This is a genomic window from Bacteroides stercorirosoris, assembly GCF_900142015.1.
GTDB classification, from domain to species: Bacteria; Bacteroidota; Bacteroidia; order Bacteroidales; family Bacteroidaceae; genus Bacteroides; species Bacteroides stercorirosoris.
In genome coordinates this window covers 1-57,671 of the sequence record NZ_FQZN01000032.1, presented here as the reverse complement: position 1 = coordinate 57,671, position 57,671 = coordinate 1, and the positions used below count along the sequence as shown (strand labels likewise).

The following is a 57,671-nucleotide window of genomic DNA, read 5'->3' as shown; positions in this document are numbered from 1 at the left end:
AGCTGCCCGAGAGGGCGAGGTTGCTGGCATCGCCGATAACTACGCTCTGTATGGCGGAGGCATTGGTGGCGGCTTCGGCATTCACGATGTTGATGACTACGCGGGCGGTCTGGTGATAGAAAGTCAGGCTATTGTCCGCGCCGCCGGAGGGCTTGAAAGAGATGTCCGTCGGCGGGGCGTAGAGGAAATCGCTGCGCTGGTAGCCCGTACCGCTGCTGGCGTTCTGGTCGGACTGCACCGCCCACGATACCGGCACGGCGGTGGCATGGCTCTGACCGGTGGCTGCGGAGCCGTCGCCGAGGTACCAGGCGGAGACGGACTTCGTTTCGCCGGACGTCTGCCAGTAGAAAGGGGTGACGCCGCTTGCCGCTTGCAGGGTGACACCGGAATTGCCACTGCCGGTAGGGGTATATTGCTTGACTTCCGGTGTGCCGCCGGGCTGCTGTTGCTGCACCTGCACGGCTACCGCATCACCGCTGCTCCACTGCCCGTCGGTAGTGGCGGCACGGGTCTGCGTCAGCCCATCCACTTGTGCGGTGAAGGTCATGGGGTACTTGCCGGGGGGCAGCGTGGTGCCGTCGTCGTCCGTCAGGTCGCTGCACGAGGCGGCGAGCAGGGCGAGGCTGCATAGGAGGCTGCACACGGCCAGAGGCATCGGCAGGCGGCAGGGGATGCAGCAGGGGATGCAGCGGAGGATGTGCCGGGCGGATTGTGGGAAGTGCTTTGGTTTCATATCGCTTGTCTTTTTCTTATTGTTTCTCAATATCGTTACAAGCGTTCTTGGGAGAAGGAGAACACTTGTCTTTTCATGGTTTGTGCCACCGTTTCCGGCGAAGGAAACGGTCGCTACCTCTCTGCAGGGGGTGGCGCACTCCGGGCTTACGCATACGGTGCCCGGCGGTGGCTGTTAATCCGGTTTATGCCGGACTTCATTGATTAACGGATTTATTGAAAGCGTTCCAGCCAAAGCTCCCCTTCGCCCTGATAGCCATTCTGAAGCCACATTTTGTCACAAGCATGGCTGAGATAAAGACCTTTTTCGGCGCCGTGACATTCAAAAGAAACTTGTGCGCCGCCGTGGTAATGATAAGTCCATTCTTCGCCTTCACCACGGATTCCGTCCTGCAACCACAGCTTGCCATCGGCATGCGAGAGATATTTGCCTTTTTCTCCGCCGATGCATGCTAAAGCCACATTCCCGTTTTGCAGGCTTTCCAGCATGAATACTTCTCCCTCGCCTTGAAGACCGTTTTGCAGCCATACCCGGTTCATGGCATGGCTTAAAAAGCCGCCCTTCTCTGCGCCAAGAGATTCGAATGCTATTTTTATGGATGTTTCCTTTTGCCAAAGCTCCCCTTCGCCTTGATAGCCATTCTGAAGCCACATTTTGTCACAAGCATGGCTGAGATACAACCCGCTCTCTTTCCCCAAACATTCGAGGGAAATCCGGTCATTTCCGCTGTCATGACAAACCCATTCTTCACCTTCGCCTTGAATGCCGTCTTGTAACCACAACTTACCGTTGGCGTGTGAAAGATATTTCCCGGTTTCTGCACCAAGACAAGCCAGGGCTACATTTCCGTTGGAAAGAGTTTCCAATATAAAAATCTCACCTTCACCTTTAACACCGTCCTGCAACCAAACTTTATCAAGAGCATGGCTTAGGAATTTACCGTTTTCAGCCCCAAGGGCTTTTAGTGTAACTTGCAACATAATACTGATTTTTTAATGTTAGTACTGTTTATAATCACGATTGTGTAAATTTCATCTACTTTCATCATTTTACTTTTTTAGATAGTAAACTAAAATCAAGATATGAAATATCTTATCGCGGCCCGACCGTGACCTCCATCGCGGACTGCCCGCGGTCTCCATCACGGACTGCCCGTGATAGCTATCGCGGACTGGCCGCGATTTTTATCCCAGCGGATTTTCGTCGACTCCTCCGCCTCCCGATCCGCTGCCACCGCTCCCGGGCGTTTCGGCCACTTCGCCCACTACGAAGTAGTCGGCCATGGTCACTTTGCGGGGGTCCTTGAGCAGGGCGGTTCCGTTGCTTCCCAGCTGTGTGCAGAGCATGACGCTCCACACGGAGCCTTCGGGGGCGGATGCGGGCATCACGAAGCCCACCTGCGAGGGGGTGTTGGGATAGAGTTGCGCCAGGGGGAAGAAGTGCTTCGTCCCCGTGTTGCCGTCGGTGCGGGTGATGGTGACTCCGATTTCGGAACCGGTGCCGCCCACCTTGCCGTTGCGGCACATGATGATGCACGTCTGTCCGGCGCTGACGGGCACGCCTTCGCCGCGGGTGGCGGCTTCGGGATGCTGGGCGTCCTGCGCGCTGACCACGGAGAAGAGTTGCGGGCCGCTGGCGGCTTTCTGTATCTCAACGTCTATTTCGGCGTCGGCCAGGGCTTGGCGCATCTCCTGGCTCATGGAGTAGGAAATGCCGAGCTGCAGGCGTTCGCGGTCGGGCGAGGCGTTCAGTTCGCTGTCCAGGAAGACGCCCCGGGCGGTGGGACGGAAGTAGCCCAGTTCGGTGCTCAGGCTGTAGCCCGAGGAGAGGAACCAGACGGCACGGCGCATCAGCAGGCGGCCGATGCGGGCTATCTCTTCCGAGTCTTCCTGGCGGGTGCTCAGGGCGGCCACCTCGCGGGCGAGGTCGTCCATCGAGAGGCATTTCTGCAACTTGGGTTGAAGGTAATAGTCGTTCTTTACGTCCTGCGTCAGTGCCAGGTCGAGGGCTTTGAGCGATAGTTTCGCCTTTTGGGTCGGGTTTTAAGCCATGGTTAATGGTGGGGTTTAAGTGATTATTTAGTCCATTACGGCGTCGCCTTTGACGGGATCTACACCGATTGGTTTCCAGTCTTCAATCTTGGAGGTGACGGTCAGTCCGGTCAGCTTCACGGTGATTTCGTATTTGTAGATTTTACCGCTTTCAAGTGTCAGGTCGGTGTCTCCAGCTCCGCTCGGCAATGTGTAGAAGAGCTCACCGCCGGTGGCGAGGGTGACTTGCATGAATTTCGCGCCTTTGCTGAAGGTCTGTGGAACGACGATGGCGGCGGCGGTGAGGGTTGGTGTTGCATCCGTAGGATAATCGGCGGCGACAACATTGGCAGCCGTGCCCGAAGCGGCGGCAATGGTTCCATTGGTAAGGGTGAGGCTTACCTCGGGCTTAACGGAAAGTATTTCCAGTTTTGCGCCCTTGAAGTCGTCTGCCGTGAGGCCGCTGGTGGCGTCGGGTTTCAGTTCTACCTGTATTTTGGAGAGCAGGTGCTTGAAGCTGACGGGCACGGCGTCCTTGGTGCGGGCTACGGGGTTGGCGGTTACGTATTCACCGGGACTTGTTCCTTCTTTCATCGGCTGTCCCCACAGCAGGTCGCTGGCAAGGTAGTCGGCATCCTTGCTTTGGTCTGCCTTTATGCTGAAAGCGTAATTGCCATTAAGGGCAAGGCTGGTTTTCCAGGGGGCGTAGGCGTAGATGTTTACACCGTTGCCGCTTTGTGGATAATAGACGGCGGTGCCGTTGAAGCCGCCCGAACCGCTGGCGGTGTAGTCCAGATTCTGGGTGTAGGTAGTGGTGGCAGTGCTACCGCTCGCTACGTTTTCGTTGATGAAGAACCCTACGTGTACGTCACTGGCTATTTGGACGCCTTGTAAGTCGGTCGCAATGCTGCGCGTCTGTTGCGCTTCCAGTCCGCTGGAGAGGCGGATTTCTCCCGCCCATGTGTCAGTCTCTTCATTGTTGCAGGCGGCCAGCGTCATTGCGGCTACTGCCATAGTCATTAAAAATCTTGCTTTCATACTGTTTACTTTCTTTTTTATGTTCATATTCTAAAATACTTATTGCGCATTTCCTTCTTCACCCGTGCCGTTGCCCGACGTCCAGTCGGTGATGCTGGAGGTTACTTCCAGTCCGGAACGGTTGATGGTGATGGTGTAGATGTTCTTCTCTCCGGCGTTGAAGGACTTGTCGTCCGGGATGTTCCAGTAGAACTTTTCGCCGCCCGTCTTCAGCGTGAACACCAGTTGACGGCCGGGACGATGGGGTTCACCGCCGTCTCCGTGTTGGGGAAGAGGATGGCGGCGGACTTCTTGCCGTCGGCGGAGGTGTTCAGGGTGAGGGTGGCGGTGGCGTCCGCCACGTCGAGGGCTTCAAAGAGGATGTCGTAGCTGGCGGCGGTGCGCTGGAGGGTGATTTCCACCGTCATGCCTTCCAGCTCGGAGGCGGTGATGCCGGTGCCGGGCGTGTTGACGAGTTCGAGCTTGGTGAGCAGGTGGTGGAAGTTGAAGGCGACACCGGGGGCGGATTTGTCCTTGCCCGACACGCTGGCACTCATCAGGTCGATGGCGGGGAGGTGGCGCTGGTCGGAGAGGTCGAGGGCGTACTTGCCGTCTGCCACGCCGGAGGCGCTGTGCGGATAGTAGGCGAGGAAATCGACCTTGCTGCCGTCGATGGGGTAATAGATGGAGGCTCCGGCGTCGGCGCTGAAACGTCCGTCGCCCTGGGCGGTGGTGTAGCGGCGGTTGGCGGCGGACTCGGCGATGTCGGTGGTGCCGGACTTCAACATGTAGATGCCGATGGCGTCGGATGCAGCCCATGCGGCGTCCGCGGCACGGGTTTGGGCACTGATGCCGCCGGTCACTTCAAGCGGTATGCGGCTGTCGTTGCCGTCCGCCGTTGCCGACTCATTGTCGTTGCCGCATCCTGCCAGCAGGAATACGGCGGCACAGAATGCCGCACTACGGAATACTGTGGCACTACGGAATGTAGCAGTACGGAACACTGTAGAGCGTGCCTCCGCGCAAAGCGATGCTTCCGGCAATGTGCTTCTCTTGATAAAGCTCTTTTTCTTCATATCTTCTCTTTAATTATTAATTGTCAATTCTCAATGTATGTCCACCTCCCCGTTATCCACTACGTTCCAGTCGGTGATGGAGCCGCCGATGCCTGTGGGGGTGGGCAGTTGGAGGGCGGCATCGAGGGTGAGCGGTTCCGGGGCGTTGCCGAAGTTTTTCAGTGCCTCGGTCAGGTCGGTGGTGAGGGTTTGGGTGTGACCGTCCGACAGGGTCAGGGACAACGTCAGCAGTTGTGTTTCGCCGGGCATCACGCCCGGCAGGCGCACGGTGGCGGACAGGGCGGATGAACGGGTGGCGGCACGGGTCGCATGGTGGCGTGTCCCGGACGCATCGGAGTCGGTAAGGGTGAACGGGGGGATTATGCTTTTTCCGCTGTCGGAGGCCGGGCTGCCGTCGGCCAGATGGATGGCGGGGAGGATGCCGGTTAGGGTGGCGGACAGGCGGCTGAGGCGGTTTTCGTCGCCGGGGCTCAGTTTCAGGATCAGGGTCAGCTGACGGATGCGTTGCTGCATCGTGACGGTTACTCGTAGGGTATCGTCCGGGATGATTTCGAGTTCCCGGGTGGCTGAAAACAGGTAGCCGGGCGTGGGGGTAAGGGTGCCGCCGGGCAGGGTGTTTACGGTGGCGACGGTTCCGTTGAGGGTGATGCCGTCGGGTTGGTTGTAGGCCAGCAGGCGTTGGTTGCCCGGAAGGAGCAGGGCGGCGAAGGGGTTTGTTTCTCCGCTTACGGTTTGCTCCGTGTCGCCGATGCGCAGGATGTATTGGTCGGGCAGGGGGGCGGAGGATGAACGGGTGCTCCAGTCGGTGGTCACCAGCAGGGCGCCCCGGTCGGGGTGCGGGGTGTTGTGCAGGTCGTCCTTCACGCAGGAGGCGAGGAGGAGGAGGCTTCCTAACAGGAGGATGTTTCCCGGCAGGAGAGTACTTCTCCGCAGGAGGATGTTTCCCCGCAGGAGAATACTTCCCGATGCAAAGGTTTTATATATCAGATTTGTCTTCATCTTATCTCTTCATTTCAATTTAATAACCATTGCAGGGTGATGCCGAGTCGGTTGATGCCCCAGTAATTCTTTGTCTTGCTGCCACGGTGGACGCGTATTCCGTCGGTGAGGGTGTATCGGTCGTAATCGGCATGGGTGCAGCCTGCGCCGAGGGAGAAGTCCAGCGACAGGGTTTTGTTCAGCCGGAGCAGGTAGCCGCCGGTGATGCTGCCGCCTTGCAGGTTGCCCTGTTTGCCGGTGGAACCGAGGTGGTAGTTGAACTCGCCGAGGTGGTATAGGATGCCGAGGTAGCCGCGACTTTCCTTGCCTATGTAGTGGCGCACTTCGGGGGAGAGTTCCCAAAGGGCGTATCTTCTGCGTTTGTCGCTCCACGACCATGAAGTCCAGCTGCCGGTTACGAGGATGCTCCAGCTACGGTCGATGCGCCATTCAAGGCCGAGGTCGGGGGTGAGGGTAGCCCAGCGGAGGAGGTTGAAGCGGAGGGAGAGGGCGGAGTATTCGTCATTCTGAGCTTGTCGAAGAATCTCTTCTCCTTGTGATTCGGGGGAGGAGATGCTTCGGCTACGCTCAGCATGACGGATAGAGTCGGTATCATGACGGATAGAGTCAGCATTATGACGGATAGAATTATCAGCATGACGGATAGACTCCTGTCCGGCAGCCTGTCGTTCGGCTTCGGCTTCGCCGGACACTTCCTTATTATACGCCAATACACGCATGGCGGCTTCTTTGCCGACTATCCGCGCCACCTTCTCTACGCTGGCAGGGAAAGTGACCACTACGACATTGCGCAGGCTGTCCGTTCCGTAGGCGCGGGGAATGATACGGTCGGTGACGAACATCTTCTCCGTCAGTCCCATGCGGGTGATGAGTTCCGTCTTCACGCGGCTGTTGCGCAGGTAGGCCATGCGCCGGGCGGACAGGCTACCGGCGGAAGAGGCGGCGTAACTGCTGACATTGACATACATACGCCCGTCACCCAGTTGCGGCATACACGCGCTGAGGCTGTCGCACAGCCGTTGCATTTCGCTTCCGTTCTGCCGGTAAGGGATATAAAACATATCTTTCTCCGGCACGAACCGGAATACGTATTCGCCGCTCCCTTTTTCGCCGTCACCCTTTTCCTGCGCCGTGAGCGGCAGGGCAAACAATGCGAAAAGGGGAAGGAAGATGATTCGCTTCAACATATTCTCTATTATCTTGATAAATTCTTTGGAGGTGATGTCGGGCGGATCGAGATGGAAGGACCGCCGGGAAGTGGGCACCTGTTTGCGCAGTTCCAAACACTCGTTGATGTAGCGCACCAGATACTCCTGGGCACGGTGTAATCTGCATTTATAATAATAAAGGCATGCGGTAAGGAGTATGATTACCAGCAGGGACGTGACAAGCAGCAGCGGCAGCACCGGGGAGGAACCGTCGGTAACGGTGCCATTATTCAAATCAACCGCCATGATTCCACCGGGGCCGATCAGCGCCGGAAGGCAGGCAAAAATGATACTTGTTTCTTTTCCCATTCTGAGTGACACGTCTTGTTTTGTTTAACGTGGCTCAAAGGTAGAGAAACAGGTTTTAGGGCGCAGTGTTTTTATTCGGGTTGTTATACGAATTTATCACTTTTGTTATAACGAAAATCCACGCAAGGACTGTAACTCGTTTATTTATAGTAGATTCCTGCTGTCCCGATATTCGGCGGGAGTCATGCTGAATTGCTCGGAAAAGAGCTTGTAGAAGTTGGGTGGATTCTTGAAACCACATTCCTGGCTTATGGTTTCCACCGTATATTTCGGATGTTCTTTCAGCATTCGGGTGGCATAGTCGAGTCGGAGATTATTGAGATATTGGGAAAAGTTGGTATGGGCATATCGCTTGAAGAGTTTGGGGAACTTATTCTGGGGAACATGCATTTGTTCTATCAATCCCTCCCTTGGAGATTCCGGTTGCAGGAAGAGTTTGCGGCTGATGATTTCGCGCTCCAACTTGTCGAATAGCGCCCGATCGATGTCGTCGCTGTCCGAAGGCTCATCGCTTACGGATGGCTCGTTTTCCGTGAGAGGGGCTTGGGGGGCAAGGAGGCGGGCGGCCTTGTCCCGCTGTTGCAGTTCACTTTCCGCTGCCTGCAATTGTTCCGCCAGTTGCAGGTTCTCTTCCTTACGCCGGAAAAGTTCTTCTTTATATTCCAGCAAATTGTCTATCTTGCTTGCCATTGTCCGGTTTTTGGCCTTGACGATGCGCGAGTGGCGGACGTTGCGCCACAGCAGCACGCCGAGCAGGCCGATGACGCAGGCGGAAAAAAGCAGGAATATCCGGTGTTCCCTCAGTTGGGCGGCCTGCTCCACAAGCTGCGCCTCTTTCTCTTTGGTTTCGTACAGGGTGGCGAAGTCCAGCACTCCGTTCCGCTTTTCGCGCAGGCGCAGGCTGTCCGAGAGGGTGTACATCTGGCGGTAGGTTTGTGCGGCGGCTTTATAGTTGCCCAGCCCCATGTGGGCTTTCGCTTCGGATTAGAGGTCGTACTCCAGATAGAAGTAGTTGACGGTGTCGGCCTGCTCTTTCCAGTATTGCTTGTCGGTGTGGATGGCTTGGAGGGCTTCCCGATAACGACCGGTGGCTATGAGATAGTCGAAACGCATCTGGATGCCGTCTTGGGTGGAGGCGTAGTCCGTCTCTTCGAATTGCCGGTAGAACTCGGCGGCTTTGTCCGGCTGTCCGTTCTCCGCGAAGATGCTGGCAAAGGCGGCGCATACGTTTGCCCGGCGCATGTCATATACTCCGTCGGGGATGTCGGGACAGGCCTTGAACTGTTCCATCAGTTTCTCGTAGCGGGGCAGCAGACTGATGGCTTCCCGGTATTTCCGGTCTTCAAAGGCATAGGTGATTTTTATACCATAGATGTAGATAAGATCGTCCACCGCTCCCCAGGAATGGCTGCCTTCCGTTTCTTTTTCCTGCATCTGCAAGGCTTGTTCCACGTATTTGTCCGCTTCGTCTTTCAGTCCCATGTCGCGCTTGTTCATGCCGATGTAGAGCAGGAGGTTGGCCTCTGAGTTCTTATCGCCCGTTTGCTTGGCTAATTCGATGCCTTTTATGGCGTAGCGGGTGCTTTCGGTATAGTTTCCGGTGGTGTAGTACTGGTCGGTTATCAGTTCGAGCAGCAACAGGGTTTCATCGGAATGCCGGTGGAGGGAGTCGGCGTGATAGGCTGTCAGGGAGTAGGAGAGGGCGGTGCGGTACATATCGAGCCCATTCTGATAGACGGTGCTGCGCATCTGGTCGAGACGGGATGGAGACATCGACCGGCGTGCCTCCATGTCATCAATGAGTTTCAGTGCCCGGTGTGGCTCGGTAAAACTGATTTGTTCTATATATTCCCGGGTATAGACACTGTCAGGTTCCTGCTGTGCATAATTATCAGTTGTCAGACTGACGATGGCAAGCGTACACACAAAGGCTATGAGGCGATAAAGATAATTCATACTACTTTGGGTTTTGTGTTCCGCAACGAATGAAGCGTCTGCAAAAGTAGTATAAAATTATCTTTATCGAGGCTGTTTGGTAAAAAAAGGTTTAGAATCTGCAACGTAATTCAATGCCTGCCTGAATTGGACGGCCTTTCTGCATGAACCCGTTACCCATGCTTTCGAAGTAGAAAGCGGCATAATCTTTGTCCAATACATTGCGAACCCAGAAGTCAATCTGTCCGTTGCCTTTCTGGAGGCTGAGGCGTCCGTTCAGTGTGCCGTAGAAGGACTGGCTGACGTCGTTCTGCTCCGTCCAGTAGATGCGGCCGGCACCGGTGTAGTTGGCGTTTACCTGGATGCGGTCCAGCCAATGGCCCGGGTTGATGCGGAAGATGTATTGTCCGCCCAGGCTCAGGGTGTGTTTGGGGACGAAGGGGACGTAATTGCCGTTGTAACTTATTTCTTCCAGTTTACTGTTGGTGGTGACGTAATCTTTGAATGTGGCGTATGTGTAGCCATAATTTGCAGTCAGCGTGAAGTTGGTGGTAACTGCGCCCGCCAGGGATATTTCAGCTCCGAGGCTGCGACTCTTTCCTGCATTTACCGTTTCACGACCGAGGCCGCTTTGGGCAAAGCGTGATATTTGTTGGTCGCGCGTTTCGAGCCAGAAGAGGGCGGCATCGGCACGCAGACGGTTCTGGAAAAGATTCAGGTGAGTGCCTACTTCATAGTTCCAGGTCTGTTCAGGTTTGTACATGGTGGCGGCTCTGGCATCCGGATTTACTCCGGCGTCAGGAAAATGTCCTTCTACCAATTCCTTATAAGCATCGGGAACATGCGGCATGATTTCTTCTTTAGATTGTTTCATCATATCATTGCGCAGGCTGGATTGCAGTAGGTCGGAGAACATCTGGATGTTGTAGCCGCCCGAACGATATCCTTTGCTGACAGTCAGATAAATGTTCCCGGTGTTTTTCTTGAAATCATATTGCAAGGCAAATTTCGGCAATAATTGCAGATAATCCTTACTGATGGAACCTTCATATTTTGATTCAACAGTCAATGCTGTTTCCGGCATCATCGTGATGTCTCTGATAACTTGTCCGTTCTGTACCATCTGGCCTGTGATACCTACGGTGTAGTCCATGGCTGTACCGGAGTTGTAATCCATTTTCATCTTCTCATAGTCCAGTCGCAGCCCGGCGGTGAAAGAGAGTCCGCCAAGTCCGAATACGTCCCGGAAGGTGGATTGGTGAAACAAGGCTCCGTTCAGAAGCGGTGTCTCGAAATCTCCGTTGATGGGCAGGCGGGTGCTGGTAATCTTTAATGCGGGCATGATGTTCATGCTCGATGTGGGGCCCATCGGCACTTCTATTTTCGATGGAATCACGCTGCCCAACATCTGATCCATCATCGCCATACCATCTCCCTTAAATGTGACCGGTGCAGTCGTATTCAGCCATTGATAGAAGCCGAAGATGCCCGTTGCCCATTGCCAGCGGCGGTTTTCCTTGCTCTTCATCACGATTTCTTCACTGATGGTATTGATGCGCTGTTTCTGTTCGAGGGTATAGGTGTTTCGGGCTGTGAAGTCCTGGTCCAGAAACATACGGTCTTTCAGGAATTGATATCCGGTGACGGCGCTCAATGTGAAGTTTTGTGCCTGATGCTCTATGTTCACTCCGGCATTCAGCAGGTTGCGGTAATAGCTGCTCTCATCGTTGTAGGCAGGCTGGGCTACGTCTCCGGTTGTCTTATCATAGAGTCCGTAGGGGTAACCGCCCTGGTCGCTGTATTCATAACTTACGTTGAAGTCGAGTTTCCAATTCTCACTGGGCAGGTAAATGGCACGGGCGCGTCCACCGGCGGATTGGCCTTTATCTATCTTCTTATTATTAAGTGCCGCATTACGGAAGAAACCTCCTTCATAGTCGTAAAACCCTCCGGCGGAGAAGGCGAACCGCTCGTTTATCCGGTGGTAATGGGTGATGGAAGTATTGTATTGGTTGTGCGTACCGGCTCCTATGCGGAAGTCGGTGCCTTGGTAAGAGAAAGGAGATTTGGTATGCACTTTGATGAGTCCGCCCATTGCATTTCGTCCGTACAGGGTGCCTTGCGGGCCGCGCAGTACGTCGATACGCTCGATGTCGGAGTAGTCGAAGTCGAATGCGGACTTATCTATATAAGGTATGTTGTCGACGTATAATCCTACGGACGGGGTGTTGATACGCGAGCCGATGCCGCGGATATAAACGGCGGAAGTCAGGCGCGAACCGTAGTCGGGAATAAATATATTGGGTACAAGTGCGGTCAGGTTTTTGATTGAGTTCACTTGTGCAGCCTGCATGTCTTGTTGTGAAAGCAGGGTGACGGCGTTTGGCAGTTCGCGCAACTTACGGTTTTCTTTGGGTGCTGCAATGATCAGGACTTCTTCAACGTCCACTATTTTCAGGGTATCCACTTCCTCTGCACATACGTTCCCTATCGACAGGAGTGCCAGGGCAAAGGCTAACAATTTACTCTTCTCCATTTTTTTGCTTATATTATTTAGTTTGCAAAGTAAGGGCATTTCTCTTTTTCCCGCAATCCTCATTAATGAGGATTTAGAGAATGGCTTAACTCTTTTCCCAGGCACTTTTATTGTTTTTTCTGCCGGATGATAAGTTTTTTGTATGTGGAAAGAATAGCTGTTCACTACAATTTTCTTTAGCCGTTGCAGGGAAAAAGGATAAAAGTAGCGGTGCGGCGACTTAGCTTCAAAAGGAGGAGGGGAGTTCAAGGCTTAGATGCGGTCTGCCTCTACATATCCGTGCATCACGGCATAAATAGTCAATCCTGCCACCGATTTAATACCCAGCTTTTCCGTGATATTCTTCCGATGGGAGATGACGGTGGTCAGACTTATATTTAGTTTGTCGGCTATTTCTTTATTGATAAGCCCTTTGGTTATCAGTACCAGCACTTCTATTTCGCGTGGGGAAAGGTCGTGGTCGGCATACGGATTTCCGCAAGAATGTCCTCCGGGGTGTTCCGTTACCGAATGGGGATGACCTCCCTTGTGCCCGAATTGGTGTAGTTGCAAGATACTTTTTATTAAGGCTTTTTCATCCTGATATATATTCAGGGTCGGTATTCCTGCCAGTTGCGGTTGGTTGTCGCCGTTTGCCAGTACAATTGTTTTGGGTTTGCGGGGGAGAAAGAAAGCTGTATGCTCAAAATATATCTGCGCCGAGATAAAATAATGGGCGTACATGTCGGGCGTATCATCCACCAGCTCCTCGAACGAACTGAATACACGGATGACAGCCATCGGGATGATTTCTTCCAGAAGATTCTGCAATCCCAGGCACGAAAGGGTGTTGGAGTCAACAATTGCTATTTCGGGGGCTACCATATAATTCCTTAAATTTCTGCAAAAGTACAGATTATTTTTATGAAACAGGCTGTTACTGCTGAAAAACAGCTACTTCCCTTGTCTTCCCTTATAGAACTTTGCTCTCTCTTTGTTTGTTGTTAGTACATAAATAACTTAATACTACTGATTTATGAAATATGATATAGCTATCATCGGCGGCGGTCCTGCCGGTTATATGGCAGCCGAAAGAGCGGCTGCAAACGGACTGCAAACTGTTTTGTTTGAAAAGAAAGCTATCGGTGGCGTTTGCCTCAACGAGGGGTGCATTCCTACTAAGACTTTGCTCTATTCCGCCAAATTGTGGGACACCATGAAAAGTGCGTCCAAGTACGGCATCTCAGTACCCGACGGTTCGGCATTCGATATGCGGAAGATTATCGACCGTAAAGATAAGATTGTGAAAAAGCTGACCGGTGGCGTGAAGATGACGGTCAATTCGTATGGTGCTGTTATTGTGCCGCAAGAAGCCGTTATTATGGGTGAGGCGGATGGACGTTTCCAACTTTCGGCTGCCGGTGAAGTATATGAAGTAACTTATCTGTTGGTATGTACAGGTTCCGATACATTGATCCCTCCCATTAAAGGATTATCTGAAATTGATTATTGGACATCAAAGGAGGCATTGGAGATCACAACTTTGCCCCGTTCTCTTGTTATTATCGGCGGTGGGGTTATCGGGATGGAATTCGCTTCTTTCTTCAATAGTATGGGAGTGCAGGTGCATGTTGTTGAAATGATGCCCGAAGTATTGGGTGCCATGGATAAGGAAACCAGTGGTATGCTGCGTTCAGAGTACCAGAAGCGCGGGGTTAATTTCCATCTGAATGCAAAAGTTATTGAAGTCGGCAAAGAGGGTGTCACTATTGAAAAAGAAGGTAAGACTGCACTTATCGAAGCCGAAAAGGTACTCGTCAGTGTGGGTAGGAAAGCTAACTTGTCTCAGGTCGGTTTGGATAAACTGAACATTGAACTGCTGCGCAACGGTGTGAAGGTGGATGAGCATATGCAGACTTCCCATCCTCGTGTTTATGCCTGTGGTGACATCACCGGGCGTTCTATGCTGGCACATACTGCCATTCGTGAAAGTGAAGTTGCTGTCAATCATATCCTGGAAGTGGAAGACCGTATGAATTACGATTGTGTGCCCGGCGTGGTGTATACCAATCCCGAAGTAGCGGGAGTCGGTAAGACTGAGGAAGAACTGAAAGCATCCGGTATCAGTTATCATGTCCAGAAGTTACCGATGGCCTATTCCGGTCGTTTTGTAGCCGAGAATGAATTGGTGAACGGACTTTGCAAACTGATATTGGATGACGATGATCGGGTGATAGGCTGCCATATGCTAGGAAATCCTGTTTCCGAATTGATTGTTCTTGCCGGATTTGCCGTGCAGCACGGATATACGGTGGAAGAGTTTCAAAAGACTGTTTTTCCGCATCCGACGGTCGGTGAAATTTTCCATGAAACACTCTTTGCATAATGTTCTGTATTGATAATCGCTGTACGGATATCTATTTTAATCTGGCAGCAGAAGAGTATTTGTTGAAGCAGAAGCGAGGTGACTTCTTCATGCTTTGGCAGTCGGAACCTTCCGTAGTGATAGGGAAACATCAGAGTGTGGCAGCGGAAGCGGACGAGAGGTTTCTGGATGAAAAGGGAATAACGCTGGCACGCCGTTTCTCCGGTGGAGGGGCTGTATATCATGACCGGGGAAACATTAACCTGAGTTTTATTGAAACCGTAAAGCAGCCGGACTTTGGATATTACCTGCAACAGGTCGTCGATTTCCTCGAAATGGTAGGCATCTCAGCTTATGCCGACCAGCGTCTGGGCATTTATGTGGATGAACGGAAAATATCAGGTAGTGCGCAGTGCATACACAAAGACCGTGTGATGTATCATTGTACTTTGTTGTTTTCCACTGATCTGGATACGTTGAATGCGGCGTTGAATGGCGATCCGGATGTGGAAAGCCGTCTACCGGGCTCTCGTACTATACGTGCGGTACCTTCCGTACGGAGTGAAGTTGCTAATATAAAAGAGTTTTTGTCCGAACCCATGGACGTCAAGCGTTTCATGCATTTGCTCTTTCACTCCTTTGTGGATGATGACGATAACCGGATTTACCGCTTCTCTGCCGGAGATATGGAAGCCATCGAACGGTTGAAAGTGGAAAAGTATTCCTGCAAAGAGTGGATATATCAAAAATCCGCATTAACTTTTACTTAAGTTAAAAACTTACTACTCAGTTGTTTGTTGTATAATAATAAACCGAGAACCTAAAACTTAACTATATGTCAAGATTTGAAATAAAGATGCCCAAATTGGGTGAAAGTATAACCGAAGGTACCATCATCTCATGGTCGGTGCAAGTAGGAGACATCATCAAGGAAGATGATGTGTTATTTGAAGTAAATACCGCTAAAGTCAGTGCCGAAATACCGTCTCCGGTAGAAGGTAAAGTTGTGGAAATTTTATTTAAGGAAGGAGACACCGTAGCTGTGGGTACGGTGGTTGCTATTGTCGATATCGGAGGTGAGAACTCCGGGGATGAGGGTGTTGCGGTTGTTTCTAAGACTGCCTCTGAGGAAACTCCTCAAGTCAAGACTGTCAAATCGGAAGAAGAGCGTTGGTACTCGCCTGTAGTTCTTCAGTTGGCTCGTGAGGCCGGCATTCAGCCTGAAGAACTGGATACTATTCCGGGTACCGGATATCAGGGGCGGGTGAGCAAGAAGGACATCAAGAGTTACATTGTCCGGAAACAAAGTGCTGGTGCAACCACGGCGCAACCTGCGGCTGAGCCAAGTCCGCAATCTGTTGCAAGCGTTGCAACGCAATCGGTAGCTATAGCATCTGCCCGGTCATCTGCTAAACCTGCCGTAACTCCCGACGTACAACGTACTGCACCTGCGCCCGGCATATTCTCTGCGGAAGGTGTTGAAGTAAAAGAGATGGATCGTATACGTAAGGTGATAGCCGACCACATGGTAATGTCCAAACATACTTCCCCGCACGTAACCAATGTTGTGGAAGTGGATGTAACGAAACTTGTGAAGTGGCGTGATAAGAATAAAGATGCTTTCTTACGTCGTGAGGGAGTGAAACTTACTTATATGCCTGCCATCACAGAAGCTGTGGCGAAGGCGCTGGCTGCTTACCCGCAAGTGAATGTATCGGTAGAGGGATATAATATCCTCTTCAAGAAACATATCAATATCGGCATTGCCGTTTCTCTGAATGATGGCAATCTGATTGTTCCGGTGATTCGTGATGCCGATCGTTTGAACCTGAACGGACTTGCCGTAGCCATTGATTCACTGGCACTCAAGGCTCGTGATAATAAGCTGATGCCCGATGATATTTCCGGTGGCACTTTTACGATTACGAACTTCGGTACATTCAAGTCTTTGTTCGGTACACCTATCATCAATCAGCCTCAGGTGGCTATCCTGGGAGTAGGATACATCGAGAAGAAGCCTGCCGTAATAGAGACCCCGGAAGGGGATGTGATTGCCATCCGTCATAAGATGTATCTGTCCCTCTCTTATGACCATAGGGTTGTAGATGGCTCATTAGGTGGCAACTTCCTCTATTTTATTAAAGATTATCTGGAAAACTGGAAAGAATAACTTAATACCTTGATAAGTATGAAAAAGTACAATATAAAAACCACAGATGTGGAACTGCTGAAGAAATGGTATTACCTGATGACGCTGGGGCGTGCGCTCGATGAAAAAGCACCCGCTTACCTGTTGCAGTCCCTTGGCTGGTCCTTTCACGCTCCGTATGCCGGACATGACGGAATACAGTTGGCCATCGGACAGGTATTTACCAAAGGAGAAGATTTCCTTTTCCCTTACTACCGTGATATGCTGACTGCCCTTTCCGCCGGAATGACGGCAGAAGAACTTATACTGAACGGTATCTCCAAAGCTACTGATCCGGGAAGTGGCGGACGCCACATGTCCAATCACTTTGCCAAACCCGAATGGCATATCGAGAATATATCCTCGGCTACAGGTACACATGATCTTCATGCAGCCGGTGTGGCACGTGCAATGGTATATTATGACCATAAAGGAGTCGTTATTACTTCACACGGCGAATCTGCCTCATCCGAGGGCTTTGTCTACGAAGCTGTCAATGGTGCCAGCCTTGAACGCCTGCCCGTTATTTTTGTATGGCAGGATAATGGATATGGTATATCTGTTCCGAAGAAAGACCAGACGGCAGCCCGTAAAGTGGCGGATAACTTCTCCGGATTCAAGAATCTGAAGATTATCCATTGTAATGGAAAAGATGTGTTCGACTCCATGAATGCCATGACTGAGGCCCGTGAGTATGCATTGCTGAACCGGAATCCGGTAATCGTACATGCCAATTGTGTCCGTATCGGTTCCCATTCCAACTCTGACAAAGACACTTTGTACAGGGATGAAAACGAACTGGCTTATGTGAAAGAGGCTGATCCGCTGCTGAAGTTTCGCCGGATGCTGTTGCGTTACAAGCGTCTCACCGAGGAAGAGCTGAAAGAAATAGAGGAGAAAGCAAAGAAAGACCTGGCTGCTGCCAATCGTAAGGCGCTGACAGCTCCCGATCCCGATCCTAAAAGCATTTTCAACTATGTATTGCCGGAACCTTACGAACCGGAAAAATATAAAGATGGGACACATCGTGAGACAGAAGGAGAGAAGAAATTCTTTGTAACTGCCATCAATGAGACGCTGAAAGCAGAGTTCCGTCATAATCCTGATACCTTCATTTGGGGGCAGGATGTTGCCAATCGGGATAAAGGGGGCGTGTTCAATGTAACCAAAGGAATGCAACAGGAATTCGGCGAAGCTCGTGTATTCAGTGCACCTATTGCCGAAGATTATATTGTCGGCACAGCAAATGGAATGAGCCGTTTTGATCCTAAAATCCGGGTAGTGATAGAAGGTGCGGAGTTTGCCGACTATTTCTGGCCTGCCGTAGAACAATATGTGGAATGTACCCATGAGTATTGGCGCAGCAACGGACAGTTTGTTCCTAATGTAACTTTACGTCTGGCTTCCGGTGGTTATATCGGTGGTGGACTCTATCACTCGCAAAATCTGGAGGGTGCTTTGGCTACTTTGCCCGGAGCGCGGATTGTTTGTCCATCCTTTGCTGATGATGCTGCCGGACTGCTCCGTACAAGTATACGCTCCCGTGGGTTTACGCTGTTTATTGAACCGAAAGCATTGTATAATTCCGTAGAAGCAGCCACCATCGTCCCTGATGATTTTGAAGTTCCTTTTGGGAAAGCGCGTATTCGCCGTGAGGGCAGTGATCTGAGCATTATCACCTATGGTAACACAACGCATTTCTGCCTGAATGTTGCCGAACGTTTGGAAAAAGAAGGTGGCTGGAGTCTGGAAGTGATTGATATCCGTTCTTTGATACCGTTGGATAAAGAAACCATTTATGAGTCTGTGAAGAAGACCAGTAAAGCTCTGATTGTTCATGAAGATAAAGTCTTTGGTGGCTTCGGCGGTGAGATAGCAGCCAGTATTGGTACAGACTTATTCCGTTACCTGGATGCACCGGTGCAGCGTGTAGGTTCTACCTTTACTCCTGTAGGTTTTAATCCGATACTGGAACGTGCCATTCTGCCGGGTGCAGATAGAATTTATGAAGCAGCCAAGAAGCTGCTGGAATATTAATTTAATAATAAGTTATTATGAAAGAGATAGGATTATTTTATGCAATGAATGCTGCCAAGACTTCTCATATCGCAGAGAAGATACGTGAGAAGCTCGGACATAAAGAAGTGGAAATGATTATGATAGAAAAAGCTTGGCAGAATGATTTCCAGGCTTATGATAAACTGATAGTAGGTGCTTCTACCTGGTTTGATGGTGAATTGCCCACCTATTGGGATGAGATGATACCGGAGATAGAAAGCCTCGACCTGAAAGACAAGAAAGTTGCTCTCTTCGGGCTTGGTGACCAAATCGGGTATCCCGATAATTTTGTTGACGGCCTGGGAATACTGGCTGATGCTTTTGAAAAGGCAGGAGCTGTTCTTGTCGGATTTACGTCTGCCGAAGGTTATTCATTTAACCATTCAAGAGCTTTGAGGGATGGTAAATGGTGTGGGCTGGTGATTGATATAGAGAACCAGTCGAAGCTGACGGATAAACGTATAACGGACTGGTGTGAACAGTTGAAGAAAGAATTCTGAGATAACATGAGGGGCTCGTTAGAGGGCCCCCTTATTTTATATTACTTTGATTCCATCAGGAACTTTGATTGTAGATTTTTCCATTAGTTCCTTTAACATGCTTGATATAGACTACACCGAATGGAATAGGGAAGGTCCTTTCCGCCCATTCCAAATCGCCAAGATGGGGAGTAATGTGAAGAGTCTTGCAGCCTGCATCCACTATCTTGACATCTAAAATGTACTGTGTCATCCTGGGGGTAGGTCCGGAGGCTCATCCATGACAAAAGCTGTGCCGGAAACTGGGATAACAGTAATCACCGAAGTCTTTGTGGATATCATCTTTACCTTTGAGAACAAAATCATCCAGTCTTGCGGCATTATGTGTCCAGTTCAGATTGAAATCTTTCATATCACTCATGGCATGGTTGTTTGTGGGATATCTCTTTCTCCGTTTGCCGCCATCATTCTAGCTACAGGTGTCACTTACGGATTCTTCGAAACGGATGCGTATGGCGGGGGGCCAAGGTTTGGCTGAATCCAATACGAGTTTTAAACCTCTGTGCAGTTCCCGACCATAATTTTAGCTCATAATAGTGATGTGTCCCCCTTAAACCAAAAGAGGCTGAACTCAAAAACTATTTTGAGACAGCCTCATTCTTATCAAACAATTCTTAATTAATGTCGTTTAGTTAACTTGAACAATAGATATCCGGTGTCAACCGAAGCTGTGTTCCCATGCAGATCACATTATTAACGGTTGCCAAGTTGAATAATCAATTTAGATGAAAACTATTTGTTTCAGGTTTATCGGTTTTGAGGCTTTCGTTGATTGGAATCTCCTATAATCAAAGTCGTCTCACCTTAATACCTGCTAAAAAGGCTTTTCCTTTTATGGTATTCAAGTTAATTGTTATACAATTATCATTGTTTTGTACTATATAACGACGTTTAAAAGCTGTGCGATAGTGTCCATAGTCGACTGGTGAGAAATTTGTTTCGACTTGTTTCCCGCAAATAGAAATATTGAAGTACGTTTCTCCAGAATGTTTTTCTCCACTGCTCTTACCCAAAAGATTAGCTAACTGAGTTGCAGGCTTAGTGACATCAGCCATGAGCAATTCTATTTCATAATCTCCCTGAGGCGCATCAATCTTGTACGCAAAGTTGCCCTCACGCCATGTTTGATACAATGGTCCGTCCACAGTATTGTGTATCTCTGAGGTAGTACTGTGTTCTTCTCCATCTATATATCCCCAATTACCAGAAGTATAGGGCTGGTCGGGAAGCCAGGTAAGACTACTTATATCTGAAGTATAAAAACAGTTACTTCCTACATTGATAGCCAATTCATCTCCAGCAGCAATATTAGGGAATGGTTGAAAACATATTTTCATAGCATCCTGAACTGTCTTCCCATTATTCACACCTTGCACTAAAATAGTTGATTCGCCTTTGGGCAGTAGCACATTGAAAATGGTATGGCAATTGAATATCTTTTGGCTTCCTACGGACTGCCCGTTAACAAACAACTCTACTTCCGGCATATTTGAATAAATTTTGATGGCCTGTGGCTTGTTTGTTTCTCCCACACGAGTGTCCCAGTCTTGACTGGCTATTCTTAATATCGGAACATCTTTGCGCCATAAAGCTTTAAAATAATAAGCCACATCCTTCAAGGTACGATTGTTGTAGGCCACTCCTTTATTGTTTACTCTTGGCATGGATTCCTGACGCGCTGCCACGTTGAAATCAATAAAGTTCCAATATGCGCATCCGCTTATCCATTTCGTTTCTTCAATGAACGGAAGATAATGCTCAATGTAAGTTTGTTGATATTCAATGCTGAAATCAAATGCACGTCCATTGGTAGTGTGCAATCGTTTGTCACTTCCTGCACCCCACTCGCTGATTATTATCGGTTGGTTTGGATAACGACGATGTTGGTCCTTACACCAAGCATTGAAGTCTTTTAGTTCACCCACATACCAACCATGATAAAGATTCCACCCAACAACATCTTCTAAGTTTAGACCTATTTCGTTGTAGAGGTTTGTCATATTGAAAGCCATCACACTTACTCTGCTGGGGTCTTCTTCTTTGAGAACTGTTTCCAAACGTTGGGCCAACGCAACGGTGCGTTCTTTGCAAGCCGGCCATTCGGGTTTGTCAACCGCAGGTGTTGTCAAGAGTATTTCATTCATATATCCCCAAGCGATAACAGACGGATGGTTGTAGTGTTGACGTATCATTTCGCGCAGATTTTGTTCGCAATTATCATCATATCCCGGTGTGTCGGGCACTATATTTATAATAGGAATTTCTTCCCATGCCAATAATCCTAATTCATCGCACATCTCTAAAACAGTATCGTCTTGCGGATAGTGTGAAATTCGAATAAAATTGCATCCTAACTCTTTCATTAAGGCGATGTCTCGACGATGTGCTTCGTCATCTAATGCTACGCCCACCGGAGCTTGATCCTGATGCCGATTGAACCCTCGCAATTTGTATGGCTTTCCGTTGAGGCTAAAGCCTTTATTGCCATCAAAGGCAAACCATCGAAAGCCTGTTTTATGTATTTTCTCGTCCAGCAGTTTGCCCGTTTTTAAGTCTGTCAATGTTGTCTTTATCAGATAAAGTGACGGTGTCTCAGGAGTCCACAGGCTTGGATTTTGAATATCATCCGATATACATTCGACAGTGCGCGTTTCACCGGCCTTTAATTTTAACTTTCGATTGATGGTTTGTAGCAGTTCTCCCTCCGGACTGTAGATTGCATTTTTAACTTCCAGAGTTGTGGCTTTCAGAGCGTCATTACTCACCTCGCTACGTACTTTCAGTACACCGTTTTTCTTGTTAGTAATTGAAGCATTGATGAAGATACCATCAGAGCCCATATTGGTCATATTGAAGTGTTGTTCTGGAGTCGAGATGAGCCACACGTCTCTATAGATACCTCCCCAGAATGTAAAATCGGCTGATATTGGCGTAATGTCTTTCCTTGAATTGTCCACTGTGATTTCAATCGTATTCTCTTTTTGAATGTAATTGGTGATATCCATCGTGAAAGCGGTATATCCACCTGCATGACAGCCTGCCTTATTACCGTTCACACTAACCGCAGCTGCTTTGCTGGCAGCATCTACCTTCAGATAATAACGACGTCCTTTCACGATGTCAGGTAAAACAAGTGTACGCCTGTAAAGTCCTTCTCCCTGGTAGTAATTCCGTTGTTTGTAGGCATCTTGGTTAAAGGTATGGGGAAGATTGACTGACTCCCATTTCTCGTCCATAGGTTTACGAAATTCCCAATTGTCATTGATGGTTTTCATTTCCCTTTGCGCTTGCAAAGTGGTAGTGGCAAGCATTGTTATTGCGGCAAGCACTCCTATTTTGAGCAGAATTCTATTTATCATAATCTTTTCATTATTATTATTTGAATTTTGGCTTTTGGTCAATTTCATAAATTCTTTTATTGATAGTTCATGTGGAACTTCTCATAATATGTATGATCTTTAGGGAAATCCTCACCTTCCCAAGCCTTCTTTGATGTCCATGATTCAGCTGGTGCTGTCCAAAATGAATGATCAGCCGGCAGCCCTAATGGCAAGAATGCCAATGACGCTAAATAAAGGCTTCCATTATTAGTATATACATTGGCAGTATCGGGTTGTTTGCCGTTGAAGCCAAGCGTCAGAAATCCATTTTCATTGAAATTTCGTTCATCGGCAAACATTCGTTGGATAACAGCAGTCATTGCCGCTCTTACTTGACCATTACTGAGCTCTTTAGGCAATAACTCTTTCCAAGTTACCAAGGCTAAAGGTTGGAGTACGCCGGTTCGATAAGTGATGGAGCGCCCAAATACAGGAAATGTACCTTCAGGAGATATAAGATGTTCCAGAATTACACTGTAACGCTGCATACGCTTGGTGGCATGCAAAAATGTGGTCCCTGCCCATTCCCGTTTAATTTTTCCGCCATTGGTAAGTACTTCCATGCATTCGAATAGCATAGGGTGAATGACAAAACTATTATAATAGTCGAATGCAAACGAAGGCCCATCCGAATACCATCCATCGCCAATGTACCATTCTGAAATTTTGCGCAAAGCAGAGTCAATACGGTAGTAGTCGGCTTTTCCTTCCACTTTGTGAAGAAAAGCTTCTATGGTTGAAGTGAAGAGCAACCAATTGGTGTACAGGGGATTGATACGCCGCAAGGAAATGAACTGGGTTATATAGCGTTCTTTAGTGATATTGTCAAGTGGCATCCAAAGCGAATCATAACCACGGATAAAGCTTTCTGCAATATAAGCAGCATCAACTAAGGTCTGAAAATTTTCACTCCATAGTAAATAGTCTGGAGATGACGGGTCAACAGCATTTTTATAACTTTTTAAAGCCCAAATCCTTAATTGCTTTCTTTGCTTGCTTTCTGCTGAATCATCATCGGGCAACGAAAGCCAGGGTGCAACTCCGGCCATCAGGCGGCCAAAACATTCCATATAAGAGACACGTTTATCGCGTCCGTCCCAAGTAGGGCTAAGTTCAAGTTGCATATTCTCCTGCAACTTTCCTTCACTCATATTGCTTAATACTGGCGCTGCCATTCGATACATGATTTTATACCACATCTCACGGTCTGATATTTCTTTCCCTTTTTTCTTCTGTTTAGCACATAAGTCGGCAGAAGAAAATAAGAATAACATTGTAAACAAATATAAAGTAATCTTATTCATCTAATTATTTTTTTATTTTAAAAAGCGTACCCGTTCGCAAGCAGCGAGTAAAAACACTCCCACTCCAAAATTGTAATATGAATCTGCATCAACTATTTGTCCAGGGATGGCCTTTTCGCCGATAGGCTGAATATATCCTATCTTTCCATCAGTTTGTAATGCCACAGTTTTTAGGTATTTCCATGATTTTTCTGCTATTGGTAAATAGGTGTTCGCATCAAGTAGTCCATTATTAATTCCCCACAGATAACTGTAGGTAAAAAGGGCTGTTCCGCTTGTCTCAGCTCCCGGCGCTTGATCAGGATCAATAAGGCTGCGTGTCCAATATCCTTCGGGTTGCTGGCAGGTAGCCAAAGCTTTAGCCATGGCTTGGTATCGAGCAATATATTCTGGGCGGTATTTGTCGTTAGTCGGCAATTGTTTCAATACTTTAGCTAATGCAGCGAATGCCCATCCATTTCCACGTGCCCAAAAATCCTTTTTACCATTAATTGTCTGATGAACTGGATATAAATATTTGGCATCCCGATAGTAAAGTCCGGCTTCGGTGTCATACATTATACTATCTGTAGTTGCTAAATATTGATGCAACTTTTCCAGATACAATGGATTCTGTGTTATGTCATACATCTTCACCATGACTGGCATTACCATGTAAAGGGCATCTACCCAATGCCAGTAATCAAGTTTAAGTGTAGACATTTGATATTCCATCACTTCTCGGGCACGGGCTATTTTCATTGTGTCTGGATTAAGTTTATATAGATCCGCGTAGGTCTGAAAGCAGATTTGCCAATCTCCAAAAAGCACATATTCCGGTGTTTCACCATAAGTGCTTCGCCATTCTGACTTATTGTTGCCAGTAGCACCTTTCCATTGATTGTATTCAGCCCAATCAATGGAATATTGCATATAGCTTTTATTTCCGGTCAGCGCATAAACTTCCATATTTCCGGTATGATAAACGGCGTCATCCCAAAATGAGCGGACTTGTGCTTTGTGGGTAGATTGATATTGCTGATTTACTCGATGGATAATCTTCAACACTTCTTCTGCGGTTTCAGTACTTTCTTTCTTATTGCTGCATGAAGCAACTAATAATACAAGAATTCCTAATATATATTTTATGTAATGCATATTTCGGTTAATGGTTGATTAATAGTATAGTAGACTTATCTCATAAAAAGCTACATTTAAAAATGAATTGATGCAATTCTATTGACGATTATATCTTTATTAATAGAGCTTGCACCAATTCATTTTTCTATGCAGATTATTGCTCATTGGCAACAGCTTCTTCCCAAGTTTTCCATTTCTCAACTGATGGGTTATAGCCATCATAACCAGGATTCTGACTCAGTTCACCTAATAAATTTGCATCAATGGCGCTTTGTGGTATGGGCCAGTTGATATTGTGGCGTCCCATAGTGTATTTACGCCCTTTTACTATTGGAGCATCAGGTTTATTATAATAATTGTTGTACTTGCAGATGCGATGCCACCAAAAACTGTCTTCATGAAGTTTATTTATATCATAAGTCTTTCCTTCGTTGTCAGGTTTCCCACTCAAGGCCAAGGAATATGAAATGCGACTTAGTTCAGTAAATCTCCATTCTTCCATATAAAGTTCGCGAGCACGTTCATCCACAATGTTATCTATATCGACTTTGGAATAGAGGATTTTGCATTTTGCACGTTTGCGGATGGTATTGACGTCTGCCGTAGCTTCTTCAATATTGCCCAAGTAGTAATTAGCTTCTGCACGTAGCAGATAAGTTTCGGCCAATCGGTACAAATAAAAATCAGCGTATCCGCTACCCTGATAATTATTAAGGTTAGCAGCTTCATCTTCGGGAGATTCTGACCATGTTTTGTAGTGTGGCCAGTCAAACCAAGTACGTATGGTGTCACTACAAAGAATCTGTTTTTCTCCTTTTTCATTGATGTGGATATAGCTTAGGTTCTGGCCATAGTATGCTGAGTTCGGATTGTTGTATTTGATATCTTCCATATGTACCCAGTTGCCCACTTGAGAGTTATGCCTCAGATCACCGTCATCATGTGTATTATTCAGATACCACAATGAATTCTCTGCAAAATAGGTGGGGCGCACAACCCCCACACCGCGTCCGAGAGCCCTGTTATAGTCTAATGTGGCATCATAAGAAGCATTTGTCAAGGCAAAACGATCTACTGCCAGCTTATTATCAGGAGTAGAAATGGAGTTCGAATTCCACCAAGGCACCATGTTACGCATTGTACGTGTACGAATACCGGAGTCGGACCCGTAGCGATTGGGCATTACCAATATAGCTTCCGTATTGGCGGCAATGGTCTTGTTGTTGCCTTGGTGTAAGTTCCAAATCACATTGTTTGTAATGTTCCAAGTAGCTGGATTGGGGTTTGAGAAGGTACCGAAAGTTTCTGTCATTAATGCATAGCCTGACTTGTCTATCAGTATATCAGCTTGTTCTTTGGCTTTCTGAAACTCCCCATTAGCCAAATAGCACTTGATCAGCAACTGTCGGCATGCCCCCTTATTAATCATGCCAATATAAGTCATATCCTTCTGTTCGGGCACATGTTGCACTGCAAATTCCATATCTTGCACTAGTTTCTTGATGATGGCCTCACGCTTTGTGCTTTTATAGTTTTGTTTAGGCTTGTCAATGATTTTAGAAACAAAAGGTATATCGCCAAACTGGAAACAAAGATTCAAGTATCGGTATGCACGGTGAAAATAAGCTCGGCCTAAATATTCGCTTTTGGTTGTTTCATCCAGTCCTTCAACCTTGTCAATATAACTGATGATTGTGTTGGCGTATTTAATGCCATTGTAGGTCTCTCCCCAAAAGATGACAAGGCGATTCTGGTCGAAGTTATACCAACCATTATTGGGAGTGAAGCGTTCGTTAATATCACTGAATATAAGAGCATCATCTGTTTTGGATGCTACAGCTAGGTCTGAAAATAAATATTCGCTCATTAAGGGAAGCATCAGGTCGCAAGCTTCCGTGTTAGTCCAATAGGCACGTAATGCTTTATCTGCCGAAGCCAAAGCTGAATTGAGCCCTTCTACTGTGCTGAATGTTACCGAAGGTTCATAAAGTGAAAGCGGATCAGGTTTCAGGAAGTCGTCAGAGCAACTCACAGAGGATAATTGAATACAAACAATTCCAATTAATATCCTAAATATGCTTATATAGTTTTTCATAATTCGTTATACTTTTAAAATGTTAAGTTAATTCCGAGTGAATAAGTGCGTGGGGCTAAACCACCGGTTTCAGGATCACCATATTCCCATTCTTTGCTCCAAGTTGCTACGTTGCGGACAGTAGCAAATACTTTGGCATTCAGAATCTTATATTTCTCAAGAAATTCCTGGGGTATGTTATAAGCTACTGAGATATTTTCCAAACGAATAAATGAACGGTCGATAACGCGTGCAGGAGCAGATATGCCGGTAGGGCCCTGTGCGCTTAGCCGTGCATAGGTATTAGTCGGATTGTCCACAGTCCAGTATTTCTTGGTGTATACATTTCGGCAATTTGTTATCTGTGAATAGTTGTTATCATTGTTGAGATAGTTGGTATCAAGGCTTTTGTGCCCCATATATGAATACATATTGAATGAAAAACTCCAATTCTTATAAATAGTGAAGTTATTTCTCAGTGACCAATGCACAGGAGGCGTGGTTTCACCCATAAATTGCTTGTCTTTATTGTTGTAAACCGGAGTCACACTTCCATCAGCATTTACTTTGTCATCGGCCGTATAGATATTTTGCACTTTCGGGTCACCTGGGCGCTGACCATATTTGGCTGCCTCTTCTACTTCGTCCTTTTGCCAAATGCCAGTAACCTTATAATCCCAAATAGCACTGACAGGATGTCCGATGAACCAACCGTTGGTTACATCGTCGCGCTCTTTGGCCGTTGTGTTTCCTGCCGCATCTATAATTGTTTCAGACTCCCCATAAAGTTTCTTGATAGTGTTTTTATTGACAGACAGGGTAAACCCTGTTTCCCATTTAAAGTTCTCTTTTTCAATGTTACGCGAATTGATTGATAATTCAAAGCCACGGTTCTCAATTCTACCTAGATTGGTGGTAATAGAATTGAATCCTGTGAAGCTGGGCAAAGACTGGTTCATAATCATATCGGTAGTAGGCATCACGTAGTATTCCAGACTTGCGTTGATGCGATTATTCAAAAATCCCAAATCGAGACCGATGTTCCAAGAGGTGGTTTTTTCCCATTGTAAATTAGGATTAGCCAGTCGGCTCACGAAAAGATATTTTAAGTCCATCAAAGCTCCAGAGGCTGCATTTATGTATCCCTGTGTATATTTGCCCAAAGATAGGTTGGCTAATGCCAAATACGAATCAGCTAAACTGCGATTACCATTCTGGCCAAATGACAGGCGCAACTTACCTGAACTTAATGGTTCCCAGGCCCAGAATTTCTCATTAGTGAAAGTCCATGCTAATGCTCCGGAAAAGAAGTTGGCGTAAGGATTGGTTGTTCCGAATGCCGAATAGCCATCGCGCCTGAAGGAGAATGTAGCCATATAAGTATCATTGTATGAATAAAACAAGCGGGCTAAATAGCCGCAAGCTGTTTCACGTGTGTCTGTAGAGCTAAATGAACTCAGATTCTTGTCGCCATTGGCTGTGCCGTGCAATCCCAAAGCTTCTGACGGCAAGATGTTGCGGGCGATAATTTCGTCTGCCCATGATTGCCGCTCTTCCGCTTCTTGTACTAAGGTCAGGATCGTGTGATGTTTTTTAGCCCACGTATAATCCCAGGTAATGGTGTTGTTAAGCGACCAGTCAAACCGCTTGCCCTGATTGCGAGTAACGCGATTATGAGTTTCGGCTTGCCAGTCAGGATGCTGAGACGATTGATAATAGCGGTTGTGATAGTATTGGTATCGGGGTGCGACATTGAATTGGTATGTAATGCCAAAAGGTAATGTCACTTTTGAATTAAGTATGCTGTTAAGCACCATGTATCCACGGTCAAGATCCATATATTGGCGGTCATAGTCAAAATTATATCCTTTCCAATAAGCATTTTCTCCCATAGGGTGGGGTACTAACTCTCCGTTGTCGCCATATGGTGTAGTAAATGGACTGTTATCCAATATTTGGCTTTCCCAGTTGGTTGCAATATCCCCATCCGTGCGATTCTGAAAATTGATGTTGGCACCCACACTGAGCCAAGGGGTTATTTGGGTATCAAGTTTGATGTTTGAACGTACTGCACTATATTCATTACCTCTTGCTACACCTTCGTTTGAAAGATAGCCCAATGAGATGTAATAATTTACTTTTTTAGAGTTCCCGGAAACGCTGACATTATAATCTTGGTTCAAGCCCGTGTGGAAAGAGTGGTCATACCAATCGAAGGTTCGTCCCAATAGAAAATTATTCAGTGTTATGTCACTGGCTTGCAGTCCCAAACGTCTTCCCCAGATTTCCTCTATGCTCATAGATTCGTCCTGTTTGGTTTGAGCTTTCCAGGCATCTAATGTGATGCCATGCTTATTCAAATTAGCCTCAGTGGGGCGATTGTAATATTCTGACGGCGTATTGCCCGTCTGATATGTTTCGTATTTTCCTGTTTGGGGATTTACACCATAAGTGTCTGTTATGTAAAAATCCTCGCGATATTTCAAGTATCCGTTTGCATCATACACTTTTCGGTTATCGCCAATTGTGACGAAACCTACATTTGCGCTGAAGTTGATAACAGGCTTCTCAGAACGACCTTTTTTTGTCGTTACGATAACTACGCCATTTGCAGCCTTGGCACCATATACAGCGGCTGAAGAAGCATCTTTCAAAACATCAATCTGGCTGATGTCGTTAGGGTTGATTTCAGACAGTTCACCATAAAAAATCATGCCGTCCAGTATAATCAGTGGGTCGTTGTGTCCTCCATCTGAATAGACAGAACGCTGTCCACGTACCTGCATGGAACCGCCTCCTTTAGCCGAACCATCGAAGCCTATACGTAGTCCGGCTGTTCCACGCAGCACATCTTGTACCGTTTTGGGAGCCTCGTTTGAAAGTTCTGCGGGGCGGACCTGAGACACAGCACCGGTCAGATCTTTTTTCTTCATGGTGCCATATCCTATTACCACCACTTCATCCAGCATCTCAGTGTCTTCTTTCAGAATAATATTGAGATTTTTTTGGTTTTCTATGTTTACTTCTTGTGAGACGTATCCGATATAAGAAATTTGTATTATCGCATTAGCTGAAGCTTCTAGCACGAATCGTCCATCTATATCTGTAATTGTACCTATTGACTGACCTTTCACTGTTATATTGGCACCGATAATCGGCTCACCCTCTTGGTCCTTTATTATACCTGTTATTTTATTGCTCTGTTGGGCTATATCCTTAGCTTTGCTCATCAGCATGATATTCTTGCCTTCCATGGCATAATAAATATCAGTACCTGCGAACACTGTATTCAAAACTTCAGCTACCGATTTGTTCTCTGCATTTACTTGAACAGTACGTTTGAGGTTAACTTCGTTCACATTGTATACAAACAAATAATCAGTTTGCTTTTCTATCTCATTAATTATTTTACCTGTTGATATTTTATCTGCCACAACAGTCACTTTCATTACCTGTGAATAAGATTTCGTGGCAAAAGCCGTCCCAGCAAATATAAACAGGGCTAAGGCTGTGATTTTCATAATATGGAATAAATGTTTAATTTCTACAATAGATTCCTGATACAAAATATTTTTCATATATTTGCATTACTAATTTTAGGTTTTTACTTAAGATTATTAAAGAAAACTGTCAATGCGTAATTGACTACCCATGGGATGGTGTTGCAGCACTGTCCCATTTCTTGTTATTCGAGTGTGTTACTTCATAGGCAAAATGATTTTAAAGGATTAATTAATAGTGATTACATTCTTCTCGTCATCTTTTTTGTAGGTAAATTTATTATTCAGTCTGAGGACTCTCAAAACATGTTCTACTCCATCTCCCGTTCTGAATTTACCTGTATAACGATTGTTTAGTATTTTGGTATTGTTGACAATGATGCTAACTCCATAATATAGTTTTAGCTTTTCCAGCATGTCTTTGACGGAGACATTATTGAAACAAATCAAACCTTCACGCCACAAAAAGTGGTCAGGTTCTTTAATTTGTCCTTTTGTTAGCTTGTTTCCTTTCAGACTTGCCATTGTATTGGATTCCAACTTCATTCCGTTCATTGTAGTACCTGGGATTAAGATTTCTACAGCTCCTTCCAATAAGGCCGTTTCCCAGATACTATCCGTTGCATAGGCCATTACATTAAATTCTGTACCCAATACCTTGACATTACATTTGTTTGTTTCTACAATAAAAGGTTGTTTTTTATTTTTAGTGACAGCAAAGTAACCTTCACCATCCAGCTTTACATTCCGGATATTACCATTGAAATGTCCCGGAAAGGTTAATGTACTAAGCGAATTCAGCCATACTTTAGTACCGTCTGCCAACATTAGTTCGGCTCGTTGTCCGGCGGGTACATGTATGGATTGTAGTGACTCATTTTGTTCTGCTTGTTGCTTTTCGGACCAATAGTGTGTACCTAATAGAATAACTGCGAATATTGCTGCAATTTTTGCAGTCTCTATCCAAAGTGTACGCAATGTAAAATGCTTTTTTAACTGTTTATTTTCTGTTTTTACAGGTTCCGTGCGCCATAGGGCAATATCATGTAGCTTGCGCTGTGCCATATATTCGCGTATGTTCTCCGGGCTCTCTTGCATCCACTTGGTAATACATTGTTTTTCGATTTCAGTGGCATTGCCGGATATATATTTTTGAAGTAATTCAGAATTCATACTTTATGTTATTTTATATAGTAACGACTAAAGTGGAAACAACCCTAAAAGAAAATTGGGAAAAATGAAATCTATTTCATTTTTGCTCTCAAAAAGGGCAGAGATATATGGCTGAACTTAATAATAGAAGAAGAAATAAAATAGAGGAAGATAATCTTTTAAGGTTATCCGTAATGCCTTTAATGCTTTTGATATGTGATATTCCACTCCTTTTACGGAAATTCCCATCTGTTCGGCAATTTCTTTATTGGACTTGTTTTCGAACCGACTTAGTAGAAATGCCTGCCGGGTTTGGTCGGATAGTGATTTCAATGTTTCCCGGATGATACTTTCTACTTCATCCGAGAATATTTCATTGGGATCACATGACTCTAAAGTAGAAATACGAATAGAAAGTTCCTGTTGCTGCCAATCGGCCATAGATTCAAAAGCCGTGCGTTTGACTTCTTCGTGCTTCAGATAGTCCAAAGCTTTATTCTTTAATATGGTAAGTAGGAACGGTTCTATATAATCTATTTTCTCTGTTTTTAATTTTTCCCATAATTTAATCAACGACTCGGAAGCAATATCTTCTGCTGCCAAATCATCATGAACATATGATTTGGCAAAGAAGAATGACTTCTTGTAATAAGAAGTGTATATCTCATTAAAAGAATTTACGATAACATTGCTCATTGGTATGTCAGTTGTGCTTTTCATTATGTACATTAAAAAGGTATAGCAAAGTTAGCAATAAACATCCATATAACTTTATACACTGTTGGAAAATCATTTACTTTTATAATGACATTTTGTTAATGCGTTAGCTATCAGTGAACTGCATTTACCGACAAGTTCCCCCTTTATGTAAAAGTGTTTACCGCAGGATGTAACGACCTTTACCCCTTATTGTAACGCTCTTTACCTCGGCATGTAACGGCTTTTACCTCGGCGTGTAAATGAAGTTACCATTTGGGGTAAACAGTGTTACCGTGAAAGGAAACAATTGTTATGGCTTGAAATAGTTGGCTACCGCTTCTGCACATCGTTCTCCGTCGATGCCTGCCGATACGATTCCGCCTGCATATCCGGCTCCTTCCCCGCAAGGGAACAGTCCTTTTATTCGGATGTGCTGTAATGTATCCTTGTCTCTTATGATTCGTACGGGAGCTGATGTACGTGTTTCTATACCAATCATGACGGCCTCGTTTGTGAGGAATCCATGGCTGTATCGTCCGAATTGCTGAAAACCTTTACTTAGCCTTTCTGTCAGAAATGAAGGCATCCAGAAGTGAAGCGGAGAAGATATTAACCCCGGAGCGTATGAACTTTCGGGAAGGTCGTAACTCAGCTTTTTACGTGTAAAGTCCAGCATACGTTGTGCAGGAGCTGTTTGCCGCATATTGCCTTGCTGCCAGCAGGCGGCCTCTAAGGCCTCCTGAAAATACATCATGTTCAATTGACAATTGGCTGCGCTATTGCGCTGTTGCTGGCTTGGAATTGTCAATTGTGCATTGTCAATTGTCAATTGCTCCAAGTCTTCCGGTCTCAGTTCTACTACCATTCCCGAGTTACTCCAACGCGACCCGCGATTACTGGGACTCATTCCATTTACTACAATCTGTTGCGGACCGCTGGCGGCGGGGACAACGAAACCACCCGGGCACATACAGAAACTATATACCCCTCGTCCGTTTACCTGTGTCACAAAACTGTATTCGGCGGCAGGCAGATATTTCCCCCGTCCATTCTTATTGTGATATTGTATCTGGTCGATTAGTTCTGAAGGGTGTTCAAGACGTACGCCTACTGCAATGCCTTTTGCCTCAATTTCTACATTATTGTCCGCTAACCAACGATATACATCCCGTGCGGAATGTCCTGTTGCCAAAATCACAGGACCGAGGATAGTCTGCCCTGTATTGGTTTCGATACCTTTTATCTCATCGCCTTCTATAATCAAGGCATCCATGCGTGTTTCAAAGTGTACTTCTCCGCCACATTCGAGGATAGTATTTCGCATATTCTCTATCACACGTGGCAATTTATCCGTACCGATATGAGGATGTGCATCTATCAGTATGGCTGTAGGAGCACCATGTTGACAGAATACATTCAATATCTTATCCACATTTCCACGTTTCTTGCTGCGGGTATAGAGTTTCCCGTCCGAATAAGCACCTGCTCCACCTTCACCAAAGCTGTAATTGGATTCCGGGTTGACTGTGTGTTCCCGGCTGATGAGTGCCAAGTCTTTCTTACGTTCGCGCACATCTTTTCCACGTTCCACGATGATGGGACGTAGTCCAAGTTCAATGAGCTTTAGTGCGGCAAACAATCCACCGGGTCCGGCACCTACTACGATGACTTGTGGTTTCCCTTCCACATTGTTATATATAGTATTCTGGAATTCCTCATCCTTGGGCATTTCGTTCTGGTAGACCCGTATGCCTAGGTTTACGAATATAGTTCGTTGACGGGCATCAATGCTCCGCTTCAGTATTCGTGTAGCGGTAATATCCCGCATATTCAGTCCTTTTTCCTGTACGAGGTACTCTTTCAATCGTTGCTCATTGGCGGCTACTTCGGGTAGTACGCGTAGTTGGTATTCTTGTATCATATATCTATATTAATCTATTTCCACATCTATATTTTCTTTAAAAGCTCAATGTTATACTACTTTGTGACTTCTGTAGTGAATTAGCCGAACAGTGCCCGGAACGCTTCCTCCACCTTCCGTACCGGTATCAGTTCTATCTTAATCTTCTTTGTGTCAATTCCCTGCAGATTGTACTTTGGCAGTACAAACCGCTTGAACCCTAATTTCTCCGCCTCTCCTATGCGTTGTTCGATTCTATTCACTGGTCGTATCTCCCCGGACAAACCAATTTCTCCCGCCATACAAACTTCCTGTTCAATAGCTGTATCCATATTGCTGGAAAGAATGGCGCTGATAACTGCCAGGTCTATTGCCGGGTCGTTCACCTTCAATCCTCCTGCGATATTGAGGAACACATCCTTTTGCGCCAACTTGAAACCTACCCGCTTTTCCAGTACAGCCAGCAGCATATTCATTCTCCGCAGGTCGAATCCCGTGGCCGAACGTTGCGGATTGCCATATACCGCACTGCTTACCAATGCCTGTGTCTCAATCAGGAACGGGCGTATCCCTTCTATAGCCGAAGCTATCGCTATGCCGCTCATTCCTTCGTGATCCTGGCTTAGCAGCAGTTCCGACGGATTGCTGACTTGCCGTAGTCCATCCTGCCGCATCTCGTAAATGCCCAGTTCCGCCGTACTTCCGAAACGGTTCTTGATACTGCGCAGGATGCGATACATATAATGCTGGTCACCCTCAAACTGCAATACCGTATCTACGATATGCTCCAACACCTTCGGTCCGGCAATGCTGCCTTCCTTGTTGATGTGCCCGATAAGCAACACCGGTGTGTGTGTTTCTTTGGCAAAGCGAAGAATGCTTGCCGAACATTCGCGTACCTGTGCAATGCTGCCCGGTGACGATTCGATACTTTCTGTTGATATGGTCTGTATGGAGTCGATGATAACCAAATCCGGGCGTGTATTTTTTATATGAACAAAAATCTGCTCCAATGACGTTTCGCAAACAATGAGGCAATCGGTGGGGTTCTGTGACAAACGGTCGGCACGCAGCTTTAACTGACGGGCACTTTCTTCACCGGAAACATAGAGAACACGTTTTTCCGGGATATGCAGCACCGTTTGCAGCACCAACGTTGATTTACCGATACCCGGTTCACCGCCGATGAGTACCAAAGAGCCGGGAACCAATCCGCCTCCCAACACCCGGTTCAGTTCCTCGTCGTGCAGGTTGATACGTGGTTCGTCATCCGCTTCTATTTCGCTGAGGATTATAGGCTTTGGCTTTTCTGTTTTTATTCCGGATACCGGTCGTTTGTTTACTGTCTCTTTCCGTACTATCTCTTCCACATACGTATTCCACTCTCCGCACGACGGACATTTGCCTACCCATTTGGGAGAGTCTTGACCGCAATTAGTGCACACATAAACTGTTTTTTCTTTTGCCATATAAGGAAATGTCTTGCTGAATGATTGGTCAAAGATACGAATTTAGCTGTTTACTCATCTTGATTTGAAACTTATTTTGTAGTGGCAAAATGCTTCACTGGAAAGCTACACCCTTTGTTCTGGATGGTGTAGCCATTTGTCCAAAAGGGTATAGGCATCCGAGGGAAAAGGTGTAGCCTTGGGAAATGTATATAAGGACGGAATGGAATGTACGGATAATCAGTAAACTATGCTCCCGAAGTATAATTTAAATCGTGGTAATCTCTCCTGCCATTGGTATATTCATACGTTCCCTTACTTCGCTGGGTGTATAGCCATGCCCCAACAGGAACATGAGTTTTGTAACCGCAGACTCTGTCGTGCTGTCATATCCGCAGACCACGCCAGCCTGCATCAACTGATAACCTGTTTCGTAGCGTTCCATTTCTACGGTTCCGGCACTGCATTGAGTGACGTTGACAATCACAACCCCTTGCTCGCAAGCATTTCGCAAACGGCGGATGAACCACTCTTTGCGGGGAGCATTTCCCGACCCGTAAGTTTCGAGCACGACAGCTTTCAATCCCTCAATGCCCAATATACTCGACACCACATTCTCCTGAATACCCGGAAAGAGTTTTAGGACAGCTACATTGGTATCTAATAAATAATGTGGCTTCAGTTCCCGTTCAACTTCCTTAAAGCGGATTTGCACATTGTTGTATTTAATATGGATACCTGCTTCTGCCAATACAGGATAATTGAATGAACGGAATGCATTGAAGTTCTCTGCGTTCATCTTGATAGTGCGGTTACCACGCATCAGGTGATTCTCAAAGAAAATGCAGACCTCGGGTACAAGCGGGTTACCTTTGGCATCGCGTGCACTGGCTATTTCAAGACTGGTCAGCAGGTTTTCTTTGCCGTCCGTGCGGAGCACACCGATGGGCAATTGTGAGCCGGTGAGAATGACAGGCTTGCTCAAACCTTCCAGCATAAAGCTGAGGGCGGATGCGGTGTAAGCCATCGTATCAGTGCCATGCAGAATCACAAAGCCGGTGTATTTGTCATAATGGTCACTGATGATATGCACCAGTTTACGCCAGGCTTCCGGGTCCATATCCGAAGAGTCCATTGGAGGATCGAACTGGTAAGTATCGATATGGAATGTGAAGTTTTGCAGTTCCGGTACGTGCTTTTTCAGTTGCTCGAGATTGAAATTCTCTAAAGCACCTGTTTCGGGGTTTTCTATCATTCCGATGGTTCCACCGGTATAGATTAGCAAAATGGAAGTTATATTCGGGCTCATACGCATTCTCTTACGGTAATTTAGTGCAAATATAATGATATATCTTGAATTGAATAACAAAATGTAAGAAAAGTATGCCTGTGTTATAGGAGTTTCGTGCCGAAATGTGTGAAAATGTCACTTTGCCTTTTTGCATATTTCTGCCTCTTTTTGCAGCTTTCTATATTTTTATTACAAAAAAACCACAAAATGTGATAGATTGAATGTTTTTATTATTACTTTTGCGACACTTATCAATAAAGAAAGAAACAGAGAGTATGAACAAGTACTATCAACATACAGTCACATCCATGTGCATGACCATGACCCTTAGGGGTTAATGGATAGTATTTGTGTTTCTACGTGTTACACTATTTTTAGCAGCTTTTCTTATTTTAATTCAAGTCAATACAGGCATCAATGCCCTGTTCTCGACACATTGTATCAACCTTATCAATAATTATAAAGGAAATGAAAGTAATTAAATTCGGTGGAACGTCCGTAGGTTCCGCGAACAGTATTTTGAGCGTCAAGAGAATTGTAGAAGCAGTAGAAGAACCGGTTATTGTGGTGGTATCCGCCTTGGGTGGCATCACAGACAAGCTGATAAATACGTCGAAAATGGCTGCCACCGGCGACGCTGCTTACGAAAATGAGTTCCGTGAGATCGTTTACCGTCATGTGGAGATGATCAAGGAAGTGATTCCTGCCGGTGCGGCGCAAGTGGAACTGCAACGCCAGATAGGTGAATTACTCAATGAACTGAAAGATATTTTCCAGGGTATTTATCTGATTAAAGACCTTTCGCAAAAGACATCCGATACGATTGTCAGCTATGGTGAGCGCCTGTCGTCCATCATTGTGGCAGAACTGACGGGAGCGAAATGGTTCGATTCCCGCAAGTTCATCAAGACGGAGAAGAAACACTCCAAGTATGTGCTGGATACGGATTTGACGAATGACCTGATCCGCGAAACGTTCAGTGAACTTCCGAAACGTTCATTAGTGCCGGGGTTCATCTCTACTGATAAGGTGACGGGAGACGTAACGAATCTGGGGCGTGGTGGTTCCGATTATACGGCTGCGGTGATTGCGGCTGCACTGGATGCCGACCAACTGGAAATCTGGACGGATGTAGATGGCTTCATGACTGCCGACCCGCGCGTGATTTCTACGGCTTACACCATCAACGAACTGAGTTATGTGGAGGCAACGGAGCTTTGTAACTTCGGTGCCAAGGTGGTATATCCGCCGACCATTTACCCGGTTTGTCACAAGAATATTCCCATATTAATAAAGAATACATTTAATCCCGAAGGAACGGGAACGATTATCAAACAAGAAGTTTCCGATCCGCAAACCAAAGCGATTAAGGGTATTTCTTCCATTAACGATACGAGCTTGATTACCGTGCAGGGTCTTGGTATGGTAGGTGTGATTGGTGTGAACTACCGCATCTTCAAGGCGTTGGCGAAGAATGGTATCAGCGTATTCCTTGTGTCTCAGGCTTCTTCGGAGAACTCTACGTCTATCGGTGTGCGCAATGCGGATGCCGATCTGGCTTGTGAAGTGCTGAATGAAGAGTTTGCCAAAGAAATCGAGATGGGAGAGATTTCTCCGATACAGGCGGAGAAGAATCTGGCTACGGTAGCTATCGTAGGCGAGAATATGAAGCATACGCCGGGTATTGCCGGAAAGTTGTTCGGTACGCTGGGACGTAACGGTATCAATGTGATTGCCTGTGCGCAGGGTGCTTCGGAGACGAATATCTCATTCGTCGTGGATTCTAAATCATTGCGCAAGTCACTGAACGTTATCCATGACTCGTTTTTCCTGTCTGAATATCAGGTACTGAACCTGTTTATCTGCGGGGTAGGTACGGTAGGCGGCAGTCTGGTAGAGCAAATCCGTTGCCAGCAACAGAAGCTGATGGTAGAGAACGGTTTGAAGCTGCATATCGTGGGTATTGCCGATGCAGACCGCGCGATGTTCAGTCGTGAGGGTTTTGATTTGACCGACTTCCGCAAAGAGCTGGCAGAAAAGGGAAAACCGAGCACACTGGAAACTTTGCGTGACGAGATTATCGGTATGAATATCTTCAACTCCGTATTTGTGGATTGTACGGCAAGCGCGGCAGTGGCTTCTTTATACAAAGACCTGTTGCTGCACAACGTTTCCGTAGTGGCTGCCAATAAGATTGCCGCTTCTTCGGAATACGAGAATTATCGTGAACTGAAACAGATTGCCCGCCAGCGTGGTGTGAAGTATCTCTTCGAGACGAACGTAGGCGCGGGACTTCCTATTATCAATACAATCAATGACCTTATCCATAGTGGTGACAAGATATTGAAGATTGAAGCTGTGCTGAGCGGTACGCTGAACTATATCTTCAACAAGATTAGTGCGGATATTCCTTTCAGCAAGACCATCAAGATGGCGCAGGAAGAACGTTACTCCGAACCGGACCCGCGTATCGACCTTAGTGGGAAAGATGTTATCCGCAAATTGGTGATTCTGGCGCGTGAGGCAGGTTACAGACTGGAACAGTCGGATGTGGAAAAGAACCTGTTCGTGCCCGATGATTTCTTTGAAGGTACGTTGGATGATTTCTGGAAGAAAGTGCCGAGCCTGGATGCGGACTTCGAAGCCCGTCGCAAGGTACTGGAAGCTGAGAATAAGCACTGGCGTTTTGTTGCTAAACTGGAGAATGGCAAAGCATCTGTTGGCTTGCAGGAAGTGGGTGTAAATCATCCGTTCTATGGCCTGGAAGGTAGTAACAATATCATTCTGCTGACCACGGAACGTTATAAGGAATATCCGATGATGATACAGGGATACGGTGCCGGTGCCGGAGTAACGGCGGCAGGTGTATTTGCGGATATCATGAGTATTGCAAATGTTTAATAAAATGAAACATATAATCATATTAGGCGATGGAATGGCGGATTGGCCTGTGGAGTCATTGGGCGGTAAGACGCTGATGCAATATGCCAAGACGCCTTATATGGATAAACTGGCGGGCATGGGGCGCACGGGACGGTTGAAGACCGTTGCCGACGGTTTCCATCCCGGCAGCGAGGTGGCGAATATGTCCGTTCTGGGCTACGACCTGCCGAAAGTGTATGAAGGACGAGGACCTCTGGAGGCTGCCAGCATCGGCGTAGATTTGAAGCCGGGCGAAATGGCAATGCGTTGTAATATCATTTGCATTGAAGGCGATCATATTAAAAACCATTCTGCCGGACACATCACAACGGAAGAAGCCGATGTATTGGTGAAGTACTTGCAGAAACATCTGGGCAATGAGCGGGTGTATTTCTATACAGGCGTGCAATATCGTCATTTATTGGTGATCAAAGGTGGAGATAAGCGTATCGATTGTACGCCACCGCACGATGTGCCGTTGAAACCTTTCCGCCCGTTACTGGTGAAACCGATGCCGGGTACGGAGAATATAACAGTTCCCGAAGACGGTGCAGAACTGACTCCGCAACAAACTGCTGATTTGATTAATGATCTTATCCTGCGTTCGCAGGAGCTTTTGAAAAATCATCCGTTGAATCAGAAGCGGATGGCGGAAGGGAAAGACCCGGCTAATAGTATTTGGCCCTGGAGTCCCGGCTATCGTCCTAAAATGGAACGTTTGTCTGATAAGTTCCCACAAGTGAAACGGGGGGCAGTGATTTCTGCTGTAGACTTGATCAATGGTATCGGATATTATGCGGACTTGCGTCGCCTGACAGTGGAAGGTGCTACCGGATTGTACGATACCAATTATGAGAACAAAGTGGCTGCCGCATTGGAAGCCTTGAAAACGGACGATTTCGTCTATCTGCATATCGAAGCCAGCGATGAGGCGGGACATGAAGGAAATGTGGAATTGAAACTTCTGACGATCGAGAATCTGGATAGCCGTGCCGTAGGTCCTATCTATGAAGCCGTGAAAGATTGGGAGGAACCGGTAGCTATTGCTGTACTGCCCGATCATCCTACTCCATGTGAGCTTCGCACACATACCAATGAACCGATTCCTTTCTTCATCTGGTATCCGGGTATCGAACCGGATAGTGTACAGGCCTTTGATGAAGTGTCTGTTTGTGAAGGAAGTTACGGATTGTTGAAGGAAGATGAGTTTATTAATGAATTTATGAATGGCACCACGGATTACACAGATTAACACAGATTTTGATAAATAAAAATATCTGTGTTAATCTGTGTAATCCGTGGTGAATAAAAATATTCCCAAATGAAATATTACAGTACCAACAAACAAGCTCCCGGCGCCAGTCTGGAAGAAGCCGTAGTAAAGGGACTTGCTGCTGACAAAGGACTTTTCATGCCGTATAGCATTAAACCTTTGCCGCAAGATTTTTATGATAGTATCGATACTCTTTCTTTTCAGGAGATTGCTTATCGCGTAGCCGATGCTTTCTTTGGGGAAGATGTACCTGCCGATACATTGAAACAAATCGTTTACGATACATTGAATTTTGATGTTCCTTTGGTGAAGGTGACGGAAAATATTTATTCACTCGAACTTTTCCACGGCCCGACGCTTGCTTTCAAAGATGTGGGCGGACGTTTCATGGCCCGTCTTTTAGGGTACTTCATCAGAAAAGAAGGTAAGAAACAAGTCAATGTATTGGTTGCTACTTCCGGTGATACGGGAAGTGCGGTAGCTAATGGTTTCCTCGGTGTGGAGGGTATTCATGTATATGTGCTTTATCCCAAAGGAAAGGTCAGCGAAATACAGGAGAAACAATTTACGACTCTCGGACAGAATATCACAGCCCTTGAGATAGACGGTACATTCGATGATTGCCAGGCGTTGGTGAAATCTGCCTTTATGGATAAGGAACTGAATGAGCATCTGCAACTTACCAGTGCCAATTCCATTAATGTAGCACGATTCTTACCGCAGGCTTTCTATTACTTCTATGCTTATGCTCAACTGAAGAAGATAGGCAAGGCGAACGATGCTGTTATCTGTGTTCCGAGCGGTAACTTTGGAAATATCACTGCCGGATTGTTTGGCAAACGTATGGGGTTGCCAGTGAAGCGCTTCATTGCTGCCAATAACCGTAACGATATCTTCTATCAATACTTACAGACCGGAGTTTATACTCCACGTCCTTCTATCGCTACCATTGCCAATGCTATGGATGTGGGCGATCCGAGTAACTTTGCGCGTGTACTCGATCTTTATGGAGGCAGTCATGCAGCCATTTCTGCTGAAATCAGTGGTACTACTTATACTAATGAACAGATTGCCGAAACGATGCGTGAGACGTGGAAAGAATGTCATTACCTGCTCGATCCGCATGGTGCCTGTGGTTTCCGTGCTCTGAAAGAAGGATTGAAACCAGGTGAAACTGGCGTTTTCCTGGAGACGGCGCATCCGGCAAAATTCCTCGAAACCGTGGAAGGTATTATCGGCGAAACCGTAGAAATTCCTGCGAAACTGAAAGCTTTCATGCAAGGTGAAAAGCAAAGCCTGTCGATGACAAAGGAATTTGCTGATTTTAAAAGTTATCTATTGTCGCTATAAGGAGCGGGATTTCTTTAAGCAGGAAGAAATAAAGACCCGAAAGCTTGACTTTGGTGTTTCAATATAGTATATTTGTAACCGTAATTTTAACTCAGATTCAAGTTTAAATTAGCATAAGAGGAGGGGCATTGCTTCTCCTCTCTTTTTTTATCCCATCTGAAATGCCACATCTGATCTTCCCGAATGCCACATCTTAATGACTGAAATTCCACACTCTAACAGGCAATTAATGTGGCATTTACCCAATTAGGGTGTGGAATTTGCCTTATTCAACTGTGGAAAACACATCATCTACTTGTGGCAAACGCATCATCTGTTTGCATGAAACACATGATGCGTTTGAGAGATTCAGACCATCTGTTTCAGAGGTATGCTACTAAGGACAGCAGTGATAAAACAACTTGCCGGAGTTAAGAATGCATAAATCTGCTCTTGACAAAAAAACAGTAACTACTCAAGGATAATATTATTATAACATGAAAAAAGGCCTCTGCTAACTATGTTGGATTGTTTTTTATACCTTTGTACCCATATTCATTAATATTGCGAACAAGGAGTTGAAATTCTTGTTCTTGAGTATACTCCACATTTTATGCAGAGATACAGAGAACGTTACCTCAGGTATTATAATCTGGAAACTGGTAATTATAATGCATTTGAGTATTTTAGCATGAAAAATAATAATACTCTTTATGTCAGGCAACCTGACAATTCATACTATTTTATATCAGAGCAAGGTGTCATGATTGGCAGACTGGTGTCAGAATGCATGATAAGTCACAGAACTTATATCGGAGATGATAACCTGTCTCTCCGTAAAAGGATTATTCTTGATGAAGAATATAAAACCCTTTGTGCTGCAAACGCACTTCTCCGTTTACCTGATAATTTGAATTTGGAGACAGTACGTAATGTTGCCAGTCAATACAACTTGGGTGATGAGTTCACACGAAGATGGTATACATGGCATGCTATGGAATTTGTTCAATCATAATTCGCCATTTATTTACTTTTTTTACATCTCATTCCTTTTTGGGGATCACCTTCAGTTCCCCCATTTTTAGTCGGTTGTCCCATAGTACAACAACTTCTATCTTCTTGAGGCTATGTCGATAGAAAAGTGTATATCCCGGGTGAGGAATGATGTAGCGTATATTTTCTACTTCTGTCGTTTGTCCGATGAACGGATTCATGCTGATGCGGTGTAATATGTTCTGTAATTGTACATAGAGCACTTCACCAACCTCATTATTCCCATTCTTTAGTTTTAGTATCTGGAATGCTTCCTTCAACTGTTTCTTGGCGACGAGCGACCATATTACTTGCTTAGCCATTCTGTTACCTCCTTGTTTATTGTTAAGTTATTCTGTCCTTCGCGGTTATCCAATTGGCAGCAGGCAGTTTCAACTTCCCGGCGCAGTTGATGAGAGAATATGAGCACTTGTTCTTTGCTCTTAGGTTCATCTTGCGTTTCGGTACGCAGTGTGTCTTTTTCTTCTTTACTTTTCATAGGCTATCCTCCTTTGTTTTTCATAGAACATCCTAAAGATACGAATAGTTTTGGAATATCCATGCGGTCTGAACATTTTTCTTCTCCCTGCGTTCTCTGTCCTTGAAACCAAAATTGCGATATCCGAATGAAAGATAAGAAACTGGAGGCTAACTTAAGCTTAGTAGGCTCGCGTATATTGGCGGGATTGAATATGAATGCCCTGAAATACCTGCTGCCCGTGTGGATGGGCGCATTGACGGGCGTCACGGTGCGTTGTACTTTTGCTGCCGTGGCGTTCTGGGTGACAGGCTGGTTTGTGAAAGAAGCGCCTATCACACGGCGGCAGCGTATCGGGCTACTTTGCCTGGGGGCATTCGGCATGTATGGTTTTATGTTTTGCTATCTGCTGGGCATCAGTAAGACGACGCCTGTCAGCAGTGCCATCTTCAATTCCCTGCAACCTATCTGGGTGTTTCTTATCTCTGTTTTCTTCCTGCACGAGCGGGCTACGCTGATGAAAATCATTGGTATCTCCCTCGGTTTTGGCGGTGCGCTGCTCTGTATATTGACGCAAGGGAGTGATGACCTGGCACACGATGCACTGACGGGTAATATGCTTTGCTTGCTCAGTTCGTTTGTTTTTGCCATTTACCTGATACTGAGTAAAAAGTTGCTGGAAGAGATTGGTTTGGTGACCGTAATGAAATATGTGTTTGGGGGCGCGGCGCTGTCCGGTCTGGTGATATCTACTATCTTCGGATGGGACGCGCCGTTGTTCACCGACGCTACTCATGGCACATGGCACTGGATGCCGTGGTTGATATTGACCTTCATCCTCATTTTCCCCACCTATCTCAGCTACTGGCTGATGCCTATCGGACTGAAATATCTGAAAACAACCGTAGTAGCTATGTATGGTTATCTGATACTGATTGTGACCAGTGTCGTTTCTTATATTGCCGGACAGGACCGTTTCACTTGGGAACAGGGAGTGGCTATCGGAATGATATGCTTGAGCGTGTACTTTGTGGAGGTGGCGGAGAGGAAGAAATGAGATATAGTTATTAGCTATTAGTTATTTGTTTGTCATCGCTCTTATACCGAAGGGGATCGCATAAGTAAATAACTAATAACTAATAGTTAATAACTACCAAGTATTCTCCTTCTGCGTGAACAGTAAATTCCGTTCCCGTACATTCGTTCAATGTGCCTTGCCACCAGTTGGTGAAGTCGCTGAGAGGGTAGACAAGACCTTCGCCGCGCAGTCCATGGGCGCCGAAGTTGATGATGGAGACTTGCTTTCCCGGTTGGCAGGAAAAGGTATGTGTGTGGCGGCAAGGGATAAAAACACTGTAGTCAGTAAATGTACGGACGTTGGCTCCGGCACGCATATAGTCGATGAGGAGGCTGATATTTCCTAATGTATGGTCTTCCCGTTTGCCGGTGGCTCCGACAATGATGATGTTTTTCTTTCCCTGCTCCATGAGGAAATTGACGGCTTTCGTCTGGTCGTTTGTTTCCTGGTCGGAGATATGATGAAGGATATGGCTATACTTCCGGCGGTTTTCTTCGCTCAGTGAGTCGCCGTCACCGATAATTACGTCCGGCACGTGGCCTTGTGCTATATAGGCATCTGCACCGCCATCACAACAAACCACATAGGGAGCGTTCGCTAACATTTGCGAAGGGATGGGCTGGGTGGGGTAATCACCATTTGCAAGGATTACTGCTTCCGGTTCACCACAGAGGGCACAGAGGACACAGAGGTCTACTGGGTTCTTATCATATTCTTCTTTCATTACTAATCACTAATAGTTAATCACTAATCCCTGTTTTCATCATCTTCTTCCATTTGAAGTAGCCAAAGATAGCGATTATAGTATAAAGGGCGTATAGTCCTGCTGTAAAATTAAGTTCTTTATAAACATAGAGTCCGGCGCTGACGACGTCTACTACAATCCACGCCCACCATTGTTCCACGTATTTGCGTGCCAGCATCCACATGCCGACGATGCTGAGCGCGGTGGTGAATGAATCCAGCCAGGGAACATTGCTGTTGGTAAATTCTATCAGTATCCAGGCAATGCCGATGAAGGTAACGGCGAATACAATGCCGAGGGGAAGATAATAACGCAAGGGCATACGGGTGATGGGGAGTTCCTGCTCTTCTTCCGTGCGGAGATGTAGTTTTCTTCTGACAAAGCTACCGTATTTCCACATCATCCAGCCATACACTGCCGCGCCGAGATAGTAGATGTTGATTCCGAAGTCGGCATATAGCCCGGCATCGTAATAAACGAAGATATAGATAGCGGGCATGATGATACCCGCTATCCAAAGATAGATACTCGCCCGGTATTCCAGCCAAAGATAGACAAGCCCGACGATTGTTCCGATTATTTCAAGAGTTTGCTCCATATACTAAAAGCTCAGCGTAATGTGTGCCAGCGCGTTAATACCTGCATTGGGATAGTAGGCTGCATAATTGGATGTATAAAGCAATTTGCTGTCTTTATCCTTTATCTGATTCTTACCGTGACCTTCGTACACAGCGCTTCCCGATGCATAGCCGTTACTTTCGTAGGTTTCGTCAAACAGGTTATAGACTGTCACACCTACATTAACAGATTTCAGCCCTTTCAGTTTGAAAGTATATCCGAGGCTCAGGTTGCTTACACAGTAAGCATCCAGCGTACAGTCTTCCTGATGGGCATTGTTTAAATATTGCTTGCTGACGTATTGCGTCTGCAAAGATGCATTAAAACCTTTATAATCCAAAGAGATAAGGCTGTTTGCCATGAAGTCCGGTGAGAAAGAGATGGGAGTGGTTCCGATATAGCGGGTGGTCTGCGAGATGCCCCAGCTTTCACTATACATATCTTCCCAGTCCTCATTCACATCACTCAGATATTCGGTGTAATTCTTGATGCGGTTGCGGCTCCAGGTTGCATTGACATCCCAGCGCAGCCAATTGGTGATGCGGGCACCTGCCATCAACTCGATACCCATGCGATAACTGTCTTTCACGTTTTCTGCTACGGGTTCTCCGATTTCGTTCAATTGTCCATTCAGCACCAATTGATTCTTATAATCCATATAGTACAGGTTGACACCTGCATTAAACCAACCTTTGCGGAAGGTGTAGCCCAGTTCATAGTCGAACATCCGTTCTGATTTGGGTTGCGCAGCAAACAGGTTGTCGGTATAGTTGTTACGCGTCGGCTCTTTATTTGCTACGCTGAAAGAGGCATAAAGATTGTTATAGGGATTAATTTTCCAGAAAATACCGGCTTTAGGATTGAAGAAGCTGAAATCTTCATCAATACTCAGCGGTTGCAAGTGTGCCGGATCGGCTGTCCAATCCCATTTGTCGTTATTGCCGTTTATCTTGTAGCGCAGATAGCGATATTGCATATCGGCATATAAACTAACCCCATCCAGTATTTCATAATTTACCTTTGCGTAGATGTTGCCATCTGTTTTCCGTCCGATATTGCGGTAATATTCATGATCGGGGGCAAGCTCACCCAGATAATTCTTCACCCATACCACTTTGCCGCTATGGGTATTCTTATAATAATTCAGTCCGCCACCGATGGAGGCATCTAACTTGTCTCCTTTATAATCGAAAGAGAATATACCGCCACCGAAACCACTGTCTACCAGCTTGCGGCGTACAAGGTCCGACTTCTCTATAGTGGTGCCGTTTGTTTCAAATGGTGTCAACCCATACTCCACCAGTGTACGCCGATTTTTGTATTCCTCATAGTAACCGTAACCGTCAGTGTAGTGCAGTGCTATGTTCAGTTTCCACGAAGAAGACAATATCTGGTTCAGTAATAATTGGTAATTCGTCTGGCGGTAGTAATCTATCTGGTTGTCATAGAACCCGATTACATTTCTTTGGGCATCTTCTATGGCGCCGTTGGGATTGTACTTACGGTCGTTTTCCAGTGTCTTTTTATCCAGACCATCCCAGGCATGATATGTTTCTTCTTTTCCACCGAAGGTGATGAATTTGACGGTGGTCTTGTCGCCATAATATCCACCTTGCACAAAATAAGATTTCAGGTCGGCGCTGGCACGGTCACGGTAGCCGTCACTGTGGATATTAGACAGACGTGCATCGAAGCCCCATCGCCCATTGATGAGGCCGGTGCCTACCTTTACCGTTTCCTTATGGGTGTTGAATGACCCGTAAGAGCCTGAGAACTCTGCATACGGTGTGGGTAGAATGCCTTGTGTCTTCATATTGATGCTGGCTCCGAATGCTCCGGCACCATTTGTGGAAGTTCCTGCACCACGTTGAATCTGCAAGTCCTGGAGTGAGGAAACAAGGTCGGGAGTATTTACCCAAAATATGGAATGGCTTTCCGCATCGTTCATCGGTATGCCGTTGGTGGTTACGTTGATGCGTGTAGCATCTGTTCCGCGCACCCGAATACTGGTGTAGCCGATACCTGCACCCGCATCACTCGTTGTCAGTACAGATGGTGTGAACGACAACAGATAGGGAATGTCTTGCCCGAAGTTCTGCTTCTTAAGCTGTTCTTTACTTACATTGGTAAACGCCACCGGAGTGGTTCCCGTGGCACGGGTGGAGATAATTTCTACTTCCTGCAGGTCTATCACCCGCAAGCTGTCCTTTTCATGCGTCTGCGCACAGACACTCAGCGTCGCCGTCAACAGGCAGGCCGCCATAGCATGTTTTCTCATTGCAATTTTAACTATTAAAGATTAATACAGAAAAGGGGAACTTTTCTTCTTTTCCCTCCGCCGGCACTACCCGGATCAGGTCAATGGGTATGATCTCAGCCCGTCATATTAGGGCACCCCTTAGTTGAAATCGGGGGCAAAAGTAGCCGTTTTCATTGAAACCAGCAAATGGAGTGAACGATAATCGAATATATTTGTTAATTTTGTAACCGGTGGATGATTATTAGCTCCACCTCAAAAAACATTTTTATTAACATCAAACGAACAATATTATGTTATTATTACAAGCAGCGGCTCCTGCCGCTGAAACAGTAGTGGAAGACAGTTTCAGTAAATTACAGGTCTTTCTTCAGCAATTAATCGATTGGGGAGTGAATGCAGGCGGCCATATTATTGGTGCTGTGCTGATTTTCATCGTTGGACGTTTCCTGATTTCTTTCCTTAATAAGATGGTGGCGCGTTTGCTGGCGAAGCGTCATGTAGATGCCAGCATCCAAAGTTTTGTCAAGAGTCTGGTGAATATTCTGCTGACTATCCTGTTGATTATCGCCGTTATCGGTAAGTTAGGAGTAGAAACAACGTCGTTTGCCGCCTTGCTGGCATCCGCCGGTGTGGCTATCGGTATGGCATTGTCCGGGAACTTGCAGAACTTTGCAGGTGGTCTGATCGTCTTATTGCTTCGTCCCTATAAAGTAGGTGACTTGATTGAAAGCCAAGGCGTAACGGGCACAGTGCGCGAAATCCAGATATTCCACACTATTCTGCTGACTGGTGACAACAAAGTGATTTATATCCCGAACGGTGCATTGAGCAGTGGTACGGTGACCAACTACAGCCGCGAAAATACCCGCCGCGTAGAGTGGGTGATTGGCGTAGAGTATGGCGAAAACTTTGATAAAGTAGAAGAAACCACCCGCCGCATCATTGCCGAAGATAAACGGATTCTTGGTGACCCTGCACCTTTCGTCGCCCTTCATGCGCTCGATGCAAGCAGTGTGAATGTCATCATCCGTGCCTGGGTGAAGAGTGAGGATTACTGGGGAGTTTATTTCGATATGAACAAAAACATTTACTCCGTATTTAATAAGGAGGGCATCGGCTTCCCTTTCCCACAACTGACGGTACATCAGGCGAAGGACTGATAGTCATATAAATGAAGAGGAGCATTACACTTACTGTGATGCTCCTCTTCATTTATTGTTATTACTTACTACGAATATTGTTATTCTTTTTACATCTCATATACTCCGAGCTCTTCTTCTATTTCTTCACATTCACTCTTCTCGATATGTAGTAAATGGTTGATTTCCCTTCGTTTCTCAAGATCGGTGAAGTAGCTTTCTACTACAGTGTACAAGTCAAAGCCTCGGGTGGAACCTGCCGCCATATCCAGTGACTCTACCATTTTCTCTACCGCCTGGTGAATGCGTTCCTTATTAATGAAATGCAATTCGTTACTATGAATCAGATACTTTTCCATGATAGTTGTGTTTTAAAGTTCTTCTGATATAACGTTTGCCGTGAAGGGTTGGTTCATATATTGAAACTAATAAGTCATTTATGAAGTTTTTAGTACTATTTTCTTGTCGTAAGGCAATGTAAACCAGAAACAGGACCCTTCCCCCCATCTCGATTCGACACCAATTTCTCCGTGCAACTGCTCTACGATGTTCTTGCAAATGGCAAGCCCCAGTCCGGTTCCCTGCGCAAAGGAGTTGAGTTTTACAAAACGGTCGAAGATGGTGGGGATATGCTTCTCCTTGATTCCTATTCCGGTGTCCTGAACGTAAAAGCGGATGGTGTTGTTATCGAGTACGTGATATCCTACCCGTATTTCTCCTTCCTGTGTAAACTTCAATGCGTTGTTTATCATGTTGGTAAGTACTTGGTATATCCTGTTCTTATCAGAATAGATGTAACACTCGGGAAGACTTTTTTCGAGGATAATGGGCACCGGTGAATCCCAGCGCATGGTGCAGCTTGTCACCACCTCTTCACAAACCTTATTGACATCAGTCGTCGACAGGTTGAAATCAAGTACTTCCGCTTCTATTTTTGAGAGATCGAGAATATCCGTAATGAGTTGCAGCAATATATCATTGTTCTTCTTAATGATTTTTATGTACTCCTGTTTTTCCTCTATTTCCTCTGTTTCGGTCATCAGATCCGAGAACCCGACAATGGCATTGAGAGGCGTACGTATCTCATGGCTCATATTGGCAAGGAACGCTGTTTTGAGGCGATTGCTTTCTTCTGCTTTTTCTTTGGCAATGATTAATTCCTGTTCCGTTTTTTTTAATTCCGTGATATCCCAGGAAATGCCGAGGATAAGCGGCAGGCCTCCGGTACTTGATGGAATGAGCGTCTTGATGGAGCTGGCCACGCGTTTTTCGCCATTTGTCGTAGTGAACTTTTCTACAACATGCAGTTCCTCCCGGGTGTCCATCAATGTTTTATCGTTCTTTGAAAACCTTTCCACGTCCAGCGAGTCACTGAATATTTCTTCATCTTTGCGTCCCAGCACTTTGGCTGCCGTTATTCCGGTGCCGCTGACCAATGCCTTGTTCCAATACACATACCGGAAATCATTATTGGGATCTTTCACAAAAAGATATACCGGAATGTTATTGAGAATAGCATCCATCAGGATATTCAGGCGGGCAATCTCTTTTTCCTGCCTGATGCGTTCCGTTATATCTTCCAGTTTCAGTACGCCTCCCTCTATTTCATTATCTTCGTTGAATACAGGGTTGGCTGTCACTTCCAGGATACGCCCACTGCGTTCCAGTGAGTGATATTCTTGCGACTTTGACTCGAATATCCTTTTCACCGGACAATTCTCGCAGGGGGTGTCCCGGTGGAATACTGTCTGATAGCACAGTTTCCCTTCTTTGTAGGTATCTTCTCCAATGATGTGGGAATAGAGATTCAGTGATTCCCACTGTACTACGAATTCTTTGTTCAGATAGACCATGCCGATGTTCAGGTTATCTAAAACAATCTTCCGATCTGTCATGGCTTTTGCAGCCTTTTGTTTTGCAGCCGTGAGCCGTTGTTCATTTTTCTCAAGCCGGGCCAACAACTCTTCCGGTGAATGGAAATTATGATTCTGCGTATCAGTCATTTAAAAATATCATATATTGAGCAATAGGCTGCGAAGATAGTTCTTTTCTGTTGTTAATTCGGTTAATATACAATTTTTAAGGGGTTAATATGGGTATTATATACAACTTTTGTGTATTGTATAGCCAGTGATGGAGTGCTCTTTGTCATTAAAAATATATTTTATAGCTTATATTGGGGATTAAGCCTGTGCCATCCACTTTCTTGATTTTGTTGGTCTTCTCATTATATTCATAGAAATGCATTCCGGTGCGCATGCCTACGTTCAGCAGCTTGATGGCAAACTCGTGCGACACCTTTTTCTTGTTAATCCGGTAGCTGAAAGAAATATCCCCGTTGATGGTTGGGGAGAACTTTTCGCTGTATGCTTTCGTTTCGTCGAATACGATGTCATGCTCTATCATGCTTTGTTTTCTGTCTACCGGGGTGTAGCGGTCGCCTCCCTGGAAGTAGATGCGTCCGTTGAGGCTGAGTACATTCTGTTTCAGCCGGCCCACCATCCATTCTTTTCCGGCAAGGACGTTCAGCAGGTAATTCTTGTCCAGCCGCGTATTGCGCCAGATGTTGTCTCCTCCTTTATAGCGGGATTTGAATAGGGAAGCTGTTATCATATAATAGAAGCCGTCTTTCATGTATTGCTCCAGAGTGATGTCGATACCATAGTTTCTGCCGGAACCTTTGTTCTTGAGTAGCCTTTCCAGATAGAAGTCCTGGTGATTGATGATGGAAAAGGAAGAATTCTCTTCGACGGGGATGCGGAACAGATATTGGTAATAGGGCTCTATCTTCAGGTGCATGTACGGGTTGATGTTCCAGTCATATGTAAGTCCGAAGTGATGGGCTTTGGCAAAATCCAGATATTTGTTGGATTCGGTTTTGCCGTTGACGGTGCGTTCCACGAAGTAATAATCCAGTTTCTCCCGACGGCTGTGCAGTCCGTAGGCTGCTGCCAGGGAGTGCTTCGGAAGGAAAGACCATTTGATGGCTGCCCGGGGCTCTACGGACCAGTTCTTGTTGAGGGTGAAGTATTGGGCAGTGAGGCCCAGACTGGCGGTGAGACGATTGCTTAAATTGATGACAGAACTGCTGTATGCCGAGAGTACGGCGCTTTCTCCGTTGCCTTTTGAGATTTGTTCCATAGGGATGTCCAGTCCGAAGTAGGGGCTGACTTTATAGTCCAGGTCATATTTCAGTCCCGTGAGGGTGATGCCCGTCCTGTTCACGTGGTTGGGGTTGAATTTCTTGTTCAGATAAGAATTGAAAACAACGTCCCATTTGGAATTCCGGATGTCTCCTACGGGGACTATCCGGTCATCTTCCGTCTGCTGATTGGCTGTCGTGTGGTCTTGTGAATAGGTGGCGGCGAGTGACGAACGGATATAAGTATCTTCATTGATGAGATATTTGTGAGTCATGCCTGCGGCGGCTTTGTCCAGGGTGGTTTCGCCCGACTGGCGATCGGCTTGTGTTTCCCATTTCTCCCGTTCCTCGGCTTCGGGCTTGTTGCGGTCTATCAGGCCAATCCCCCATAGGGAGAAAGTGCCGGCTCTCTTTGTCGGGAAGTTCAGCTTGAAGGCAAGGTCCTGGTATTTCATGTTTATATCATTTCCGGTAGCCAAGGAAGTGGTGGAGAAGCGGTAATTGAAGATGTAGGAACTGCCTTGCTTCTTGCTGAGGGGACCTTCGGATGCCAGATCGATACCCATAATTCCTAACTGGAAGGTATGCTCATACTTCTGATTGTTTCCGTTGCGGATGTGCATGTCGAAAACGCCCGATAAGGCATTGCTGTATTCGGCAGGGAAAGCGCCGTTGTAGAAATCGGAGTTGCCCACGACCTGTGTGCTCAGGGCGGACAGGAAGCCGCCGCCCAGACCGGAGACGTCGGCAAAGTGGGTGGGATTGGGTATTTCGACACCTTCCAGCCTCCACTGCGTGAACTGGGGGGAGTTTCCTCTGATGGCTATCGCGTTTGTCCCGACGCTGCCTGCCACGCCTGCAAATGCGGTGGTCAGTCGGGCGGGGTCGTCGAAACCGTTGGCAAAGCGGCCGGCTTCTTCCATGCTAATCATGCGTCCGCCGGTGATGGCCATGGTGTTCAGGGGCTTGTCTTTACGGACTTCGGGGTGTATGACAATCTCGTCCAGTGAGTGAACGTTCTCGTCGAGTGGGATTTCAAGGTACACTTCTTTGGAGGAAGTCACGGGGATTTCGTTGAGGATACTTGCGTTGTAGCCCACAAAAGATGCTTGCAGGTTGCAGCGTCCCACCAGAACGTGGTCTATCCGAAATCGGCCTAAACTGTCGGTGGTGGTGCCCAGCGAACCGCTACCCATGATTCTTACGGTGACAAATTCTATAGGCATGTTGGTTTTGGAGTCGATAACGACGCCTCTTATGGTTTGAGTTAGTTTTTGTGTCTTTTCTTTGGCAGGCGGTTGTTGTCCGTCCACCGGGGTGATGATGATGTGGTAGCCTGTTATTTTGTAGGTATAGCGGGTACCTTTCAGGATTTGGGATAATGCTTTGTCTATGCTCAGGTTCTTGAAGGAAAGAGAGAGTTGTTTTTTTACGTCTAAGGCGGATAGTTCGTAGGCCACGCTGTAGCCGGTTTGCAGTTCTATCTGGGCAAAGGCTTCTTTCAGTGAACTGTTTTTATTCTGTATGGTGATTCTTTTCCCTTCATCCTGCGCGGTGGCGGCAAGGGAGAGAAGGGTGAAGAGTAGGAAAATAATGTTTTTGTTTATTTGCTTATTAATGCTTATTCGATTCATTATTGTACATTTTTATAAGATAAGCTACATTCCGGCATAACTTTCTCATGCAAGCATGAAAGTTCTGCACTCAATTTGCATTATCTTTGTAGGGTTAATACTTTATTGTTAGTTTGAAAAAATAAAAAGGATTAACATCTCAGAACCGGGTTGAGGGTCTCAAGCTACAATCCGGTTCCTTTTTTCTTCATAGGCTGCTGGGTTTTATGGGTTATTACTTAATTCTATTTCGTTGCCCTCCTGCCGGTAGCGGAAGCCAATCATTTCTTTCAGTACGGTTAATATCTCGTCCAGAGTCTCGTTTTTCAGGAACCTGACGGTGTAGCGCTTGGAGGCGGGGATATTGACGGAGGTGGTGAACGTTACGTTGTACCGCCTTTCCAGTGTCCGGATAATTTCGGTGAAAGGTGCATGGGTGAATATTAGCTTTCCGGTGATCCAGCTATCGGTGTCATTGGCGGGGATTTCCGTAATGCTGATGCCGGAGGTGCGCTTGTCATAGGTCAGTTGTTCGTTGGGTTTCAATATCCGGGAAGCCTGGGTGGGGGAGGTGACTTCTACCTTGCCGCTTGTCAGGGTGGTAGTCACTGAATTATCGTCCGCATAAGCCTTTACGTTGAATTTGGTTCCCAATACTTTGACGGAGAGCTGCGGAGTATTTACAATGAACGGGTGGGCGGCATCTTTTTTGACGGAGAAGTAGGCTTCGCCGTTGAGGTGCACGGTACGCTGGGAGTCAGAAAACCGTTTGGGGTATTTGATAACGGTTCCGGCATTCAGCCATATTTCGGAGCTGTCGGGCAGGAGGAGGTGCTTCTTCTCACCGTATGCTGCTGAAATCTCAATCAGATGATTCCGGGTGGAAGTATGGTAAAGATAGCCTCCTGCTAGGATGAATAGCGGAATGAGTACGGCTGCGACGCGGCCGATTTTTTGACGCAAGGGGAGGGGGCGCATCTTTTGATGACTGATTCTTTTGTTCACCCGTTCCAAGGCGAGGTAAGTGTCCGTATCGGATTTCGCTTCTACTTCATTCCAATAAGCGAGTGAGGCTTCCTCTTTTTCCTCCGGGTACTTGTCTTTGATAATCCATCTCTGAACCTTTTCCTCTGTTTCGGGCGAGAAACGTCCCGACAAATATTTTCGTATGATTCTAACAATAGAGTTTGCTTCCATTTTTACTGCCTTTTGGTATATATACAGTTGAGATGCGGAAAGCTCAATAAGAAAACTGATATTTTTTTCAAGAGAGGTTATTCATGAAGGTTTTGTTCATAAGTACATGGTAATGAACTCAGCTATACACAGTCTGGCCGTCATCTGTGATGTCATTAGGGCTGAGCCTATCATCATCCGTATTGATGATACACATCATCCGTATTGATGGTAGGCATCATCCGCATTGATGATACCCATCATTGGCATTGATGGTAGGAATCATTGGCATTGATTGTACCCATCATCGGCATTGATTCTATACTCACTTCTACACTAAGCCCGGCTCTGTTCCGGACATACCCCATCAATGTCCTGCTTGCATCCGTTCTCGAATAGAATACTGTCAGGATTTTATAAAAATACGACAAAGAAACATGAGATTGTTTTCCGTATCTCTTTCAAGGCAAGGCTCAACTGGCTTTCCACATTTCTTTTGGTTGTGTGCAGCCGTTCGGCTATTTCTTCATTGCTCAATCCCTCGTTCCGGCTCAATGCATAAATCTTCCGTCGTTGCTCCGGCATGTTTTCCACCGTCTCGTCAATCAGCAACCCCAACTCTTTCGCTATCAGTTCCTCCTCGGAAGTAGAACCGTATTCCTGCCCCTGAATTGTGCTCAGATAAGCCTCCTGCACATATTTACGCTTCAAAAAGTTGATTGCCGAATTCCTTGCCATCGTATGCAGAAAAGCATCGAACGATTTGGTATTGTCTATATCCCGGTGTTTCACCCAAAGATTTACAAATAAATCTTCTGCCAACTCCTCGGCATCCGGTTCGGACTTGACGTACCCGTATATAAACGCCTTCACTTTACCGTAATAAGCCAGAAAAACAACCTCAAATGCCTTGTGACATCCCTGTTGCAAGGCTTCAAGCGTTTTCATATCTATCTTATTACTCATGTAAGGGGCTGTTTTTGTTTTTGGTGGGAGCAAAAGAAGTGATTATTTATCTTATGAAGTCCTCCTTTTCGAATAATTAACCATGTCCTTTCTATTTTAGCATTTCCCCGGGGCTTGGGTATGTCCCGGAGATATGGTATATTTGCAAAGTAAACTTTTTAATCTTGATGAACCCATGAAAAGAAGAATAACCTGCCTGGCGCTGACCCTTTGTCTGGCGTTGACCGCCTTTGCCGGAAAACCCGCTTATCTTTTTTCTTACTTTACCGGTAACAGTGAAGACGGCCTGCATCTGGCCTACAGTTATGACGGCCTGACCTGGACGCCACTGAACGAAGGACGCTCTTTCCTGACTCCCGCAGTGGGGAAAGACAAACTGATGCGCGACCCCAGCATCTGCCAGTCGCCTGACGGAACCTTCCACATGGTGTGGACTTCCAGTTGGACGGACCGCATCATCGGCTATGCCTCCTCCCGCGACTTGGTTCACTGGAGCGAGCAACAAGCCATTCCCGTCATGATGCACGAACCCACGGCGCATAATTGCTGGGCACCCGAACTTTTCTACGATGAACCGTCGCAAACTTATTATATCTTCTGGGCCACCACCATCCCCGGCCGCCACAAAGAAGTGGCTACCAGTGAGAGTGAGAAGGGTTTGAACCATCGCATGTACTGTGTGACTACAAAGGATTTCCGTACTTTCTCCGAAACCAAGATGTTCTTCAATCCTGATTTCAGCGTCATCGACGCCGCTATTGTGAAGGTGCCCAAGAGCGACGAGTTGATTATGGTAGTGAAGAATGAAAACTCCAATCCGCCGGAAAAGAACCTGCGGATTACGCGTACAAAGAATATCAGGGATGGATTTCCGGTTGAAGTATCTGCTCCCATCACCGGTGATTACTGGGCGGAAGGTCCCGCTCCGCTCTATGTGGATGATGCGCTTTATGTTTACTTCGATAAATAGGGATATTCCTAAAATAATAAAATTTAAGGCAACTAATTCATTGCGAGTTAGTTGCCTTTTTTGTATCTTTAAGCATTCCCCCCAAAAAACG

General features: G+C 46.3%; 43 protein-coding genes, 1 pseudogene and 1 riboswitch (1 of these 45 running past the window's edge). Of the genes and pseudogenes, 11 read left to right on the top strand and 33 right to left on the bottom strand.

Going from position 1 to position 57,671, the window contains the following annotated elements; genetic code table 11:
- The 12 genes from BUC01_RS19840 to BUC01_RS19790 form a co-directional block, all read right to left on the bottom strand.
- Positions 1–763: the 5' portion of a fimbrillin family protein gene (locus tag BUC01_RS19840; protein ID WP_139261897.1), read on the bottom strand. 395 nt of this gene lie to the left of the window's left edge; 763 of the gene's 1,158 nt are visible here — the first part of the coding sequence; its start codon is at positions 761–763; its stop codon lies beyond the left edge, outside the window.
- Between the two features lie 182 nt (positions 764–945).
- Entirely contained in the window at positions 946–1,713 is a 768-nt protein-coding gene (locus tag BUC01_RS19835; RefSeq protein WP_073314616.1) for a hypothetical protein, read from the bottom strand.
- Between the two features lie 204 nt (positions 1,714–1,917).
- Positions 1,918–2,727 carry a DUF4469 domain-containing protein gene (locus BUC01_RS19830; protein WP_262484006.1) on the bottom strand — a complete coding sequence of 270 codons (810 nt, stop codon included), beginning with the start codon at positions 2,725–2,727 and terminating at the stop codon, positions 1,918–1,920.
- Positions 2,728–2,811: 84 nt separating this feature from the next.
- A complete protein-coding gene (locus BUC01_RS19825; RefSeq protein WP_025832722.1) occupies positions 2,812–3,801 on the bottom strand; it encodes a fimbrillin family protein in 990 nt (329 codons plus the stop codon).
- A gap of 39 nt (positions 3,802–3,840) precedes the next feature.
- Positions 3,841–4,023, bottom strand: a complete 183-nt coding sequence (locus tag BUC01_RS24960) for a fimbrillin family protein (RefSeq protein ID WP_051568804.1) — start codon at positions 4,021–4,023, stop codon at positions 3,841–3,843.
- Positions 4,011–4,856, bottom strand: a complete 846-nt coding sequence (locus BUC01_RS19820; protein WP_083595480.1) for a fimbrillin family protein — start codon at positions 4,854–4,856, stop codon at positions 4,011–4,013. The genes BUC01_RS24960 and BUC01_RS19820 overlap by 13 nt, the downstream gene beginning before the upstream one ends.
- A 30-nt stretch (positions 4,857–4,886) precedes the next feature.
- Positions 4,887–5,855 carry a FimB/Mfa2 family fimbrial subunit gene (locus BUC01_RS19815; RefSeq protein ID WP_083595479.1) on the bottom strand — a complete coding sequence of 323 codons (969 nt, stop codon included), beginning with the start codon at positions 5,853–5,855 and terminating at the stop codon, positions 4,887–4,889.
- A gap of 14 nt (positions 5,856–5,869) precedes the next feature.
- Positions 5,870–7,372, bottom strand: coding sequence for a DUF3575 domain-containing protein (locus BUC01_RS19810; RefSeq protein WP_243462515.1), 1,503 nt, complete (start codon positions 7,370–7,372; stop codon positions 5,870–5,872).
- 144 nt (positions 7,373–7,516) lie between these two features.
- On the bottom strand, positions 7,517–8,338 hold the full coding sequence (locus tag BUC01_RS19805) for a helix-turn-helix domain-containing protein (RefSeq protein WP_025832719.1): 822 nt from the start codon (positions 8,336–8,338) through the stop codon (positions 7,517–7,519).
- Positions 8,339–8,356: 18 nt separating this feature from the next.
- Positions 8,357–9,328 (bottom strand): hypothetical protein, encoded by a 972-nt coding sequence (locus BUC01_RS19800; RefSeq protein WP_073314613.1) that lies wholly within the window; start codon positions 9,326–9,328, stop codon positions 8,357–8,359.
- 91 nt (positions 9,329–9,419) lie between these two features.
- Positions 9,420–11,843, bottom strand: coding sequence for a TonB-dependent receptor (locus BUC01_RS19795; RefSeq protein WP_073314611.1), 2,424 nt, complete (start codon positions 11,841–11,843; stop codon positions 9,420–9,422).
- Positions 11,844–12,095: 252 nt separating this feature from the next.
- Positions 12,096–12,707 carry a helix-turn-helix transcriptional regulator gene (locus tag BUC01_RS19790; protein WP_073314609.1) on the bottom strand — a complete coding sequence of 204 codons (612 nt, stop codon included), beginning with the start codon at positions 12,705–12,707 and terminating at the stop codon, positions 12,096–12,098.
- A 151-nt stretch (positions 12,708–12,858) separates the two neighbouring features.
- Between BUC01_RS19790 and lpdA the strand changes: the two genes are divergently transcribed.
- The 5 genes from lpdA (at position 12,859) to BUC01_RS19765 (ending at position 18,933) form a co-directional block, all read left to right on the top strand.
- Positions 12,859–14,208, top strand: coding sequence for a dihydrolipoyl dehydrogenase (lpdA, locus tag BUC01_RS19785; RefSeq protein WP_025832714.1), 1,350 nt, complete (start codon positions 12,859–12,861; stop codon positions 14,206–14,208).
- A complete protein-coding gene (locus tag BUC01_RS19780; protein ID WP_025832712.1) occupies positions 14,208–14,957 on the top strand; it encodes a lipoate--protein ligase family protein in 750 nt (249 codons plus the stop codon). Before lpdA ends, BUC01_RS19780 begins: the two co-directional genes overlap by 1 nt.
- A gap of 65 nt (positions 14,958–15,022) precedes the next feature.
- A complete protein-coding gene (locus tag BUC01_RS19775) occupies positions 15,023–16,357 on the top strand; it encodes a dihydrolipoamide acetyltransferase family protein (RefSeq protein WP_025832710.1) in 1,335 nt (444 codons plus the stop codon).
- 18 nt (positions 16,358–16,375) lie between these two features.
- Positions 16,376–18,412, top strand: a complete 2,037-nt coding sequence (locus BUC01_RS19770; protein ID WP_025832709.1) for an alpha-ketoacid dehydrogenase subunit alpha/beta — start codon at positions 16,376–16,378, stop codon at positions 18,410–18,412.
- A 17-nt stretch (positions 18,413–18,429) separates the two neighbouring features.
- Complete coding sequence (locus BUC01_RS19765) at positions 18,430–18,933, top strand: flavodoxin (protein ID WP_073314607.1); 504 nt, start codon at positions 18,430–18,432, stop codon at positions 18,931–18,933.
- A gap of 253 nt (positions 18,934–19,186) precedes the next feature.
- Here BUC01_RS19765 and BUC01_RS25585 read toward each other — a convergent pair whose 3' ends face one another.
- From BUC01_RS25585 to BUC01_RS19715, 11 genes are all read right to left on the bottom strand, one after another.
- Positions 19,187–19,333: a hypothetical protein gene (locus tag BUC01_RS25585; RefSeq protein ID WP_175560903.1), complete on the bottom strand. Its 147-nt coding sequence runs from the start codon at positions 19,331–19,333 to the stop codon at positions 19,187–19,189.
- Positions 19,334–19,760: 427 nt separating this feature from the next.
- Entirely contained in the window at positions 19,761–22,331 is a 2,571-nt protein-coding gene (locus BUC01_RS19760) for a glycoside hydrolase family 2 TIM barrel-domain containing protein (RefSeq protein ID WP_073314624.1), read from the bottom strand.
- Positions 22,332–22,387: 56 nt separating this feature from the next.
- Positions 22,388–23,656 carry a DUF2264 domain-containing protein gene (locus BUC01_RS19755; protein ID WP_025832707.1) on the bottom strand — a complete coding sequence of 423 codons (1,269 nt, stop codon included), beginning with the start codon at positions 23,654–23,656 and terminating at the stop codon, positions 22,388–22,390.
- Between the two features lie 12 nt (positions 23,657–23,668).
- A complete protein-coding gene (locus tag BUC01_RS19750) occupies positions 23,669–24,793 on the bottom strand; it encodes a glycoside hydrolase family 88/105 protein (RefSeq protein WP_051568799.1) in 1,125 nt (374 codons plus the stop codon).
- A 136-nt stretch (positions 24,794–24,929) separates the two neighbouring features.
- Positions 24,930–26,870 (bottom strand): RagB/SusD family nutrient uptake outer membrane protein, encoded by a 1,941-nt coding sequence (locus tag BUC01_RS19745; protein WP_025832704.1) that lies wholly within the window; start codon positions 26,868–26,870, stop codon positions 24,930–24,932.
- Positions 26,871–26,884: 14 nt separating this feature from the next.
- Positions 26,885–30,370, bottom strand: a complete 3,486-nt coding sequence (locus BUC01_RS19740) for a SusC/RagA family TonB-linked outer membrane protein (RefSeq protein ID WP_244895773.1) — start codon at positions 30,368–30,370, stop codon at positions 26,885–26,887.
- 207 nt (positions 30,371–30,577) lie between these two features.
- The gene (locus tag BUC01_RS19735; RefSeq protein WP_025832703.1) at positions 30,578–31,522 is read right to left on the bottom strand and encodes a FecR family protein; all 945 of its coding nucleotides are present in this window, start codon (positions 31,520–31,522) and stop codon (positions 30,578–30,580) included.
- Between the two features lie 117 nt (positions 31,523–31,639).
- A complete protein-coding gene (locus BUC01_RS19730) occupies positions 31,640–32,221 on the bottom strand; it encodes an RNA polymerase sigma-70 factor (protein WP_025832700.1) in 582 nt (193 codons plus the stop codon).
- 289 nt (positions 32,222–32,510) lie between these two features.
- Positions 32,511–34,121, bottom strand: a complete 1,611-nt coding sequence (locus tag BUC01_RS19725; RefSeq protein WP_025832699.1) for an NAD(P)/FAD-dependent oxidoreductase — start codon at positions 34,119–34,121, stop codon at positions 32,511–32,513.
- Between the two features lie 80 nt (positions 34,122–34,201).
- Positions 34,202–35,569 (bottom strand): DNA repair protein RadA, encoded by a 1,368-nt coding sequence (gene radA, locus BUC01_RS19720; protein WP_025832697.1) that lies wholly within the window; start codon positions 35,567–35,569, stop codon positions 34,202–34,204.
- 247 nt (positions 35,570–35,816) lie between these two features.
- Positions 35,817–36,857 (bottom strand): asparaginase, encoded by a 1,041-nt coding sequence (locus BUC01_RS19715; RefSeq protein WP_025832695.1) that lies wholly within the window; start codon positions 36,855–36,857, stop codon positions 35,817–35,819.
- Between the two features lie 450 nt (positions 36,858–37,307).
- Here BUC01_RS19715 and thrA point away from each other — a divergent pair, with 450 nt between their 5' ends.
- The 3 genes from thrA (at position 37,308) to thrC (ending at position 42,384) form a co-directional block, all read left to right on the top strand.
- A complete protein-coding gene (gene thrA, locus BUC01_RS19705) occupies positions 37,308–39,740 on the top strand; it encodes a bifunctional aspartate kinase/homoserine dehydrogenase I (protein ID WP_025832693.1) in 2,433 nt (810 codons plus the stop codon).
- 4 nt (positions 39,741–39,744) lie between these two features.
- Positions 39,745–41,013, top strand: a complete 1,269-nt coding sequence (locus BUC01_RS19700) for a cofactor-independent phosphoglycerate mutase (RefSeq protein ID WP_025832691.1) — start codon at positions 39,745–39,747, stop codon at positions 41,011–41,013.
- Between the two features lie 69 nt (positions 41,014–41,082).
- Positions 41,083–42,384 carry a threonine synthase gene (gene thrC / locus BUC01_RS19695; protein ID WP_025832689.1) on the top strand — a complete coding sequence of 434 codons (1,302 nt, stop codon included), beginning with the start codon at positions 41,083–41,085 and terminating at the stop codon, positions 42,382–42,384.
- Between the two features lie 1,022 nt (positions 42,385–43,406).
- On the opposite strand, the gene BUC01_RS19685 is transcribed toward thrC, so the two are convergent.
- Both BUC01_RS19685 and BUC01_RS19680 read right to left on the bottom strand, forming a co-directional pair.
- Positions 43,407–43,718, bottom strand: coding sequence for a type II toxin-antitoxin system RelE/ParE family toxin (locus BUC01_RS19685; RefSeq protein WP_009131995.1), 312 nt, complete (start codon positions 43,716–43,718; stop codon positions 43,407–43,409).
- Entirely contained in the window at positions 43,703–43,894 is a 192-nt protein-coding gene (locus BUC01_RS19680; protein ID WP_025832682.1) for a hypothetical protein, read from the bottom strand. Before BUC01_RS19680 ends, BUC01_RS19685 begins: the two co-directional genes overlap by 16 nt.
- A 127-nt stretch (positions 43,895–44,021) precedes the next feature.
- On the opposite strand from BUC01_RS19680, the gene BUC01_RS19675 reads away from it, so the two are divergent.
- Entirely contained in the window at positions 44,022–44,930 is a 909-nt protein-coding gene (locus tag BUC01_RS19675) for a DMT family transporter (RefSeq protein WP_025832680.1), read from the top strand.
- A gap of 79 nt (positions 44,931–45,009) precedes the next feature.
- On the opposite strand, the gene BUC01_RS19670 is transcribed toward BUC01_RS19675, so the two are convergent.
- From BUC01_RS19670 to BUC01_RS19660, 3 genes are read right to left on the bottom strand one after another with little or no spacing between them, the layout of a single operon-like run.
- Positions 45,010–45,675, bottom strand: a complete 666-nt coding sequence (locus BUC01_RS19670; protein WP_025832679.1) for a thiamine diphosphokinase — start codon at positions 45,673–45,675, stop codon at positions 45,010–45,012.
- Positions 45,676–45,691: 16 nt separating this feature from the next.
- A complete protein-coding gene (gene pnuC, locus BUC01_RS19665; RefSeq protein ID WP_073314603.1) occupies positions 45,692–46,294 on the bottom strand; it encodes a nicotinamide riboside transporter PnuC in 603 nt (200 codons plus the stop codon).
- A gap of 3 nt (positions 46,295–46,297) precedes the next feature.
- Positions 46,298–48,592 carry a TonB-dependent receptor gene (locus tag BUC01_RS19660; protein ID WP_025832677.1) on the bottom strand — a complete coding sequence of 765 codons (2,295 nt, stop codon included), beginning with the start codon at positions 48,590–48,592 and terminating at the stop codon, positions 46,298–46,300.
- 34 nt (positions 48,593–48,626) lie between these two features.
- A riboswitch (TPP riboswitch) is annotated at positions 48,627–48,723 on the bottom strand.
- 141 nt (positions 48,724–48,864) lie between these two features.
- Between BUC01_RS19660 and BUC01_RS19655 the strand changes: the two genes are divergently transcribed.
- A complete protein-coding gene (locus BUC01_RS19655) occupies positions 48,865–49,734 on the top strand; it encodes a mechanosensitive ion channel family protein (protein ID WP_034524394.1) in 870 nt (289 codons plus the stop codon).
- A gap of 89 nt (positions 49,735–49,823) precedes the next feature.
- Here the strand turns inward: BUC01_RS19655 and BUC01_RS19650 are convergent, their stop codons facing one another.
- The 5 genes from BUC01_RS19650 to BUC01_RS19630 form a co-directional block, all read right to left on the bottom strand.
- Entirely contained in the window at positions 49,824–50,072 is a 249-nt protein-coding gene (locus BUC01_RS19650) for a hypothetical protein (RefSeq protein WP_025832674.1), read from the bottom strand.
- A 78-nt stretch (positions 50,073–50,150) separates the two neighbouring features.
- Complete coding sequence (locus BUC01_RS19645) at positions 50,151–51,716, bottom strand: ATP-binding protein (RefSeq protein WP_073314601.1); 1,566 nt, start codon at positions 51,714–51,716, stop codon at positions 50,151–50,153.
- 148 nt (positions 51,717–51,864) lie between these two features.
- Positions 51,865–54,489 carry a secretin and TonB N-terminal domain-containing protein gene (locus BUC01_RS19640; RefSeq protein WP_073314599.1) on the bottom strand — a complete coding sequence of 875 codons (2,625 nt, stop codon included), beginning with the start codon at positions 54,487–54,489 and terminating at the stop codon, positions 51,865–51,867.
- A gap of 204 nt (positions 54,490–54,693) precedes the next feature.
- On the bottom strand, positions 54,694–55,665 hold the full coding sequence (locus BUC01_RS19635; RefSeq protein ID WP_025832672.1) for a FecR family protein: 972 nt from the start codon (positions 55,663–55,665) through the stop codon (positions 54,694–54,696).
- A gap of 393 nt (positions 55,666–56,058) precedes the next feature.
- Positions 56,059–56,610, bottom strand: coding sequence for an RNA polymerase sigma-70 factor (locus tag BUC01_RS19630; protein ID WP_073314597.1), 552 nt, complete (start codon positions 56,608–56,610; stop codon positions 56,059–56,061).
- A gap of 175 nt (positions 56,611–56,785) precedes the next feature.
- Between BUC01_RS19630 and BUC01_RS19625 the strand changes: the two are divergent.
- Positions 56,786–57,577 (top strand): annotated as a pseudogene (locus BUC01_RS19625) (glycoside hydrolase family 43 protein); the annotation flags it as partial.
- Positions 57,578–57,671 lie beyond the last annotated feature (94 nt).

Bases quoted from the DNA above. Each gene is read 5' to 3' on its own strand.
- BUC01_RS19730 (WP_025832700.1), bottom strand. From the start codon at position 32,221: ATGAAAAGCACAACTGACATACCAATGAGCAATGTTATCGTAAATTCT.
- BUC01_RS19685 (WP_009131995.1), bottom strand. From the start codon at position 43,718: ATGGCTAAGCAAGTAATATGGTCGCTCGTCGCCAAGAAACAGTTGAAG.
- BUC01_RS19760 (WP_073314624.1), bottom strand. From the start codon at position 22,331: ATGATAAATAGAATTCTGCTCAAAATAGGAGTGCTTGCCGCAATAACA.
- BUC01_RS19765 (WP_073314607.1), top strand. From the start codon at position 18,430: ATGAAAGAGATAGGATTATTTTATGCAATGAATGCTGCCAAGACTTCT.
- BUC01_RS19815 (WP_083595479.1), bottom strand. From the start codon at position 5,855: ATGAAGACAAATCTGATATATAAAACCTTTGCATCGGGAAGTATTCTC.
- BUC01_RS19825 (WP_025832722.1), bottom strand. From the start codon at position 3,801: ATGAAAGCAAGATTTTTAATGACTATGGCAGTAGCCGCAATGACGCTG.
- BUC01_RS19835 (WP_073314616.1), bottom strand. From the start codon at position 1,713: ATGTTGCAAGTTACACTAAAAGCCCTTGGGGCTGAAAACGGTAAATTC.
- BUC01_RS19740 (WP_244895773.1), bottom strand. From the start codon at position 30,370: ATGAAAATCACAGCCTTAGCCCTGTTTATATTTGCTGGGACGGCTTTT.
- BUC01_RS25585 (WP_175560903.1), bottom strand. From the start codon at position 19,333: ATGAGTGATATGAAAGATTTCAATCTGAACTGGACACATAATGCCGCA.
- BUC01_RS19655 (WP_034524394.1), top strand. From the start codon at position 48,865: ATGTTATTATTACAAGCAGCGGCTCCTGCCGCTGAAACAGTAGTGGAA.
- lpdA (WP_025832714.1), top strand. From the start codon at position 12,859: ATGAAATATGATATAGCTATCATCGGCGGCGGTCCTGCCGGTTATATG.
- BUC01_RS19630 (WP_073314597.1), bottom strand. From the start codon at position 56,610: ATGAGTAATAAGATAGATATGAAAACGCTTGAAGCCTTGCAACAGGGA.
- BUC01_RS19640 (WP_073314599.1), bottom strand. From the start codon at position 54,489: ATGAATCGAATAAGCATTAATAAGCAAATAAACAAAAACATTATTTTC.
- BUC01_RS19645 (WP_073314601.1), bottom strand. From the start codon at position 51,716: ATGACTGATACGCAGAATCATAATTTCCATTCACCGGAAGAGTTGTTG.
- BUC01_RS19635 (WP_025832672.1), bottom strand. From the start codon at position 55,665: ATGGAAGCAAACTCTATTGTTAGAATCATACGAAAATATTTGTCGGGA.
- BUC01_RS19805 (WP_025832719.1), bottom strand. From the start codon at position 8,338: ATGGGGCTGGGCAACTATAAAGCCGCCGCACAAACCTACCGCCAGATG.
- BUC01_RS19810 (WP_243462515.1), bottom strand. From the start codon at position 7,372: ATGGGAAAAGAAACAAGTATCATTTTTGCCTGCCTTCCGGCGCTGATC.
- thrC (WP_025832689.1), top strand. From the start codon at position 41,083: ATGAAATATTACAGTACCAACAAACAAGCTCCCGGCGCCAGTCTGGAA.
- BUC01_RS19780 (WP_025832712.1), top strand. From the start codon at position 14,208: ATGTTCTGTATTGATAATCGCTGTACGGATATCTATTTTAATCTGGCA.
- BUC01_RS19795 (WP_073314611.1), bottom strand. From the start codon at position 11,843: ATGGAGAAGAGTAAATTGTTAGCCTTTGCCCTGGCACTCCTGTCGATA.
- BUC01_RS19670 (WP_025832679.1), bottom strand. From the start codon at position 45,675: ATGAAAGAAGAATATGATAAGAACCCAGTAGACCTCTGTGTCCTCTGT.
- BUC01_RS19650 (WP_025832674.1), bottom strand. From the start codon at position 50,072: ATGGAAAAGTATCTGATTCATAGTAACGAATTGCATTTCATTAATAAG.
- BUC01_RS19735 (WP_025832703.1), bottom strand. From the start codon at position 31,522: ATGAATTCTGAATTACTTCAAAAATATATATCCGGCAATGCCACTGAA.
- BUC01_RS19820 (WP_083595480.1), bottom strand. From the start codon at position 4,856: ATGAAGAAAAAGAGCTTTATCAAGAGAAGCACATTGCCGGAAGCATCG.
- thrA (WP_025832693.1), top strand. From the start codon at position 37,308: ATGAAAGTAATTAAATTCGGTGGAACGTCCGTAGGTTCCGCGAACAGT.
- BUC01_RS19750 (WP_051568799.1), bottom strand. From the start codon at position 24,793: ATGCATTACATAAAATATATATTAGGAATTCTTGTATTATTAGTTGCT.
- BUC01_RS19770 (WP_025832709.1), top strand. From the start codon at position 16,376: ATGAAAAAGTACAATATAAAAACCACAGATGTGGAACTGCTGAAGAAA.
- BUC01_RS19680 (WP_025832682.1), bottom strand. From the start codon at position 43,894: ATGAAAAGTAAAGAAGAAAAAGACACACTGCGTACCGAAACGCAAGAT.
- BUC01_RS19715 (WP_025832695.1), bottom strand. From the start codon at position 36,857: ATGAGCCCGAATATAACTTCCATTTTGCTAATCTATACCGGTGGAACC.
- BUC01_RS19660 (WP_025832677.1), bottom strand. From the start codon at position 48,592: ATGAGAAAACATGCTATGGCGGCCTGCCTGTTGACGGCGACGCTGAGT.
- BUC01_RS19725 (WP_025832699.1), bottom strand. From the start codon at position 34,121: ATGATACAAGAATACCAACTACGCGTACTACCCGAAGTAGCCGCCAAT.
- BUC01_RS19790 (WP_073314609.1), bottom strand. From the start codon at position 12,707: ATGGTAGCCCCCGAAATAGCAATTGTTGACTCCAACACCCTTTCGTGC.
- BUC01_RS19745 (WP_025832704.1), bottom strand. From the start codon at position 26,870: ATGAAAAACTATATAAGCATATTTAGGATATTAATTGGAATTGTTTGT.
- BUC01_RS19800 (WP_073314613.1), bottom strand. From the start codon at position 9,328: ATGAATTATCTTTATCGCCTCATAGCCTTTGTGTGTACGCTTGCCATC.
- BUC01_RS19675 (WP_025832680.1), top strand. From the start codon at position 44,022: ATGAAAGATAAGAAACTGGAGGCTAACTTAAGCTTAGTAGGCTCGCGT.
- pnuC (WP_073314603.1), bottom strand. From the start codon at position 46,294: ATGGAGCAAACTCTTGAAATAATCGGAACAATCGTCGGGCTTGTCTAT.
- radA (WP_025832697.1), bottom strand. From the start codon at position 35,569: ATGGCAAAAGAAAAAACAGTTTATGTGTGCACTAATTGCGGTCAAGAC.
- BUC01_RS19700 (WP_025832691.1), top strand. From the start codon at position 39,745: ATGAAACATATAATCATATTAGGCGATGGAATGGCGGATTGGCCTGTG.
- BUC01_RS19775 (WP_025832710.1), top strand. From the start codon at position 15,023: ATGTCAAGATTTGAAATAAAGATGCCCAAATTGGGTGAAAGTATAACC.
- BUC01_RS19755 (WP_025832707.1), bottom strand. From the start codon at position 23,656: ATGAATAAGATTACTTTATATTTGTTTACAATGTTATTCTTATTTTCT.